The sequence below is a fragment of the Pseudomonas crudilactis genome, from assembly GCF_013433315.1.
Lineage (GTDB): Bacteria > Pseudomonadota > Gammaproteobacteria > Pseudomonadales > Pseudomonadaceae > Aquipseudomonas > Aquipseudomonas crudilactis.
On sequence record NZ_WXVV01000026.1, the window covers coordinates 1 to 57671 of the forward strand.

50 protein-coding genes and 1 pseudogene (1 of these 51 running past the window's edge) are annotated in these 57671 nt (G+C 58.5%); 10 read left to right on the forward strand and 41 right to left on the reverse strand.

What is annotated here, in order from left to right; genetic code table 11:
• Positions 1–865, forward strand: an 865-nt coding sequence (locus tag GTU76_RS24380; protein WP_180699788.1) for an RHS repeat domain-containing protein, incomplete at its 5' end; no start/stop codon positions are given.
• Positions 866–873: 8 nt separating this feature from the next.
• Positions 874–1290, forward strand: a complete 417-nt coding sequence (locus GTU76_RS24385; protein ID WP_180699789.1) for a hypothetical protein — start codon at positions 874–876, stop codon at positions 1288–1290.
• Positions 1291–1327: 37 nt separating this feature from the next.
• Here the strand turns inward: GTU76_RS24385 and GTU76_RS24390 are convergent, their stop codons facing one another.
• Together GTU76_RS24390 and GTU76_RS24395 are read right to left on the reverse strand one after the other, a co-directional pair.
• On the reverse strand, positions 1328–3118 hold the full coding sequence (locus GTU76_RS24390) for a bifunctional diguanylate cyclase/phosphodiesterase (RefSeq protein ID WP_180699790.1): 1791 nt from the start codon (positions 3116–3118) through the stop codon (positions 1328–1330).
• Positions 3119–3252: 134 nt separating this feature from the next.
• Positions 3253–5337, reverse strand: a complete 2085-nt coding sequence (locus GTU76_RS24395; protein ID WP_175554945.1) for a carboxy terminal-processing peptidase — start codon at positions 5335–5337, stop codon at positions 3253–3255.
• Positions 5338–5475: 138 nt separating this feature from the next.
• Between GTU76_RS24395 and GTU76_RS24400 the strand changes: the two genes are divergently transcribed.
• Positions 5476–6438, forward strand: coding sequence for a zinc-binding dehydrogenase (locus GTU76_RS24400; RefSeq protein WP_150729827.1), 963 nt, complete (start codon positions 5476–5478; stop codon positions 6436–6438).
• Between the two features lie 147 nt (positions 6439–6585).
• Here GTU76_RS24400 and GTU76_RS24405 read toward each other — a convergent pair whose 3' ends face one another.
• From GTU76_RS24405 to GTU76_RS24430, 6 genes are all read right to left on the reverse strand, one after another.
• A complete protein-coding gene (locus GTU76_RS24405; RefSeq protein WP_016983772.1) occupies positions 6586–7239 on the reverse strand; it encodes an HAD family hydrolase in 654 nt (217 codons plus the stop codon).
• Between the two features lie 34 nt (positions 7240–7273).
• Positions 7274–8263 carry an ABC transporter ATP-binding protein gene (locus GTU76_RS24410; RefSeq protein ID WP_016983773.1) on the reverse strand — a complete coding sequence of 330 codons (990 nt, stop codon included), beginning with the start codon at positions 8261–8263 and terminating at the stop codon, positions 7274–7276.
• Positions 8260–9060, reverse strand: coding sequence for an ABC transporter permease (locus GTU76_RS24415; protein ID WP_016983774.1), 801 nt, complete (start codon positions 9058–9060; stop codon positions 8260–8262). Before GTU76_RS24415 ends, GTU76_RS24410 begins: the two co-directional genes overlap by 4 nt.
• On the reverse strand, positions 9047–9883 hold the full coding sequence (locus tag GTU76_RS24420; RefSeq protein WP_180699842.1) for an ABC transporter permease: 837 nt from the start codon (positions 9881–9883) through the stop codon (positions 9047–9049). Before GTU76_RS24420 ends, GTU76_RS24415 begins: the two co-directional genes overlap by 14 nt.
• A gap of 5 nt (positions 9884–9888) precedes the next feature.
• Positions 9889–10695, reverse strand: coding sequence for an alkaline phosphatase family protein (locus GTU76_RS24425; RefSeq protein ID WP_095050908.1), 807 nt, complete (start codon positions 10693–10695; stop codon positions 9889–9891).
• 181 nt (positions 10696–10876) lie between these two features.
• Positions 10877–11944: an ABC transporter substrate-binding protein gene (locus GTU76_RS24430; RefSeq protein WP_141129984.1), complete on the reverse strand. Its 1068-nt coding sequence runs from the start codon at positions 11942–11944 to the stop codon at positions 10877–10879.
• 351 nt (positions 11945–12295) lie between these two features.
• On the opposite strand from GTU76_RS24430, the gene GTU76_RS24435 reads away from it, so the two are divergent.
• Positions 12296–13009: a UTRA domain-containing protein gene (locus GTU76_RS24435; RefSeq protein ID WP_175554942.1), complete on the forward strand. Its 714-nt coding sequence runs from the start codon at positions 12296–12298 to the stop codon at positions 13007–13009.
• Between the two features lie 571 nt (positions 13010–13580).
• Here the strand turns inward: GTU76_RS24435 and GTU76_RS24440 are convergent.
• The 8 genes from GTU76_RS24440 to minC form a co-directional block, all read right to left on the reverse strand.
• Positions 13581–14915: an amidohydrolase gene (locus GTU76_RS24440; protein ID WP_180699791.1), complete on the reverse strand. Its 1335-nt coding sequence runs from the start codon at positions 14913–14915 to the stop codon at positions 13581–13583.
• Positions 14916–14979: 64 nt separating this feature from the next.
• Complete coding sequence (locus tag GTU76_RS24445; RefSeq protein WP_016982862.1) at positions 14980–17133, reverse strand: mechanosensitive ion channel domain-containing protein; 2154 nt, start codon at positions 17131–17133, stop codon at positions 14980–14982.
• A gap of 77 nt (positions 17134–17210) precedes the next feature.
• Entirely contained in the window at positions 17211–17387 is a 177-nt protein-coding gene (locus GTU76_RS24450; RefSeq protein WP_162835980.1) for a hypothetical protein, read from the reverse strand.
• Between the two features lie 168 nt (positions 17388–17555).
• Positions 17556–18845 carry a M18 family aminopeptidase gene (locus GTU76_RS24455; RefSeq protein WP_034151767.1) on the reverse strand — a complete coding sequence of 430 codons (1290 nt, stop codon included), beginning with the start codon at positions 18843–18845 and terminating at the stop codon, positions 17556–17558.
• A gap of 176 nt (positions 18846–19021) precedes the next feature.
• Complete coding sequence (locus GTU76_RS24460; RefSeq protein ID WP_016982865.1) at positions 19022–19657, reverse strand: RluA family pseudouridine synthase; 636 nt, start codon at positions 19655–19657, stop codon at positions 19022–19024.
• A 90-nt stretch (positions 19658–19747) separates the two neighbouring features.
• Positions 19748–20002: a cell division topological specificity factor MinE gene (gene minE, locus GTU76_RS24465; RefSeq protein ID WP_003223146.1), complete on the reverse strand. Its 255-nt coding sequence runs from the start codon at positions 20000–20002 to the stop codon at positions 19748–19750.
• Positions 20002–20814, reverse strand: coding sequence for a septum site-determining protein MinD (gene minD / locus GTU76_RS24470; protein WP_007913953.1), 813 nt, complete (start codon positions 20812–20814; stop codon positions 20002–20004). Before minD ends, minE begins: the two co-directional genes overlap by 1 nt.
• Before the next feature lie 169 nt (positions 20815–20983).
• Complete coding sequence (gene minC / locus GTU76_RS24475) at positions 20984–21721, reverse strand: septum site-determining protein MinC (protein WP_026000431.1); 738 nt, start codon at positions 21719–21721, stop codon at positions 20984–20986.
• Positions 21722–21838: 117 nt separating this feature from the next.
• Between minC and GTU76_RS24480 the strand changes: the two genes are divergently transcribed.
• Together GTU76_RS24480 and GTU76_RS24485 are read left to right on the forward strand one after the other, a co-directional pair.
• Positions 21839–22771, forward strand: a complete 933-nt coding sequence (locus GTU76_RS24480; protein ID WP_016982867.1) for a lipid A biosynthesis lauroyl acyltransferase — start codon at positions 21839–21841, stop codon at positions 22769–22771.
• A 35-nt stretch (positions 22772–22806) separates the two neighbouring features.
• The gene (locus GTU76_RS24485) at positions 22807–23979 is read left to right on the forward strand and encodes a patatin-like phospholipase family protein (protein ID WP_180699792.1); all 1173 of its coding nucleotides are present in this window, start codon (positions 22807–22809) and stop codon (positions 23977–23979) included.
• Positions 23980–24112: 133 nt separating this feature from the next.
• On the opposite strand, the gene GTU76_RS24490 is transcribed toward GTU76_RS24485, so the two are convergent.
• The 8 genes from GTU76_RS24490 to puuE all read right to left on the reverse strand — a co-directional run bounded on the left by GTU76_RS24490 (position 24113) and on the right by puuE (position 32273).
• The gene (locus GTU76_RS24490; protein ID WP_007913962.1) at positions 24113–24898 is read right to left on the reverse strand and encodes an outer membrane protein OmpK; all 786 of its coding nucleotides are present in this window, start codon (positions 24896–24898) and stop codon (positions 24113–24115) included.
• Positions 24899–25271: 373 nt separating this feature from the next.
• The gene (locus GTU76_RS24495) at positions 25272–26057 is read right to left on the reverse strand and encodes an outer membrane protein OmpK (RefSeq protein ID WP_016982869.1); all 786 of its coding nucleotides are present in this window, start codon (positions 26055–26057) and stop codon (positions 25272–25274) included.
• Between the two features lie 160 nt (positions 26058–26217).
• Positions 26218–27570 (reverse strand): nucleobase:cation symporter-2 family protein, encoded by a 1353-nt coding sequence (locus GTU76_RS24500; protein ID WP_180699793.1) that lies wholly within the window; start codon positions 27568–27570, stop codon positions 26218–26220.
• 165 nt (positions 27571–27735) lie between these two features.
• Positions 27736–29049 carry a urate hydroxylase PuuD gene (locus GTU76_RS24505; protein ID WP_180699794.1) on the reverse strand — a complete coding sequence of 438 codons (1314 nt, stop codon included), beginning with the start codon at positions 29047–29049 and terminating at the stop codon, positions 27736–27738.
• Positions 29050–29100: 51 nt separating this feature from the next.
• Positions 29101–29604, reverse strand: coding sequence for an ureidoglycolate lyase (locus tag GTU76_RS24510; protein ID WP_034151759.1), 504 nt, complete (start codon positions 29602–29604; stop codon positions 29101–29103).
• 147 nt (positions 29605–29751) lie between these two features.
• Positions 29752–30747, reverse strand: a complete 996-nt coding sequence (gene alc / locus GTU76_RS24515; RefSeq protein WP_007913974.1) for an allantoicase — start codon at positions 30745–30747, stop codon at positions 29752–29754.
• Between the two features lie 87 nt (positions 30748–30834).
• Positions 30835–31350 carry a 2-oxo-4-hydroxy-4-carboxy-5-ureidoimidazoline decarboxylase gene (uraD, locus tag GTU76_RS24520; protein WP_016982874.1) on the reverse strand — a complete coding sequence of 172 codons (516 nt, stop codon included), beginning with the start codon at positions 31348–31350 and terminating at the stop codon, positions 30835–30837.
• A complete protein-coding gene (gene puuE / locus GTU76_RS24525; protein ID WP_095120001.1) occupies positions 31347–32273 on the reverse strand; it encodes an allantoinase PuuE in 927 nt (308 codons plus the stop codon). Before puuE ends, uraD begins: the two co-directional genes overlap by 4 nt.
• Positions 32274–32693: 420 nt before the next feature.
• Here puuE and uraH point away from each other — a divergent pair, with 420 nt between their 5' ends.
• A complete protein-coding gene (gene uraH / locus GTU76_RS24530) occupies positions 32694–33047 on the forward strand; it encodes a hydroxyisourate hydrolase (RefSeq protein ID WP_007913983.1) in 354 nt (117 codons plus the stop codon).
• A gap of 143 nt (positions 33048–33190) precedes the next feature.
• On the opposite strand, the gene GTU76_RS24535 is transcribed toward uraH, so the two are convergent.
• From GTU76_RS24535 to GTU76_RS24575, 9 genes are all read right to left on the reverse strand, one after another.
• Complete coding sequence (locus tag GTU76_RS24535; RefSeq protein WP_180699795.1) at positions 33191–34558, reverse strand: hypothetical protein; 1368 nt, start codon at positions 34556–34558, stop codon at positions 33191–33193.
• 691 nt (positions 34559–35249) lie between these two features.
• On the reverse strand, positions 35250–37169 hold the full coding sequence (locus GTU76_RS24540; RefSeq protein WP_180699796.1) for a hypothetical protein: 1920 nt from the start codon (positions 37167–37169) through the stop codon (positions 35250–35252).
• 43 nt (positions 37170–37212) lie between these two features.
• On the reverse strand, positions 37213–38877 hold the full coding sequence (locus GTU76_RS24545) for a hypothetical protein (protein ID WP_180699797.1): 1665 nt from the start codon (positions 38875–38877) through the stop codon (positions 37213–37215).
• A 285-nt stretch (positions 38878–39162) separates the two neighbouring features.
• Positions 39163–40833 carry a hypothetical protein gene (locus GTU76_RS24550; RefSeq protein WP_180699798.1) on the reverse strand — a complete coding sequence of 557 codons (1671 nt, stop codon included), beginning with the start codon at positions 40831–40833 and terminating at the stop codon, positions 39163–39165.
• Between the two features lie 258 nt (positions 40834–41091).
• Positions 41092–42957, reverse strand: coding sequence for a hypothetical protein (locus GTU76_RS24555; protein WP_180699799.1), 1866 nt, complete (start codon positions 42955–42957; stop codon positions 41092–41094).
• 168 nt (positions 42958–43125) lie between these two features.
• Positions 43126–46659, reverse strand: coding sequence for a calcium-binding protein (locus GTU76_RS24560; RefSeq protein WP_180699800.1), 3534 nt, complete (start codon positions 46657–46659; stop codon positions 43126–43128).
• A gap of 228 nt (positions 46660–46887) precedes the next feature.
• Positions 46888–47517 carry a LysE family translocator gene (locus GTU76_RS24565; protein WP_016982883.1) on the reverse strand — a complete coding sequence of 210 codons (630 nt, stop codon included), beginning with the start codon at positions 47515–47517 and terminating at the stop codon, positions 46888–46890.
• 89 nt (positions 47518–47606) lie between these two features.
• Complete coding sequence (locus tag GTU76_RS24570; protein WP_141129337.1) at positions 47607–48956, reverse strand: NCS2 family permease; 1350 nt, start codon at positions 48954–48956, stop codon at positions 47607–47609.
• Positions 48957–49246: 290 nt separating this feature from the next.
• Positions 49247–49693: a MarR family winged helix-turn-helix transcriptional regulator gene (locus GTU76_RS24575; protein WP_026000434.1), complete on the reverse strand. Its 447-nt coding sequence runs from the start codon at positions 49691–49693 to the stop codon at positions 49247–49249.
• A gap of 82 nt (positions 49694–49775) precedes the next feature.
• On the opposite strand from GTU76_RS24575, the gene GTU76_RS24580 reads away from it, so the two are divergent.
• Positions 49776–50942, forward strand: a complete 1167-nt coding sequence (locus GTU76_RS24580) for an aminotransferase-like domain-containing protein (protein ID WP_180699801.1) — start codon at positions 49776–49778, stop codon at positions 50940–50942.
• A 159-nt stretch (positions 50943–51101) separates the two neighbouring features.
• Here the strand turns inward: GTU76_RS24580 and GTU76_RS24585 are convergent, their stop codons facing one another.
• From GTU76_RS24585 to GTU76_RS30130, 3 genes and pseudogenes are all read right to left on the reverse strand, one after another.
• Positions 51102–51473 carry a glutaredoxin family protein gene (locus GTU76_RS24585; protein ID WP_095120114.1) on the reverse strand — a complete coding sequence of 124 codons (372 nt, stop codon included), beginning with the start codon at positions 51471–51473 and terminating at the stop codon, positions 51102–51104.
• Between the two features lie 103 nt (positions 51474–51576).
• Positions 51577–52122, reverse strand: a complete 546-nt coding sequence (gene folE / locus GTU76_RS24590) for a GTP cyclohydrolase I FolE (protein WP_010456659.1) — start codon at positions 52120–52122, stop codon at positions 51577–51579.
• Between the two features lie 22 nt (positions 52123–52144).
• A pseudogene (locus GTU76_RS30130) lies at positions 52145–52393 on the reverse strand (site-specific integrase); the annotation flags it as partial.
• A gap of 250 nt (positions 52394–52643) precedes the next feature.
• Here GTU76_RS30130 and GTU76_RS24595 point away from each other — a divergent pair.
• Positions 52644–53264 (forward strand): hypothetical protein, encoded by a 621-nt coding sequence (locus GTU76_RS24595; protein WP_100216356.1) that lies wholly within the window; start codon positions 52644–52646, stop codon positions 53262–53264.
• Positions 53265–53406: 142 nt separating this feature from the next.
• On the opposite strand, the gene GTU76_RS24600 is transcribed toward GTU76_RS24595, so the two are convergent.
• The 3 genes from GTU76_RS24600 to GTU76_RS24610 all read right to left on the reverse strand — a co-directional run bounded on the left by GTU76_RS24600 (position 53407) and on the right by GTU76_RS24610 (position 55080).
• Complete coding sequence (locus GTU76_RS24600) at positions 53407–53964, reverse strand: Smr/MutS family protein (protein WP_175554927.1); 558 nt, start codon at positions 53962–53964, stop codon at positions 53407–53409.
• Positions 53965–54038: 74 nt separating this feature from the next.
• The gene (locus GTU76_RS24605; protein WP_175554926.1) at positions 54039–54359 is read right to left on the reverse strand and encodes a hypothetical protein; all 321 of its coding nucleotides are present in this window, start codon (positions 54357–54359) and stop codon (positions 54039–54041) included.
• Between the two features lie 130 nt (positions 54360–54489).
• Entirely contained in the window at positions 54490–55080 is a 591-nt protein-coding gene (locus GTU76_RS24610; RefSeq protein WP_007914026.1) for a cysteine hydrolase family protein, read from the reverse strand.
• Positions 55081–55319: 239 nt separating this feature from the next.
• Between GTU76_RS24610 and prmB the strand changes: the two genes are divergently transcribed.
• Positions 55320–56228 (forward strand): 50S ribosomal protein L3 N(5)-glutamine methyltransferase, encoded by a 909-nt coding sequence (gene prmB / locus GTU76_RS24615; RefSeq protein ID WP_180699802.1) that lies wholly within the window; start codon positions 55320–55322, stop codon positions 56226–56228.
• A gap of 137 nt (positions 56229–56365) precedes the next feature.
• Here prmB and GTU76_RS24620 read toward each other — a convergent pair whose 3' ends face one another.
• Positions 56366–57157, reverse strand: a complete 792-nt coding sequence (locus tag GTU76_RS24620) for a hypothetical protein (protein ID WP_180699803.1) — start codon at positions 57155–57157, stop codon at positions 56366–56368.
• A 99-nt stretch (positions 57158–57256) separates the two neighbouring features.
• On the reverse strand, positions 57257–57671 hold the 3' end of the coding sequence (locus GTU76_RS24625) for an alpha/beta hydrolase (protein ID WP_026000436.1). It continues 539 nt past the right edge of the window; 415 of the gene's 954 nt are visible here — the last part of the coding sequence; its start codon lies beyond the right edge, outside the window; its stop codon occupies positions 57257–57259.

A 57671-nucleotide genomic window follows, 5' to 3' on the forward strand; every position in this document is an offset into this window, starting at 1 on the left:
TTACCAACTCGACCACCTCGGCACCCCGCAGGAACTCACCGACTACAGCGGCGACATCGTCTGGTCCGCGCAATACGACGCCTACGGCAAAGTCGCCGCACTGACCCTGGCTGGCGACGACTACCTGAACCAGCCGCTGCGCTTTCAGGGGCAGTACTTCGATGCGGAAAGCGGCCTGCATTACAACCGGCACCGGTACTACGACCCGCGGCTGGGGCGGTATCTGACACCGGATCCGATCAAGTTGGCTGGTGGATTGAATCAGTACCAGTACGTGCCGAATCCGACGGGGTGGGTGGATCCGTTGGGGTTGAGCTCCAACTGCCCGCCACCCAAAAAAAATAAGAACCAGAAGTGCTCAGTACCACCTCAGGCTAACAAGCCTAATGTAAATCAAGGGTTGCCTGTCGTTCCGGCTGTTGGCAAAGATGGGCCGCAAAATGAAGCTGAAGCTAAGCGTCAGGTATTAGCTTGGAACAGAAAATACAGAATGCACTCAGTAGAAAAACATGGGCCAGAGATTGATGATGCAGCTTTAAAGCAGAGGTCAATAGACGGCTCGCATCCAACAAAAAAAGGCGTTAGAGGGATGGTGGGCCCGAGCTCTCAATTCAGTAGTTGGATGATGCAGTTTCGAGCATTGCATTTTGCTTTATCTAGAATGCATAAAAAAAATCCTGAGCCGACAGGATATGATGCTGACCAAAACCCTATTGTTAGGATGAAATTGCCAGGGGCAGGCCGTGGCTACAAGCCCAATACAACAGATCTAAGCAATCCTCGTTATATAGATAGCTTGGATGGGGCAGAAGTGAAGTTTGATAAGCGAGATGTTACGCGACCATTTACTGGCTTTCCAAGATAGGTGAACTTATGTTGATGCTACCATTTACAAAGTTGCCATATGAGCCCCGGCTCTCTAACGTTCTGAGTGGAATATCGATTTATGATCGGGAAGAGACGCTTGGTCAGGCATTGTGGAACTACGATCCAAATAATTATGATGATCGACAAGAAATAATTAAAAACTTCATTGTTCCTGAGTTTGATTATTTAACCTATCGTCATAGATATTTGATTTACAATCTCATTGAAAGCCATTTGCAGGATGCTTGCTTTGTTTTTTCTGGAGAGTTTGAAAGCGACTATGAAGATCCGAGAGTGCTCGCGTGGGACGAAACACAAATAATAGACGCTCGTGGTTTTTTTGAACATATATACGAAGTCGTAAGTGAGTCATGGAAGGATGATTTACTTCGGGCGAGTCTTGAAGATCAAACAAAATGGTGATTTTGATTGATCTAGCTAATTCGCGAAATTGAAGAAATCAACGTTGGCCGACTAGTTGCGATGGATGGAGGTCTGGAGCGGTAAGACTATCAATCACATGCACGCTATACCCCGGAACATTCTTCGCATGATGCTTTGCCTGCGAGGCCATCTCCGCAAGCTGACTGGCATCAAGTTGTGCGCAGGCTTCGGGATGTAGATGCACGGCGCCAATGGACAGCGACAACAGCGGAAACTCCTGCCGCACCCCTTGGCGATTCGGTGCGATGAAGCAACTCGCCTCAAGGTGTTCGGGCCGGTAGAACCGTCGGCATTGGCTCTGAAAGTCATCAAGCAGTTGATTGAGTCGTTTGCGCCAGTCTTCAGGGCCAAGGACGAGGAGGAAGTCGTCGCCGCCGATATGGCCAACGAAGTCACGGGACGGGTCTACGCGCTCGTTGAGGCATTGCGCCAGACACAGCAAAACTTCATCACCACGCCCGTAGCCATAGATGTCATTAAAGGGTTTGAAACTGTCGATGTCGACATAGCAGATGACTGACTCGCGTCCCTGCTGCAGCAACCGCGTCAGACATTGCTGAATCGGCACATTGCCCGGCAACAAGGTCAACGGATTGGCATAACGAGCCTGTTGAATTTTCAGCTCGGTGATCAGTTTAAGCACGTCGATCACCCTGCCAAGACCCAGGTAGCCACCGTTGAGGGTGATGATGAAGTCCTCTTCGATGCGCTGGCGGGCGCGGCTGGTGATCAGGCGGCTGACCTGCTGCAACGACTGGCTCATTTCCACGGCGAGGAAATCGTCGTTCATCAGGCGGCTGATCGGTTTGCGCGCGAACAGGTCGGTGGCGAACGGTTTGAGCAGCGCATCCGACAAGGAGTGACGGTGGACGATGCCGCAGGGTTGGCCTTGTTCGTCGAGAACTGCCAGTGAGTTGAGGTTGGCCTGGCGGCGGAAGGCTTCCAGTACGTTGGCGGTGGGTGTGTCGCGATGTACGGCTGGCTGGTCGTTGAGCAGGGCGCTGAGGTCGCTGCCTTCGTCGTTCAGCGCAACGCTGCTGCTGTCGTGTTTGGGCATCAAGGCGCGGGCATCGCGCGGTGGGTGTTCTTGGGGGCGGCCAAGCAGGTAGCCCTGCACCAGATCGACGCCCATTTCAGTTAGCACCGCGAGTTCTTCCGGCAACTCGATGCCTTCGGCGATGACTTGCGCGCGCGAGGCTTTGGCGATTTGCAGGATCGAGCCAACGAACTCGCGCTTCAACGCGTCCTGGTGAATGCCATCGATGAAGTGCCGATCGATCTTCACGTAGTCCGGGCGCAGTTCGGACCATAACCGCAGGCTCGAATAGCCGGCACCGAGATCATCCAGTGCAATCGAAAAACCCATGGCTCGATAGTGATGCAAGGCCGTTTGCAGTAACTGGAAATCATCGATCGGTGTTTGTTCAGTCAGCTCGATGACGACCTGACTGGGCGGAATGCCGAAATCCTGCAGCAACTGCAACGTGCGCCCCGGTTGATGGGCGGCTTCGAGCAAGGATTCCGGCGAGACGTTGAGAAACAGTTTGCCCGGCAGTTGCTGCTCGTTGAAGCGCCGGCAAGCGCTCTGGCGGCAGGCGATTTCCAGTTCGCTCAAACGCCCGGCCTGACGGGCCACGGCGAACAGTGCGATCGGCGAGTGAAGAGGGCTGTTGGAAGGGCCGCGCGTGAGCGCTTCGTAGCCGAGAATGCGCCGTTCCGAGAGACTGATGATCGGTTGGAACAGGCTGTGTAAACCGCTTTGAGTCAGGATCGAGCTCAAGGCACTCAGCTGTTCGGTCGTGGTCATGGCAATCTCTGGCGATAAAAAAAGGACTGGGAGCGCTCTCGATGAAGAGAGTGGCTCCCAGTCCTTTATTGCACGACAGAATGATGACTGTTTGATGACGATCCGGGGATCGTCAGCACTAAATTGCCATCACCTTACTTCTTGGCCACCTGATTGCTCAGCTTCAGGTAATCCAGCAGGACGCGCCCGGTTTCACTCAGGTAGGCATCGTCTTCTGGTTTGACCTTGTCCGGGTCAGCGGCCGCGAGGGCGTCTTCGTCTTCTTTCTTCAGCTCTTTGAGCGGCTCTTCGCCTTTGGCTTTGCGACGGATGTTTTCCATCGCCAGTTGCTTGGCGTCGATGTCGTTGTGCTGGGCACGGCGCTCGGCTTCGTTGAGGCTGACGGTTTTTTCTTCCATCAGTTTCTGCGCCAGGGCCAGCTTGTCACGGATGAACACGAACTCGGCATCCTTGGCGGTGCGGGTGTCATGTTCAGACTTGAGCTGGGCCAGGAATGGCTTGAACGGATCGGCCGCCGGTTTGATCGCCGCGCGGATGGTGTCCCACGGCATGGCTTCCGGCAGTGCGCTCTCGCCGATTTCCTTGGTGTCGATCAGCGACGGGTAGTCGATGTCCGGCAATACGCCCTGATGCTGGGTGCTCTGACCGGAGACCCGGTAGAACTTGGCCAGAGTCAGTTTCAGTTCGCCATGGTTGAGCGGCTGAATGGTCTGCACGGTGCCTTTGCCGAAGGTTTGGCCACCGATGATCAGCGCGCGGTGGTAGTCCTGCATGGCGCCGGCGAAGATCTCCGAAGCCGAGGCGGACAAGCGGTTGACCAGCAACGCCATCGGGCCTTTGTAGAACGCACCCGGGTTTTCATCTTCAAGTACGTCGACACGGCCATCGGCATTACGCACGAGTACGGTCGGGCCTTTGTCGATGAACAGACTGGTCAGCTCGGTGGCTTCCTGCAGGGAACCGCCGCCGTTGTTGCGCAGGTCGATGACCACGCCGTCGACTTTGTCTTTCTGCAGTTCGGTAAGCAGCTTCTTGACGTCGCGGGTGGTGCTCTTGTAGTCCGGATCACCGGCACGGAACGCCTTGAAGTCGAGGTAGAAAGCTGGAATTTCGATGACGCCGAGTTTGTAGTCCTTGCCGTCCTGTTTCAGGTTGAGCACGGACTTCTTCACGGCCTGGTCTTCGAGCTTCACCGCTTCACGGGTGATCGGCACGATCTTGGTGGTCTGGTCGTTCGGTGCATTGCTCGCCGGAATCACTTCCAGACGCACCACGGTGCCTTTCGGACCACGGATCAGCTTGACCACTTCGTCCAGACGCCAGCCGACCACGTCGACCATCTCTTTGTTGCCTTGGGCAACGCCGATGATCTTGTCGGCCGGGGCGACCTGCTTGGTCTTGTCGGCAGGGCCAGCTGGCACCAGACGCACGACTTTCACCTGGTCGTTGTCGCTCTGCAACACGGCGCCGATGCCCTCGAGGGACAGGCTCATGTTGATGTCGAAGTTTTCCGCGTTATCCGGCGACAGATAGTTGGTGTGCGGATCGTACGACATGGCGAAGGTGTTGATGTACGCCTGGAAGATGTCTTCCGGACGGGTCTGGTCCAGGCGTGCCAACTGGTTCTTGTAGCGCTTGGTCAGGGTTTCCTGGATCTGCTTCGGCTCTTTGCCGGCGATCTTCATCCGCAGCACTTCGTCCTTGACGCGTTTGCGCCACAGGTCGTCGAGCTCAGCGGTGGATTTGAGCCAAGGAGCGTCCTTGCGATCGATCAGCAAGGTCTCCTTGGTGGTGAAGTCCATCTTGTCGACGCCTTTGTTCAGCTCGGCAAGGGCGAAGTCCAGACGCGCCTTGACGCGGTCCAGATAGCGCTTGTAGATGGTGAACCCGGCGTTGAGGTCGCCGCTTTTGAGGAAGTCGTCGAACTGGGTCTTCCACTTGTCGAATTCGGTGATGTCGCTGGCCATGAAGTAGCTGCGCGACGGATCCAGCAGCTTGAGGTAGCTGTCGTAGATGATCACCGAGCGCGCATCGTCGAGCGGCGGCTTGCTGTAGTGGTGACGCTTGAGCAACTCGACGACGTTCAGGCTGGCGATGACTTCATCGCGATCAGGCTGCAATTTGTCCCAGCTGTTGGCTGCGAATGTATTGCCCGACACCGGCAACAAACCGATACCGATGAAAAGAGCGAGGGCGGTGCTGGGGAGCAAATGCTTCATGCTGATTCGACGCGGGGACAATTGATAACGCATATTAGGCCGTCTTTGAAGTCGCCGGTTCTACGAGAGCCGGTCGCATAATGCAAAAAGCCCGGCGCTACAGCTTCGGGCTCAGTCCAGACTCACTATGGAGGCACTGTGAAGGCATTGCAAGGCGTTGACGGTCAAGTGGCATGGGTTGAAGAGCCGAGTCCTACGTGCGATGTAGGACAAGTCCGCATCCGAGTGGCGGCAGCGGGCCTCAATCGCGCCGATTTATTACAAAAAGCAGGGCTTTATCCGCCACCGCCAGGGGCCAGCCAAGTGCTCGGTCTTGAGTGCTCCGGGGTCATCAGCGAGGTCGGCGCGGGCAGTGCGTGGCAGGTCGGCGATCGGGTTTGCGCCTTGCTGGCCGGGGGCGGGATGGCCGAAGAGGTGGTGGTCGACGGGCGGCACGTGCTGCCGGTTCCCGAAGGCGTCTCGCTGATCGAGGCGGCGGCATTGCCCGAGGTTTACGCAACAGTCTGGCTGAATGTGTTTCAACTTGCGGCGCTCAAACCGGGTGAGAAAGTTCTCTTGCACGCCGGCGCAAGTGGAATCGGTTCAGCCGCCATTCAGTTGTGCAAGGCGTTTGGCAATCCGTGCTGGGTCAGCGTCGGTTCGGCCGAGCGTCTGGCTTACTGTGAGGCGCTGGGTGCGCAGGGCGGGGTGGTGCGCACCGATGATCTGGAGAGTCTGCGTGATTTCGGGCCGTTCAATGTGATTCTCGATCCGGTCGGCGGCAATTATTCGGTATTGAATCTCAAGCTGATGGCGCAGGATGGACGTTGGGTGTTGATCGGTTTGATGGGGGGCCGCGAGGCGAAACTGGATCTGGCGCAGATATTGGCCAAGCGTGTGCAGTTGCTCGGCTCGACGTTGCGCAGCCGTGATGATCAGTTCAAGGCCGATCTGTTGAGTGATCTGGGCCAGCAAGTGTGGCCGTTGTTTGCTGAAGGGCGGTTGAGTCCGCAGTTGGCCAAGGTGTTTGCGGTGAAGGATGCCGAGGCAGCGTTTGCCGAGTTGGCGAGTAATACCGTTTCTGGAAAATTGGTATTGGTGATTGACGAAAGTCTGAGCTGATTTGCAGCAGAAGCCCCTCACCCTAACCCTCTCCCAAAGGGAGAGGGGACTGACCGGGTTGTCCTGTCGAGCTACATCGACCTGACACCTGAAGGCGAACTCAGGTTTGGGATGTCAGCTTGTCTGCAATTGCAGATTAAATCTTTGTCATTTCCAGAGATGGATCGGCCAGCCGGCTTTTTCCGCGTGTTCCAGTAGCACCGGATCCGGGTTGACCACGTGTGGGAAATCTACCTTCAGCAACAACGGCAGATCATTGCGCGAGTCGGAATAGAAACTCGCGCCCTCCAGGTTCTCCTCTTCGGCATCCAGCCATTCCAGCAAGCGGGTGATCTTGCCTTCGCGGTAGGTCAGGGTGCCAAGGGTGTGGCCGCTGTACACGCCGTGGGCGACTTCCAGTTCGATCCCCAGAATTTCATCGATGCCCAGTCGATCGGCAATCGGTCTGACCAGGTGCGTGCCCGACGCCGAGATCACCAGAATCCGGTCTCCGGCCTTGCGGTGGGCGGCGATGGTCTTGGTCGCGTCGCTGAAGATGATCGGTTCGATGAAGTCTTCAACCCATGGCCCGACCAGGTGCTCGACTTCTTCCGGCGTGCGCCCGATCAGCGGTTCGAGGCTGAACTCCATGTAGTCTTCCATGCGCAATTTGCCATGGCTGTAGGCGTCCATCAGTTCGTTGTTCTTGCGCATGAACGATTCAGGATCGACCCAGCCCAGGCGCCCCATCTGCTCGCTCCAAAGGGTGGCGCAGTCGCCGTGGATCAACGTTTCGTCCAGATCAAAAATTGCCAGGGCCATCAGTGCAGTTCTCTCTTCAACGTCAGCAAAGTCATCAGGCTACCTCACACAGGGCCGTCGGATCGATGGAAAGTGCCAGACGCTGACCGTCGGGATGCAGATCGGCGGCGGAGCGGTTGAGCACATCCACCACCAGTTCCACGCCGCGCGCTTCGATCCGGTAGCGAATGACGTTGCCGAGCAGGCTGTGGCTGCGGATCTGCGCATCGAGTTCGCCTTCCAGGCTCAGCTCAATGGCTTCCGGGCGAATGGCGATGCGGTGGTTGATCGGGCGTTGCAACAGCTTCGACGCGTCGTCGGCATCGAGCAGGTTGTAGTTGCCGATGAAGCCGGCGGCGAACACATCGACGGGCGCCGTGTAGAGGGTTTCGGCGTCGCCGCTTTGTACGATTTTTCCTTGATTCATCAGGAAAATCCGGTCAGACATGGTCAGCGCTTCTTCCTGATCGTGTGTGACGAAGATCGTCGTCAGGCCGAGTTCGCGCTGAATCTGGCGGATCTGTTCGCGCAGGTGCTTACGAATGCGCGCATCGAGCGCCGACAGCGGCTCATCCAGCAACAGCAAGCGCGGACGCGTGACCAGTGAGCGAGCAAGGGCGACGCGCTGGCATTGTCCTCCGGACAGTTGATGCGGATAGCGGCTGGCGAAGTCGTTCAGTTCAACCAGTTTCAATACCTCGGAAACGCGTTTATGGCTGTCGTCGGCGTTGACCTTTTGCATGCGCAAACCGAAGGCAACGTTCTGCTCCACGGTCATGTTGGGGAACAGCGCGTAGCTCTGGAACACCATGCCGATCCCGCGTTTCTGTGGGCTCAACGGCACGATATCGACGCCATCGAGCAGGATCTTGCCGCCATCCACCGGCGTCAGGCCGGCGATGCAACGCAGCAGAGTGGATTTGCCGCAACCGGACGGACCGAGCAGGGTGACGAACTCGCCCTTGTTGATCTCGCAGTTGATGTCGCTGAACACCGTGGTGCCCGCGTAGTTTTTCTGCAGGTGTTGGACGCTGACATAGCTCATTCGCTTTTGTCCTTGTTCAAGATGTTGGCGATCCAGGTCAGGACCAGCACGAAAAAGAAGTACGAGATGACCAGCGCACTGGTGAAGTGGCCGCTGCTGTTGCGCATGTTGTTCAGGTACACCTGCAGGGTTTCGTAGCGGGTGCCGACCAGAATATTGGCGAAGACGAACTCACCGAACAGGAACGAGAACGACAGCAGCAACGCGACCATCAGACCTTTGCGCAGGTTCGGCAGCACCACCAGAACGGCTGCCTGAAAGGTGCTGGCGCCGAGCAGTTGCGCGGCGTCCATCAGGTCGCGCAGGTTGATCGCTTGCAGGTTGTTGGTGATCGCCCGGTACATGAACGGCAGCGCCACGGTGAAGTAGCAGCCGATCAGAATCCACGGTGTACCGACCATGGCCATCGGCCCGGAACCGTAAAGTTGCAACAGTCCCACCGAAGACACCACCGGCGGCACCGCGAAGGGCAGCAGGATGAGGATGTTCATCAGTGCATCGAGTTTCGGGAAGTGGTAATGCACCACAAACAGCAGTGGCAGGATCAGCACCACCGACAGCACCAGCGCACCGACGCACACCAGCAACGACTGGCCGAAGGCATGAAGAAAGCGCGGATCGCTCCACAACTGGATGTACCACTTGAAGGTGAAACCGCTGGGCAGGATGGTCGCTGACCAACTGCTGGCGATCGAATAAACCAGCGTGCCTACGAGTGGTAGCAAGAGGATCGCGAACAGCAGGTAAACCACGACGCGGTGGTAGAGGCCGGCCGGGCCGGATTCAGCGCGAGACATGGTAGCTCCTCTTCAACAGCAGTTGATGCACGACGGTGACGATGGTCATCAGCGCCACCAACACCACGGCCAAAGCGCTGGCCAGATTCGGGTCGAGGGAAATATCGCCGGAGACCATTGCTGCGATACGGATCGGCAGCACGTTGAAGTTGCCCGTGGTCAACGCGTACACCGTGGCATAAGCACCGAGGGCGTTGGCCAGCAGGATCACGAACGTGCCGAGCAACGCCGGGGTCAATACCGGCAAACCGATGTGCCGCCAGAACTGCCAGCCATTGGCGCCAAGCAACGCGGCGGACTCGCGCCAGTCTTCACGCAAGGCGTCGAAGGCCGGGTAGAGCAGCAGCACGCCAAGCGGAATCTGGAAGTAGGTGTAGAGGATGATCAGGCCGGTTTTCGAGTACAGATTGAAGTCCTGAATGATCCCCGACTGCTTCAACATGATGGTGATGCTGCCGTTGAAACCGAGCAGGATGATGAACGCGAACGCCAGCGGTACACCGGCGAAGTTGCTGGTCATGTTGGCGAAGGCGTTGACGAAGTTGCGCAGTTTCGAGTCGACCCGGCGCAGGGAATACGCCCCGAGCACGGCAATGACGATGCCGAACACACTCGACCAGAAACTGATCTCCAGGCTGTACTGGATCGCCTGCAAATAGAACTTCGAATTGAAGATCTTGGTGAAGTTTTCGATGCCCCAACCGAACTCTTCCGATTGCAGGCTGTTGATCATCACCCAGACCAGCGGGGCGATCTCGAAGACGATAAAGAACAGCGCGAAGGGCACCAGGCACAGCGCCGCGAGCCATTTGCCGCGAGTCATTGAGTTCACTTGAGCAACTCCCGGCACACAGGTTTGTCGTGGGGCACGCCAAGCAACTCGCAGACGGTGCCGCAGATTTCCGTTTGCTTCGGAGCCGCGCCAGCGTCCAGGCTGAACGCATCGCCGAGGACGAACAGCGGCACCTGACGCTCTTCCGGCAACAGGCCGTTGTGCGAGCGGTCGTTGTTCATGCCGTGGTCGGCGGTCACCAACACTTGATAGCCGGCGTCGAGCCAGCTCTGCAGATAGTCGGCGAGGATGATGTCGGCGAAGCGCGCGCTGTTGCGGTATTGCGAAGAGTCGAGGCCGTGTTTGTGCCCGGCGTCGTCGATGTTCATCGGGTGGATCAGCAGGAAATTCGGATCGTGGCGCAGGCGCAGGTTTTCCGCGTCGGCGAACAGATGCGAATCCGGATAGTGATCGCTCCAGTAGAAATGCCCGTGCTGGATCGGCAGCGACAGATTGTCGGTGTGGCGGTCGCGTGCTGCCACGAACGGCGAACGGTTGTACAACTCGCTGACCCAGTGATACGCCGCCGCAGCCGTTTTCAGACCAGCATCGCGGGCGTAGTGATAAATGCTGCGCTGATTGGACAGGCGCGAGACGTTGTTGTGGACGATACCGCTGTCGATCGGCGGCACGCCGGTGAGGATGCATTCATAAAGCGGTCGGGACAGGGCCGGCAGTTCGCACTCCAACTGGTAGAGCGCGGCGCGTCCTGCGCCAACATAAGCCTGCAGATGCCCCATGGCGTGACGCGCGACCTCGTAGTTGAGGCCGTCGAGCACGACAAGGATGACGTTGTGCTTCATAGGGGCAAAAACTCCGCGAAACAGGAAATTTCAGACTCAGCCGAGATCTCCTGTGGGAGCGAGCCTGCTCGCGATAGCGGTAGTCCAGTCAACATTGTCGTTGAATGATTGACCGCTATCGCGAGCAGGCTCACTCCTACATGGGGATTTGTTTCAGATCACAAAGTGGTGATCAGCCGTGTTATTTCATCTCGACGATGACTTCTTCGTTCCACTGCTGTGGCAGGGCTTTGGAGGTCTTTTCCCACGCATCGGCGTCTTTGATCGGGGTGACCTTTTTGTACTGCTCGTTCGGCAGCAGTTTGGCCTTCACGTCTTCCGGCAGTTGCAGGTGCTCGGCGCGGATCGGACGGGCGTTGCCGCGGGCGAGGTTGGTCTGGCCGGCGTCGCTGAAGATGTATTCGCGGGTCAGCTTGGCGGCGTTCGGGTTTTTCGCGTATTTGTTGATGATCGTGGTGTAGCCGGAAATCACCGAACCGTCGGACGGGATCAGCACGACGTAGTCATCCGGGTTGGCCATCTTGGCCTTGTAGCTGAGGCCGTTGAAGTCCCAGACCACGCCGACTTCGATCTCGCCTTTTTCCATGGTGGCGATGGTCGGGTTGGCCATCGACAGGCGACCTTGTTTGGCGATATCGGCGAACAACAGCAGCGCAGGCTTGATGTTTTTCTCGTCGCCACCGTTGGCCAGTGCGGCAGCGAGGACGCCGTTGGCCGCTTGCGCAGCGGTGCTCACGTCGCCGATCGAGACCTTGTATTTGCCGCCCTTGAGGTCAGCCCACTTGGTCGGTACTTCGGAGCCGTGCAGCAGCTTTTTGTTGACGATGAAGGCGATGGTGCCGGTGTAGGCCAGCGCCCAGTTGCCGTCCTTGTCCTTGGCCCAGTCCGGGACTTGATCCCAGGTGCTTGGCTTGTACGGTTGCACCACGCCTTGCTTGACCGCGATCGGGCCGAAGGCAGCACCGACGTCGCCGATGTCGGCGGTGGCATTGTCTTTCTCGGCAGCAAACTTGGCGATTTCCTGAGCCGAGCTCATGTCGGTGTCGATGTGTTTCAGGCCGTAGGTCTTGGCCAGGTCTTCCCAGGTGCCTTTCCAGTTGGCCCAGTCATCGGGCATGCCGACGCTGTTGACGGCGCCTTCCGCTTTCGCAGCGGCTTCGAGGGTTTTCAGATCGGTGCCGGCCGCCATGGCGGAGGTGCACAGTGCAATGGTCGAGCCTAACAGTGTTGCCAGGAAAAGCTGTTTCATTCCGAAGCTCCTTGGTCGTGTTCAACGCTGCGATTGCGGTGGTTGTTGGTCTAGGTCAGCAATACCTGAGCCAATTTAAGGGGGCTGGATGACACTTTGATGTCGGCGGCCTTGTTTCAGGCCTTATGTTTGCCCGGTATTGGCGGCTGCCAGATAAGCGTAGACCATGCTCAAAGGCCCGGAGAGCAAGGGACTTGGCCGATGTATTGCAAGTCGTGAAGACGACCGTTCGGTAGTTTTGTCATCTCTCGGTCATCTGCACTGCCTAGGCTTGCAATATCAGGAAACGGCTCGATTGCCGTGCGGTTTTGCCCCGAAACAGTGCTGGTCTAGTCCAGATAGGTAACGTTGATGCGCGATGAGGCAACAAAAGCGGTGACAGCGATTGGCCAGGTGTTGCAGGAGCAGCTTGATCACGGATTGCTGGTTGCGGGCAGCAAGTTGCCGGCCGAGCGCAAGCTCAGTGAGTTGTTCGGTACGACGCGGATTACCGTGCGTGAGGCGTTGTTGCAGTTGGAGGCGCAGGGGCAGATCTATCGTGAGGAGCGCCGTGGCTGGTTCGTTTCGCCACCGCGTCTGGCCTATAACCTGATGCAGCGCAGTCACTTTCACGCGATGGTCAGTGCGCAGGGGCGGGTGCCGTCGACCGAGGTGATTTCGGCGCGGTTGCAGCCGGCGTCGGCGGCGGTGTGTGCGTGGTTGCAGTTGCCAGCGTTGTCGAGCGTGATTCAGATTTGCCGGTCGCGGCGCATTGATGGGCGGTTGGTGCTGTATGTGGAGCACTATTTGAATCCGCAGTTTTTTCCGGGGATTCTTGAGTTTGATCTGAATCAGTCGATGACCGAGTTGTATGCGCGGCATTACGATTTGCACTATGGGCGGGTGCGCTTTGAGATTGTGCCTACGTCGTTGTCGGTGGATGCGGCGGCGGCTTTACGGGTGTCGGTGGGGAGTCCGGGGTTGCGGATTGCTCGGGTTAATTATGATCAGCATGAGCGGTTGATTGATTGTGATCTGGAGTTTTGGCGGCATGATGCGATTCACGTTGGGGTTGATGTGGTTTGATCGTTTTTGGGGGGGCATATCCGTTGCTTCGGGTGTTGCTGATTAGGGTTCCGCCCTTACGGCGGGTCACTTTTTCCAGACGCCGAAAAAGTAACCAAAAAGGCTTGCTCCTGCGTGCGGCCCGCTCGCTGGGGCTCGGGGTCCCTTCGCTCCGGGATCGATCCGGGCGCAGCGCCTACGGTTTGCTTCGCTGCACCTCCTCTCGCTGTGTTTGGCTGCGCCAAACGGTCGCTACGCTCCCACCCCCGGATCAATCCCTCCACTCAGCCTTCCGACGTCGCCCGTGGATCAAGATCAAGAGCGGTACTCGAGCTAACGCTCATTGTGTTGAGTGGTGAGAAGCAGAAGCGATATAGGTTTACCGGTTGGGCTCAATCCATGTGGGAGCTGGCTTGCCAGCGATGGCGGCCTGACAGCCGACCTGTTTCTGACAGGCTGCACACGGTCCAAATGTGGGAGCGAGCTTGCTCGCGAAAGCGGCCTGACAGCCGACCCATTTCTTGCAGGCTGCACACAATTCAAATGTGGGAGCGAGCCTGCTCGCGAAAGCGCCCCCACAGTCACCTAATCTCTACTTGCCTGCCCCCGCATTGGTATACAAATAATCCGTCGCCAACGAGGCCAATGTCCTCACGCCCACCACCAGCGCCGACTCATCCACAAAGAACCCCGGATTATGATTGGGCGCAGCCTTGCTCATGTCTTGATCCCGCGGTGTCACGCCGAGAAACACAAACAACCCCGGTACTTCCTTGGCATAGAACGAGAAGTCCTCCGCGCCCCCCACCAGCGGTGCATTCACCACATCATCCTTGGCCGCCCACTTCAAAGTCGGCAGCATCTTTTCCGTCAGCGTCGGGTTGTTGATGGTCGGGTCGTATTTTTCGATGATGGTGACATCCGCTTTCGCGCCACCGCTTTCGGCGATTTTTTCCACGGTCTGGCGTACGTCGGCATGCAGTTTCTGGCGGATGCCGTAGTCGTAGGAGCGGATCGTGCCGGTCATGTCTACGGATTCGGGAATGATGTTGTAGCGCGTGCCGCCGTTGATCGTGCCGATGCTGACCACTGACGGATAAGAGGAGATGTCGGTGCGGCGGCTGACCACGGTTTGCAGGCCGACGATGGTTTGTGCGCCGACGGTGATCGGGTCGATGCCGTCCCATGGGCGACCGGCGTGGGTTTGTTTGCCGAGGATTTTGATGCGCAGGTCGTCGGAGCTGGCGAGGGTGGCGCCGGGGCGGTAGGCGATCTGGCCGGCGGGGACGCCGGCCCAGACGTGCAGTCCGAAAACGGCGTCGGGTTTCGGTGATTTCATTACGCCTTCCTCGATCATCATTTTTGCGCCCCAGGTGTTTTTGCCGTCGGGGATGAAGTCGCTCGGGCCTTCTTCGGCGGGCTGGAAATAGAACACCACGGTGCCGGGCAGGGTGTCGCGCATGCCCGTGAGAATTTTCGCCGTGCTGAGCAGGATCGCGGTGTGCGCATCGTGGCCGCAGGCGTGCATGACGTCGACTTCTTTGTCGAGGTAGGTGCCTTTGGCTTTCGAGGCGAACGGCAGATCGGAGACTTCCTTGACCGGCAGCGCGTCCATGTCGGCGCGCAGGGCCACGGTCGGGCCGGGGAGGGCGCCTTTGAGGACGGCGACCACGCCAGTGCGGGCGACGCCGGTTTTGACGTCCAGGCCCATCGCTTTGAGTTGTTTGGCGACCAGCTCGGCGGTGCGTTTTTCCGTGTTGCCGAGTTCCGGGTGGGCGTGGATGTCGCGGCGGGTTTCGAGCAGTTCGGGCTCGAGTTTTTGCGCCTGTTCGGCGATCGTTGTGCGGGTGCTTTCCAACGTCGCGGCGCCAGCGTGGCTGGCGAACAGGCTGAGTAGAACGGCTTGGGCAATGCGCGTCAGTTGCATCGGTTTCTCCTTGATTATTGTTGTCGGGCTTCCCTGCCTGTGACTGCAACCGCGCGCTTGAGTGCTATTCCTTCGGCTCGCCGCCACCGGCAGTGATCACTTGCACGCTCATGCGCGGCGTTGCCAGATCGAGTCCGGCTTCGTCGAGGTGGCGCTTGAGCGACAGGTTGAAGGCTCGGGACACTTCCCACTGTTTGATCGGCGCGGTCTTGAACCGGGCGCGCAGGATCGCACTGCCGGATTCGAAACTTTCGACACCCTGAATCTCCAGCGGCGACCAGATGTTGCGCCGCTGCAACGGATCGGTGCGCATCTTCTGCCCGACTTCGCGCATCAGTTTGATCGCGTCGTCGATTTCCATGTTGTACGGCACCGCGACGCGGAAGATCGCGTAGCCGAACTCCCGTGAGTAGTTCTTGATGCTTTTGATTTCGCTGAACGGGATGGTGTGAACGATGCCGTCGATGTCGCGCAGGCGCACGGTGCGGATGGTCAGCCCTTCGACGGTGCCGAGGTGGCCGCCGACGTCGACGTAGTCATCGATGGCCAGTGAGTCTTCGATGATGATGAACAAGCCGGTGATCAAGTCCGCAACCAGCGACTGTGCACCGAAACCGATGGCCAGACCGATCACACCGGCACCGGCCAATAGTGGCGTGACGTTCATGCCCATGTTCGCCAGCGCGACGATCAGCGCAATGATGAAAATCGCCACGAACAGCACGTTGCGGATCAGCGGCATCATCGTTTGCGCACGGGCATTTGCCAGACCTTTGCGCGAGCGGGTGAGGGCGTGGTGCACGGCGGTGTCGGCGAGGATCCAGATCAGCCAGGAGAAAATCAGTGTGCCGATCAGGCTGAACAGTTTGACGCTGACGTCGTGCCCTTCACCTTCGGCGAAACCGATCAGCGACTGGCCCCACACGCGCAGGCCGAGTTCGATGAAGACCAGCCAGACCACCAGGTGCGCGAGGGTGTAGAAGAAGTTTTTCAGGCGTTCGGAGTACAGCGCGTGGCGTTTCGGTCCGCGTTGCGGTTTCAGTGAGTGGCGGCGCACGAGGCCGTTGATCACCATGCACAACACCAGCAGCACGGTGCAGATCAGCGACTGGCGCAGTGCGGTGCTGGTGTCGCCGGCGGAGACGAACGTGGCGAACAGCGAGATGCCGACCAGCACCAGCGCCGGCACGTACCAGAAGGTGCCGAGGATTTCGATGGTATCGCTGAGGGCGCGGCGGGTCAGGCGTCGTGACAGCGGCTGGTTGCGAATCAAGTGCGCGATCGGCCGGCGGAAACGCAGGATAAACAGGCCGGTGGAGATTGCCGCGAGGACATTGGCGATGGTCGCGGCCGTGTGGGCCAGATGCACGCCGAGGCTTTCGATCAGGCGCGGATCGTTCAACGCTTCACCGAACGCGGCGAAGCTGCCGATCAGCCACAGCGGCCGGAACGCCTGATGACGCAGGATGTACAGCGCACGATGGCGGTGCGGGCCGTCGAGCAGGGAAAACGCGATCACGCAGATCGCCGAGAAACAGGTGCCGACCACCAACGCATAGGCCAGCACCATCGCCAGGCTTTTGCCTAGCGACGACGGTAGCGCGTAGCTCATGTAGACGGTCATTACCAACGCGATCAGCCATGGCCCGAGCTTGCGTAATGCAAAGCGCAGCATGTCGAGGGCTTTGGGGTGTTGCGGCAGTTCTTCGGTGAGGCCGAAGCGCATGCGTACCCGGTGACTGAGCCAGATCAGCGCGGCGGCGAGCAGGCTCCAGACCATCAGGATCATGGCGAAACCGAAAATGATCGGCAGCCACTCGTTGGCCGGTAGCAGCATCGCGCTCAGTTCGTCCTTGGCCAGGTCGAACTCGTTGCCCCAGCGGTTGAGCGGGCTGTCGGCACCGGTGAATTGCTTTTCGAAGTTGGCGAGGGTCCCGCCGATCAGGCCGAGTACGCCTTCTTCGGGGCTGGCCTGAGCCTTTTTGGTGGCGTCGCGCAGTTTCTTCAGATCGGTCAGCAACTGTGCGCGTTGCTTGTCGTTTTCCAGCGACTTGATGACTTCGTCGAGGGACTGGCCGAGCGGTTCCTGCGCTTCGGGCTGCGCTTTGTTGGTGTTGAGCAGACCGGGTAAACCGACCGCTTGGGCGGGCGCCAGCGGCAACAGCGTCATCAGGCAGACGAGGAACAGGCTGGGCAAAGCAAAAAGACGAGCGAACACTAGGCGGTCAACCTCGCAAGGGGCGGATTCGCTGGAGTGTACGAGGCCCACTAATGCATTGCGAGCCGGGCGCGGATTTATTCGTTGAGTTTGGCGAGGATCTTGTACACCACCGTGGCGAGGATCGTCAGCATGCCGATCCACATGGCGAACACCCCGGCGTTCTTGTCACGGAAGTTGAAACCGATCGCCAACAGGATCATTCCGCACAGGATGGGAATGAGCATGGCGTGGAACGAAGACATCGAGATCATGGAGACTGCCTTGTCGAAATGAATGATGTAAGTCTAGGTCGGTTTCTGCCGGCCGGTATTGATCTGAGTAGGAGCTGCCGAAGGCTGCGATCTTTTGATTTTGTTTTTAAGATCAAAAGATCGCAGCCTTCGGCAGCTCCTACATTGAATCGCATTTTGCCGAAGGTTTTAAGGCAACTCGCGGCAGGCGTAGAACGCGCTCAGCACTTTGACCAGATGCGCCAGGTCATGGCTGCCGCACAGTTCGCGGATCGAGTGCATGGCGAAGGTCGGCAGGCCGATATCGACAGTGCGCACACCAAGGTGGCTGGCGGTGATCGGGCCGATGGTCGAGCCACAGCCCATGTCGCTGCGCACCACGAAGCTTTGCACCGGCACTTCTTCGGCCATGCACAGGTGGCGGAAGAACCCGGCGGTTTCACTGTTGGTCGCGTAGCGCTGGTTGCTGTTGACCTTGATCACCGGACCGGCGTTGAGTTTCGGGCCGTGGTTGGCGTCGTGCTTTTCGGCGTAGTTGGGGTGCACGCCGTGGGCGTTGTCGGCCGAGACCAGCAGGGATTTCTGGATGGTGCGGACGAATTCATCACCTTCCGGCAGCAGGCGGCGCAGGGTCTGTTCGAGCATCGGGCCGTCGGCACCGCAGGCCGAGCAGGAGCCGACTTCTTCGTGGTCGTTGCACACCAGCACGCAGGTTTCGTCGGTTTCGGCGGTGAGCAAGGCTTGCAGGCCGGCGTAGCACGACAGCAGGTTGTCGAGACGCGCGCCGGCGATGAAGTCGCCATTGAGGCCAATAACGGCGGCACTTTGCGTGTCGTAGAAACTCAACTCGTAATCCAGCACGACGTCGGCGTTCAAGCCATGTTCGCGGGCCAGTTGATCGGTGAGCACGGCACGGAAATCGACACGCTCGTCACCGGCAAATTGCGCGAGGATCGGCGGCAGTTCGGTCTGCGCGTTGATCGCCCACCCCTGATTGGCTTCACGGTTGAGGTGAATGGCCAGGTTGGGAATGATCGCGATCGGTGCCTTGAAATCGATCAACTGGCTTTCGACCTTGCCGTCGCGGCGGAAGGTTACGCGGCCGGCCAGCGACAGGTCGCGGTCGAACCACGGTGCCAGCAGCGCGCCGCCGTAGACTTCAACGCCCAGTTGCCAGAAGCCCTGACGCTGCAACTCCGGTTGCGGCTTGACCCGCAGGCACGGGCTGTCGGTGTGCGCGCCGACCAGGCGGATGCCGCCGTGCAGTGGCGAAGTGCGGCCCATTTTGATCGCGACTATCGAGGAGTCGTTGCGGGTGACGTAATAGCGGCCGTTCGGCTCGGTGGTCCATGGCTCGCGCTCGTCGAGGCGCACATAACCGGCAGCCTCCAGACGCTGCACCAGACTGGCGGTGGCGTGGAATGGGGTAGGGGAGGCCTTGAGAAAGTCGATCAGGCCTTGGTTCAACTCTTCGCGCATAAGAAACTCCAGACAGCAATGGGCGGGAGTTTAACGCATCGGCCGGGGAATTGAATCTGCACCGGACCTCTGTAGGAGTGAGCCTGCTCGCGATAGCGGTGTGTCATTCAAGTAAGTCTTGTCTGACATACCGCTATCGCGAGCAGGCTCACTCCTACAAGGGGTTACGGTGCCTGTCAGAACGGTGCGGGGCACTCGAAGCGCAGGCGTTCGCCGGTTTGCGGGTGGGTGAAGCTGAGCATGCTCGCGTGCAGGCACAGACGCGGCCATGCCGCCAGCGCCTGCTCGTGAGCGTAGAGCCCGTCGCCGAGCAGCGGGTGCCCGATCGACAGCATGTGCACGCGCAACTGGTGCGAACGACCGGTAATCGGCGTCAGCTCGACGCGACACCAGTCGCCGCAACGCTCCAGCACGCGCCAGAAGGTCAGCGCGTGTTTGCCGAATTCATGATCAACCACATGGCGCGGTTTGGTCGGTGGGTCGTAACGCAGCGGCAAGTCGATGCTGCCACTGTCGAGTTCCGGCTGACCCCAGGCCAAAGCGGTGTAGGCCTTTTCGGTTTCGCGGTCGTGAAACTGGCGCGACAGTTCGCGATGCGTGTCGGCGTCACGCGCAAGCAAAATGATGCCGGAGGTTTCCCAGTCCAGGCGATGGACGATGCGCGCTTCCGGGTAGCCGTTTTCCTGCAAACGGGTGATCAGGCAATCCTTGTTGTCGTCGGCGCGACCGGGCACCGAGAGCAGCAACGTCGGCTTGTTCACCACCAGTACGGCGGCGTCCTGATGGAGGATGTGGATGTTGGACAGCGGCATTAAAACAGCCTCGTAACAAATGCCAACGGCGGTTCAGGGCCATTCCCGCATGGGATGGCCCTGAACCGCCGTCGTACCTGCCGGATCGACTCAGCGATCAGGCAGGGTGATGTTGAGTTCCAGAATCGAGCAACTGCCCTGGCTTTCCAGTGCAACATGTACGTCGTCGTTACCGATGTTGACGTACTTGCGGATCACGTCGACCAGTTCCTTCTGCAAGGCTGGCAAGTAATCCGGCGTGCTGCGCTGGCCGCGCTCATGCGCCACGATGATCTGTAGACGCTCTTTCGCTACCGAGGCGGTACTTGGCTTTTTGTTGGCACGAAAGAAGTCAAAAAGGTTCATTACCTACCTCCAAACAGGCGCTCGAAGAATCCCTTCTTCTCGACATCGAGGAAACGGTGGGCTTTTTCTTTGCCCAGCAGACGGTCGACGGTATCGCTGTAAGCCTGACCGGCATCGCTCTGGTCGTCGAGAATCACCGGCACGCCCTGGTTGGATGCCTTGAGCACCGCCTGGGATTCCGGGATCACGCCGAGCAGGGTTACCGAGAGGATTTCCTTGACGTCTTCAACGCCGAGCATTTCGCCCTTTTCAACACGCTCTGGATGGTAGCGAGTGATCAGCAGGTGTTCCTTGATCGGGTCTTCGCCACGTTCGGCGCGACGCGATTTGCTCGCCAGCAGGCCGAGCATGCGGTCCGAATCTCGTACCGAGGACACTTCCGGGTTGGTCACGACGATCGCTTCATCAGCGAAGTACATGGCCAGGTGTGCACCTTTTTCGATGCCGGCCGGGGAGTCGCAGACGACGAACTCGAATTGTTCCTTGAGCTCCATCAGGACTTTTTCCACGCCTTCGACAGTCAGCGCGTCTTTGTCGCGGGTCTGACTGGCGGCCAGTACGTAGAGGTTTTCCAGGCGCTTGTCTTTGATCAGGGCCTGTTGCAGGTTGGCTTCGCCGTTGACCACGTTGACGAAGTCATACACCACGCGGCGCTCGCAACCCATGATCAGGTCAAGGTTACGCAAGCCCACGTCGAAGTCGACGATCACTGTTTTGTGGCCGCGCAGAGCGAGGCCGGTACCGATAGCGGCGCTGGTGGTGGTCTTACCCACACCACCCTTGCCGGATGTAACCACGAGAATCTTGGCCAAGGTGTTTCACCCCTAAGGAAGAAGGACTTTTTAGCCCCTGAAAAACATCTCTTGAAAACTACTGCAGTCGGACAGCCTTGGCTGGAATTCGGCGTTGAGCCTTTTTCCTACTTCGTTTGAGCCGTTTTCGCTACGTTTTAGAGATGCTTGGAAAATGCGGCAGTATCCGTTAAAGCCGAATGATGTTCAACACGTCGCCCGACAGGCTGACCTGTACGCCCGAGCCCCACATAGGGTCGCGACGCAAATCTTCGGAAACCTTGTAATGACCGGCGATGGAGATCAGTTCAGCGCTCAATTGCTGACAGAAAATCCGTGCCTTGGTGTCACCCTTCACGCCGGCCAGCGCCCGACCGCGCATCGGGCCGTATACATGGATGTTGCCATCGGCGAGAAGTTCCGCCCCCGGACTGACCGAGGACACCACGACCAGATCGCCACCCTGCGCATATATCTGTTGGCCACCACGTACTGGCGTGGTGATGACGCGGGTCGGTTTGACCGTTGGCTCCGGCGGTTTTTCCGGTTTCTTTTTGACTTCGGCTTCGGGTGTTTCCAGCGGCCGCTCACGGGCGCCCGACGGCGGCAATACCGGAATGTCGATGGCGATGGCGGCGGCGATGTCTTCGATGCGGCTGGCGCGAATCGCCAGGGTGCGCAGGCCATGTTGACGGCAGACGCGCATCAGGCCCGGCAGATCGACGGCACCTTCGCTCGGCGGCAGTTTGTCCAGCGCCAGAACCAGCGGCGCGTTGCTGAAGAAGTTCGGCGCCTGGGCGACTTTGGCGGCCAATTGCCGATCGAGGCTTTCGAGGTCGTTACGGGCCAGTTCCAGCACAGTAATGGCCAGCATGCTGCCCTTGAGCTGAAATACGGGATCTTGGTCTAACGGTTCGGTTTGGCTCATGTCGGCATACAACGGCTTGTCACTAAAAGTGCCGAGACTTATAACGAGAACGCCCGCAGGCCGCAAGCCGGGTCGAACGATGTAGAATGCGCGGCCACTGTATTTACGGAAGCTTTAATGGATCGCCCGCGTTTTCGAAAAGCATTTTTATCGCCACGCTTCTGGCCGCTCTGGTGCGGTCTGGGGCTTTTGTGGCTGATCGTGCAGTTGCCGTATCCGGCCTTGCTGACCATCGGTCGAGTTTTGGGCGCCTTGATGTATCGCGTGGCCGGCGACCGGCGGCGCATCGCCAAGCGCAATCTTGAGCTGTGCTTCCCGGAAAAATCCGCCGCCGAGCGCAAACGCCTGCTCAAGGAAAACTTCGCCTCCACCGGCATCGCATTCTTTGAAATGGCCATGAGCTGGTGGTGGTCGCGTGAACGTCTGGCCAAGCTGGCCCATGTCGAAGGCCTGGAGCATTTGCAAAAGGCCCGGCGCGAAGGCAAAGGCGTGATCCTGATGGCGGCGCATTTCACCACGCTGGAAATCGGTGCGGCGTTGCTCGGTCAGCAGCACACCATCGACGGCATGTACCGCGAGCACAAGAATCCGTTGTTTGACTATGTTCAGCGCCAGGGCCGCGAGCGGCACAACCTCGACTCGCTGGCGGTGGAGCGTGACGACGTGCGCGGCATGCTCAAGCTGCTGCGCTCCGGTCGCGCGATCTGGTATGCGCCGGATCAGGATTACGGCGCCAAGCAGAGCATCTTCGTGCCGCTGTTTGGCATTCAAGCCGCGACCGTGACTGCGACCACCAAGTTTGCTCGTTTGGGTAAAGCGCTGGTGGTGCCGTTCACGCAGGAGCGTTTGGCCGACGGCAGCGGTTATCGCTTGGTGATTCATCCTCCGCTGGAAGATTTCCCTGGCGAAACCGAAGAGGCCGACTGCATCCGCATCAATCAGTGGGTCGAGAGCGCCTTGCGTGCCTGCCCCGAGCAATATCTGTGGGCGCACCGTCGCTTCAAGAGCCGTCCACCGGGCGAGCCAAAGCTGTACGCCAAACGCGGTTGATTCACCCATCCTTTTAAGCACCATGGAGTGTTGCGATGAGCCCAGCTGAACCGGTCACAGGTTTGATTCTTTCCGGCGGCGGGGCTCGGGCGGCGTATCAGGTGGGGGTGCTGGCGGCGATTGCCGAATTGCTGCCGGTGGGCGCGGACAATCCGTTTCCGGTGATCGTCGGCACCTCGGCTGGGGCGATCAATGCGGTCAGTCTCGCCAGTGGTGCCACGGATTTTCGCGCTGCGATCGAGCGTCTCACCTTGTTCTGGCAGGGCTTTCGCAGTCATCGCGTGCTGCGCAGTGACTGGCCCGGGGTTATCCGTCAGGCCAGCCGCTTTGTCAGCCACAGCCTGCTCGGCCTCGGTCGGCAATTGCCGGTGGCGCTGCTCAACAGTTCGCCGCTGCGCGAACTGCTCAATGAAAAACTGCACATGCCCGGCATCGCCGAATCGATTGCGCGCAAGCAATTGCATGCGGTGGCGGTGACCGCGTTCGGCTATGAGTCGGGGCAGGCGGTGACGTTCTATCAGGGCGGCGGCAAGATCGATGCATGGCTGCGGCATCGGCGCATCGGGGTGCCGACGCAGTTGTCGGTGGATCACTTGCTGGCCAGTTCGGCGATTCCGTTGTTGTTCGCGCCGGTGAAAATTGGCGATGAATACTTTGGCGATGGCGCGGTGCGGCAATCGGCGCCGATCAGCCCGGCGCTGCACTTAGGGGCGAGCCGGGTGCTGGTGGTGGGTGTCAGCGGCAACCCGCGCGGGCTTGATCCGCAGCAGCCGCTGGAGCGCGCCTACACGGGGCAACAGCCGACGCTGGCGCAGATTGGCGGGCACATGCTCAACAGCACGTTCATTGACAGCCTTGAGAGCGACATCGAGTTGCTGCAGCGTCTCAACCAGTTCAGCCACTTGATGCCTGCCGGCACGCCGACGCGCGAGCTCGGTGTGGCACCGGTGGAGGTGCTGGTAATTTCGCCGAGTCAGCCGATCGATGAGATCGCGGCGCGGCATCGCCAGGAATTGCCGGCGGCGTTGCGTTTGTTCTTGCGCGGGCCGGGAGCGACCAAGACCAGTGGGGCTGGGGTGTTGAGTTATCTGCTGTTCGAGGCGGGGTATTGCAGCGAGTTGATTGATCTGGGGCGGCGTGATGCGCTGGCCAAACGTGAGGAGTTGTGCCGGTTTTTGGGCATATCCGAAGCGGTGGTTCCGGCTTGAGATTTGTGGTGCCGCCATTCGCGAGCAAGCTCGCTCCCACAGGGTTCGGCGTCGTATGCGGCATTTGCATTCAACATAGAACCACTGTGGGAGCGAGCTTGCTCGCGAAGGCGTCCATACGGACGCCGCCGGATCAGAAGTGGAACTTCACCAGGAAGCTCGTGGTGCTCTGATTGGTCTTGAACGCACCGGTGTCGTCGATGCCGTACTTGTCTTTCCAGTAGTCGTATTCCACACCGACATACAACTGCTTCTCGCCGAAACTCAACGCCTTGCCCAAGTCGTATTTGACCTGTGGGTTGAAGTGCAGGTTGGCGTGGTAATCGCCTTTGGAGTTGGAGTCGTTGTCGGTGACCCAGTCCATGAAGCCGTCGATCAGGATGTCCGACTTGCCGACCGGGATGGTATAGGACCAGACCGGGGTGATCTGCCAGACGTTGTCACCGGCGCGAGCACCTTGGGTGTGACGCTGGTAGAAGTTCAACTGGAAGTAGTCGAAGCCCGGGATCGCCAGGTCGAAGCCTGGACCGATCAGGTACGACTCGGTGTCGCCTTCGCCGAACTCGTAAGTCATCGCCACCAGCACGTCTTTGATCGGGCCGAACTCGATCTTCTGGTCGAGCACTTTGCCCAGCGAGATGCGCGGGCTGAACTCGCCGTAGTAGGTGTTCGGACCGTTGCTGAAGTCCTTGCCACCGTTGTAGAAGATCTTGTCGAGGAAGAAGAAGTTGTCCCCGTACTTCCACGCATCGGCGTGCTCGAAGGTGACGGTCTGCTGGATGCGCGGGTTGACCTGGAAGTCCTTGCCATAGAGGTAGGTCAGGCTGTTGTTCTGCCACTGCAGCAGGCCCTCGGCCATGGCCTGGCCGCCGGCCAACATTGATCCCGCGAGCATCAGGCTGGTGCACATACGTTTCATTCGGTTGCTCCCAAAGTAGGTGTTCCACGTTTATTTTTTTAAGATCGGCGCTCTGGTGTGGCGCCTTTTTTCGTTGCTGCAAAAGTCATCCGATCGGTCAGCTTCGTTGCTGTTAGCAAGAGCCGAGCCAAGGCTTTCGAAAAGCAAAAAAACACCCGCTCGGCTGCTGAAAAACAGTCGATTGAGTGTGTTTTCGGGATGCCTCGGTACTGACCGGGGCCGGGATAAGTTGGCTTTTCGGTCAGGAATTAAATCCGGGCTTTTTTTTAGACCGAATTCAAGAGGCCGCGGAGAATACTGACTCAACGGCCAGGTCTCAAGTGCCCCGCAACAGAGCACCGACGACAGGCATGGGGCACGGTTGCGGGCCATCTTAGAAGTGCACCTTCACCAGCAGGCTGGCGGTGTTCTGATTGGTGTCGAAGTTGTGGGTGTTTTCGACGCCGTATTTATTTTTCCAATAACTGTATTCGGTACCGACATACAGTTGCTTGTGGCTCCAGCCCAAGGCTTTGCCCAGGTCATATTTGATCTGCGGGTTGATGTGCAGGTTGGCGTGATAGGTGCCGCGCGAGTTCTCATCGTTGTCGACCACCCAGTCGAGGTAGCCGTCAATCAGCACATCGGAATTGCCCAGGGGAAAGCTGTAGGACCAGCCGGGGGTGATCTGCCAGACGCCATCGCCGGGGCGCGGGCCTTCGGTCTGGCGGCGGAAAATGTTCAGGGTGACGTAGTTGAAGCCGGGCACCTTGAGGTCGAAGCCGGGGCCGATCAGATAGGCCTCACTGTCGCCTTCGCCGTACTCGTAAGTCATGGCGAGCAGGACGTCTTTGATCGGGCCGAACTCAAGTTTCTGGTCGAAGATCTTGCCGAACGAGAAGCGCGGGGTGAATTCACCGTAGAAGGCGTGTGGGCCTTTGTTCGCGTCTTCTTTGCCGTTGTAGAAGATCTTGTCGACGAACAGGAAGTTGTCGCCGTACTTCCACTTGTCGGCGTGCTCGAAGGTCAGCGTCTGCTGGATCGACGGGTTGATCGCGAAGTTCTTGCCGTACAGATAGCTGAGGCTGTTGGTCTGCCACAGCAGTAAATCGCCGGCCATGGCCTGACTCGCGGCCAGCAGGCCGCCACTCAACAGAACGTTGGTTTGCGTGCGAATCATCTGTTGCTCCCTCTTGTTTTTATTGTTTGAGGCAGGGCGTTGCACAGTCCCTGTGGGAGCGAGCTTGCTCGCGAAAGCGGTGTGTCATTCAACAGGGATGTTGACTGACATGGCCTCTTCGCGAGCAAGCTCGCTCCCACAGGGATAATCGGTAATGCTGTTAATGCGCATGGCAGTCGTTGATCGCTGCGCGCTCTTTGCCGCCGAGAATGTTGAACAGCAGGTTCAGCGTCAGCGCGCTGAGCGTGGCCATGGCGATGCCGCTGTGAGTAATCGGGCTCATCCATAGCGGTAGATGCGCGAAGAACTCCGGACGTACCACCGGGATCAGGCCCATGCCGATGCTCACCGCCACCAGCAGTTGGTTGCGCCGATCACCGATGTCGGCTTCCTGGAGAATCTTGATGCCGGTGGCCGCGACCATGCCGAACATCGCAATCGCTGCGCCGCCCAACACTGCTGGGGGAATAGAGGCAACAAGGAATGCGGCTTTTGGCAGCAGGCTCAGGACGATCAGCAAGCCACCGGCAACGATGGTCACCGAGCGGCAACGTACACCGGTCATCTGCACCAGACCGATGTTCTGCGCGAACGAGGAGTGGGTGAAAGTGTTGAAGAAACCAGCGACAAACGAGGCGCCGGCATCACACAGCAAGCCGCGACGCAGCATGCGTGGGCAGACTTCCTGGCCGGTGATCTTGCCCAGCGCGAGGAACATCCCGGTGGATTCTACGAAGATGATCACCACCACCAGACACATCGACAGGATCGGTGCCAGTTCGAATTTCGGCATGCCGAAATGCAGCGGGGTGACGAACTGAATCCATGGCGCGTTGGCCATGCCGCTCAGGTCGACCATGCCGATCGCGCCGCACAGGATGTAGCCGAAGCACATGCCGATCAGTACGGAAATGTTCACCCAGAAACCGCGCATGAAGCGGTGGACCAGCAGGATAGTGCCCAACACCAGTGCGGCGATGGCCAGATAAATCGGTGAGCCGAATTGCGCGGCGCCAGCACCGCCGCCGGCCCAATTCACGGCCACGGGGAACAGCGATAAACCGATCGAGGTGATGACCGTGCCGGTCACCAGCGGCGGGAAAAAGCGCACGACTTTGGACATGAACGGCGCGATGAGCATACCGAAGAAACCGGCGGCAATCGTCGCACCGAAGATGCCTTGCAGGCCGATACCGGGCATGCCGGCCATGGCGACCATGCTGCCGACAGCGGCAAAACTGGCGCCCATCATCACCGGCATGCGAATGCCCATCGGGCCGATGCCCATGGACTGCACGATGGTGGCGATACCGGCGACCAGCAGGTCGGCGTTGATCAGGAAGGCAATTTCTTCACGACTCAGGCCAGCGGCCTGTCCAATGATCAGCGGCACCGCGATGGCACCACCGTACATCAGCAGAACATGTTGCAAACCGACCAGGATCAGTTGCAAAAGGGGCAATCGCTGAATGGCGGGTGCGTCGGGGATGCGCGCTTTGGACAGCTCGGACATGCAACACCTCGGATCTTTTTATTCTTGTGATTAACAGCTGTCGGGTTGCTCACAGCTGTTTCTTTGCATCAGGTCGACCGCGTTGCGGCCATTCGCGAGCAAGCTCGCTCCCACAGGAAATGCGTGATCTCTGTGGGAGCGAGCCTGCTCGCGAAGCTTTGTTGCTTAGTTGGTCTGTGCTCCCTGGGCGATCCATGCACCGATCAGGTCACGTTCCTGCTGGGTCATCTGAGTGATGTTGCCCAGTGGCATGATCTGCGTGGTGATGGCTTGCGCCTGGATGCGTGCCGCGTTCTGACGGATCTGCTCAGGGGTGTCGAACATCACACCGGCAGGCGCCGCACTGAACAACGGGCTGGTTGGTTTGGCCGAGTGGCAAACCGCGCAACGCTCTTGAATCACGCTGTGCACTTTGTCAAAACCAGGACCGGCGTTGGACGCTTGCGCCGGTGCTGCGGCAGGTTCAGCCGGTGCTGCAGGTGCCGCCGCTTCAGCCGGTTTCGCGCCACCGCCCAATGCCGTTTCCGGCAGCGGTTGGTACTCGATTTTCGCTGGTGCCTTGGCCACTTCCGGCGCGGTCGACATCGGCGTTGGGCCGGTGACGTAGGCCAGAGTGATCATGCCCACCGCCGCAACCGGCAGAGTCCAGGCAAACTTGTGGCTGTCGTGACGGGTGTTGAAGTAGTGACGCACCAACACCGCCAACACGGCGATCCCGGCCAGGATCAACCAGTTGTACTGGCTGCCATAGGTGCTCGGGAAGTGGTTGCTGATCATGATGAACAGCACCGGCAGGGTGAAGTAGTTGTTGTGACGCGAACGCAGCAAGCCTTTGGCTGGCAGCGCCGGGTCCGGCGTACGGTTCTCGGCAATCGCCGCGACCAGTGCGCGTTGCGCCGGCATGATGATGCGGAACACGTTACCGACCATGATGGTGCCGATGATCGCGCCGACGTGCAGGTACGCACCACGACCGCTGAACACTTTGCTGAAGCCATACGCCGCGCCGATGATCAGCACGAACAGAATGAAGCCGAGCAGAGCAGGGCGTTTGCCCAAGGCCGAATCACAGAGGAAGGAGTAGATGAACCAGCCGAGGAACAGCGAGCCGATACCGATGGCCACGCCTTCAGGGCCGCTCAGGGTGCTGCCCGGAGCCAGCAGGTAGAGCGTTGGATTGGAGTAGAACACCACGCACAGCAGCGCGATACCCGACATCCAGGTGAAGTAGGCTTCCCATTTGAACCAGTGCAGGTTCTCCGGCATCGCCGGTGGGGCCAGTTTGTATTTTTCCAGGTGATAGATACCGCCACCGTGGATCGCCCACAGGTCACCGGCCAGGCCGGTTTTCGGGTTGACGCGGTTGAGGTTGTTCTCCAGCCAGACGAAGTAGAACGACGCGCCGATCCAGGCCACGCCAGTAATCATGTGAACCCAGCGCACGCTCAGGTTCAGCCATTCCAACAGATGTGCTTCCACAGTCTTTACCTCTCGCCTGTCACTCTTGTTGTCGAGTGATCAGACCTTCTCTTATTGGTGGGGGGCGAGGATCAAACGCTCATCCTCTTTGAAAAAATGCTCATCGCAGTTATTGCCTGTGCCACTGCGATCAACCACCAGGAAGTCATCCCGCTTTTCGATCGTCAGCACCGGATGGTGCCAAACGCCGCGATGGTAATTAATGCCCTGCCTGCCGTTGGTGACGAAGGCGCGGACCAAGCCTGATACAGGTTCATCGCCAACTGGCGCGACCACGATCAGAAAGGGGTTGCCGAGCAGCGGTATGAAAGCCTGGCTGCCCAGCGGATGGCGTTCCAGCATGCAAACGGTCAGCGGCATGTCCTGCGCGTCGGCGCGGAAGATGCTGATGATCGCGTTGTCCTCAGGCTGAGCGGTTTCGACCGTCGCCAGTTTGTGGAAGCGCATGGTCGAACCGTTGTTGATCATGAAGTGATCGCTGCCGTCGGTTTCGATCACGTCACCGAAAGGGGCGAAGGCTTCTTTGCTCAGCGGTTCAATCGTTAGTGTGCGCATGCTGTTCTTCTTATCCGAATTCTGTGTTGTTCAACTTGTCAGTGCGTCTTGCGCGATCCCTGTAGGAGCTGGCGAAGCCTGCGATCTTTTGACTTGGTTTTTAAGATCAAAAGATCGCAGCCTGCGGCAGCTCCTACAGGCTCAGCATTACTTCGCGACCTTGCCGAGTACGCGCAGGCGACTTACGCCACCGTCCGGGAACACGTTCAGGCGGATGTGGGTGATCGGGCCCAGCGCCTTGATCTGCTCGACGAAGGTGTGTTCGGCGTGCATTTCCAGCTTCTGGCTCGGCAGCAGTTCACGCCAGAACAGCGACTGGGTTTCGATCTGGCTGTCAGTACCGCCCTTGACGAACGCGCCCTGGATCGAGCAGGTGTCCGGGTAGTTGCCTTTGAAGTGCAGGGTGTCGACGACGATCTTCTCGATCTCGCCCGGATGACCCAGCGCGACGATGACCCAGTCATTGCCCGGGGTACGACGACGTGCAGTTTCCCAGCCGTCGCCCATGTTGATGCCACGGCCCGGGTTGAGGATGTTGCTCATGCGGCCGAAGTGTTCGTCGGAGCAGGCGAGGGCGCGGCCACCGTTAAGGGCTGCTGCCAGATCGACTTGCTCGTTATCGCCAACCGCCGACCAGTCGCGGAACGGAATGCCGTACACGCGCAGACGGGCTACACCGCCGTCCGGGTAGATGTTGAAGCGCAGGTGGCTGAACGCTTGGTCGTTGCTGATTTCGTGGTAGTGGTGGCTGTTGCCCTGCAGCTCGACGGCCGACAGCACTTCAGTCCACTGAGTGTTTTCATCAGGCTCGCCCGAGGCCAGGAAGCACGCTTCCAGAGAGGCCGATGGCGGGAAGTTGCCGGTGAAGAATGAAGTGTCGATGTCCACGCCTTTGATCGAGCCCGGTACGCCCAGACGAATCACAGCGCTGTCGAAGCCTTCGAAGCGCTTGCGGCGCGATTCCCAGCCGTCCATCCACTTGCCGTTGTCATCGAACACGCCCTCCTTCCATACGGCCGGGGTCGGTTGGAACAGACGATTGGCGTCTGCGAACCAGTCATCGGTGACCGAGATGATTTTGGTGCCCAGACGGGCATCGGCCAGGTTGACGAATTTTTCGAAAGGTACGGCGTAAGCTTTCATTCTTCTTGTCTGCCTTTAAATAAGTGGCTGGGGATGCTTGCAAGACCCTGGGTACTCTCCGCGTTTGATGTACTCGGGTCAGGCTCGCTATAGGGTCAGTAAACGGAACAGGGCAATCTTGTTGATCTCCGCCAGCGCGCATTTGAACTCGGTGTCTTGCGAGTTGTGAATGCGCGTTTCGAACGCCGCGAGGATCTGATGCCGGTTGCTGCCTTTTACCGCCATGATGAAGGGAAACTTGAACTTGGCTTTGTAGGCGTCGTTCAGCTCGGTGAAGCGCTGGAACTCTTCGGCCGTGCATTGGTGAATACCGGCGCCAGCCTGTTCATTGGTGCTGGCTTCGGTCAGTTGGCCCTGAACGGCAGCTTTGCCGGCCAGGTCCGGGTGAGCGTTGATCAGTGCAAGCTGGCTGGCGTGATCGGCGCTCAACAGGATGTCGCTCATGCGCTGGTGCAGGGTTTCGATCTCGTCGATCGAAGCGTCCGCGCCCAGGTCATAGGCCTTCTCGGCCACCCATGGCGAATGTTCGTAGATGTCGGCGAAGGCTTTGACGAAAGCGTCGCGGCTCAGGCTCGACGGTTGCAGGGTTTGAAAGCGGCTCATTGGGCGGCCCCTTGGTACGGCTGGGTTTCGTGCCAGTGACGCGCGATATCGACGCGGCGGCTGAACCACACCTGTTCATGACTTTTGGCGTATTCGATAAAGCGTTTGAGCGAAGCGATGCGACCCGGACGGCCGATGAGGCGGCAGTGCAGACCGATCGACAGCATCTTCGGCGCTTCGGCACCTTCGGCGTAAAGCACGTCGAACGCGTCTTTGAGGTATTCGAAGAAGTCGTCACCCTTGTTGAAACCTTGCACCTGGGTGAAGCGCATGTCGTTGGTGTCGAGGGTATACGGGATCACCAGATGCGGCTTGCCGGTCGGGTTGTTCGGTTCCCAGTAGGGCAGGTCATCGTCGTAGGTGTCGCAGTCGTAGAGGAAACCACCTTCTTCCATGACCAGACGACGGGTGTTCGGGCCGGTGCGGCCGGTGTACCAGCCCAGTGGGCGCTCGCCGGTGATTTCGGTGAGAACGCGGATCGCTTCGAGCATGTGCTCACGTTCCTGCGCTTCGTCCATGTACTGGTAGTCGATCCAGCGATAGCCGTGGCTGCAGATCTCGTGGCCGGCATCGACCATTGCGCGGATCACGTCCGGGTGGCGCTGGGCGGCCATGGCGACTGCGAAGATGGTCAACGGAATGTCGAATTCCTTGAACAGTTTCAGAATCCGCCAGACGCCGGCGCGGCTGCCATACTCGTAAAGCGATTCCATGCTCATATTGCGCGCGCCTTGCAGCGGCTGGGCGGCAACCATCTCGGACAGGAAGGCTTCGGATTCTTTGTCGCCGTGCAGAATGTTGCGCTCGCCGCCTTCTTCGTAATTGAGTACGAACGACAGGGCGATGCGGGCATTGCCCGGCCAGTGTGGGTGAGGAGGGTTACTGCCGTAACCGATCAGGTCGCGTGGGTAGTCAGCGCTCACTGCAGTCTTCCTTCTTGTTCGTTGACAGATTTGTGTGGCGGCCTGGCAGGCTGGCGTCACAGCGATGGGCTGATTGTATACAACTTTATTCGCAATTTGTAAGCCTGAATTTTCGCATTTTTCACCGACTGTCATCTTTTGCTGCTATTGGCGTGAGCCTGCAAGAAACCTGCCTGACCAGTCAGCTAATGGATAGGAGGTTCAATGAATAGGCGTGTTGCTGGCAGAACTCGAGGAAACCCCCGAATGGCGGGGGTGGTGTGAAAAATGTCGTTTTTATTGTGTACAATTTTTTTGAAAAGTGTCTTAATCAGTCGCTCGCCGCAACTTTTCGTGCTCCGAATCGGTGCGGTCTCCTTTTCAACTGACTTCGGGAGGCGCGAAGTCTGACTGCTCTTTGCGGCCAGGCGCGCAGAATCAATGGGACGTTTGACAACACACGTTTTGGACGCTGCACACGGTTGCCCTGGCAGTTCGATCAAGGTCGAGCTGTACCGCGTTGAAGGTTCGCACCTGGAATTGGTCGCCAGTGCTGTAACCAACAGCGATGGCCGGGTCGATGCGCCGCTGCTGCAAGGCGATGATTATCGTACCGGCGTTTATCAGGTTCAGTTCCACGCGGGCGATTACTACCGCGCCCGAGGCGTTCAGTTGCCGGAGCCGGCCTTTCTGGACGTGGTGGTGCTGCGCTTCGGCATTTCTGCCGAACAGGATCACTACCACGTGCCATTGCTGATTTCGCCTTACAGCTATTCCACGTACCGGGGCAGCTGACCCCCAAGCAGCTGCCCCCACCGGGAAGCGACTGCGCATATAGCTTCTTTGGTCTTTCGCCCGCTCACACTGCGGGCTTTTTTTCGTCTGCGTCGGGCTGATGTCAGACTTGGCCAGGCTTAAGGCTTGAACCGAAGCGATCGTTATTTTTGTCGGAAAACAAAAAGACTCGGTTGGCCCGAAGGATCTCTTTCCAGACCGCCTATCAAATATACGACCTTGTCTTCGGCGAGTGCTTTGTTCAACAGTACCTTGTCGGAAGGCTCATGTTTGTTGACCAGTGCTTTGGTTCGCAGCCAGTTCGTGACATCGAAATCCAGGTAGTTGCCCTGCATCAAGGCCGGGAAGCGCAGGATGAATACAAGGTCGACACCTTGCTGCTGAATCATCAATGCATCTTGCTGGGCCGCCGATCCCCGAAAGCTATAGGAAACCTGATAACCCTGTTCCGTCAGAATGCTCTGGAACAGTGTTCGCAGTTTTTTGCTGCGATACTCGTCGTTGATCTTGCGCAAATGCTGAGGCACGCGCTGCAAATCGAAGTCGATACGTTGCAGGCTTTCGGCGAACCCTGACGGTTTGGCAATGTAACTCTCGCCGGGTCGGGAAAGCGCAGGCAGTAACAACAACGGGTCGACCAGATCGTATCGGCTGACTTTTTGATCCCACATGTTTTGCGGCCTGACTGCCCAATACTGGAAGGTTTCAAACAAATCGTTCAGCCCGTAACCATTGAGCGTTTCGGCGTGATTGGCGCGATTGAACATGGCGCGGGCGACGGCACTCGCCGAATGATCTGCCATGTATGGAAAAGTATCGGCCACGTACTGCGCGAGGGGTTTTTTAAATGGAGGGCCAGCGACGACCTCCCATTTGTCGTTGATCGGTATTCCCCATCTTTCCTTCAACTTCACTGCGCCCTTGGGCTGCAACTGCGGGGTGGTGCGTAACATCTGCTCGAAAGCCTCGAAGCCTTCGGCGGCGAACAGTGGGGGTTTGATAAAGACCAGGGCGTCAGTGGCATGTCCCGCCTGCGAAACGATCGGATAGTGTTGTCCGTCGATCTCGATAGAGTCTCCGGTGCTTGGTTTTACGGCGCTTCCCCAGGCATGCCAGTCGCTGGCAGATGACACAGGAGCAGACGGCCCGGTAGCGTCCGGTTCAGCCTCCAGGCGTGGCCGTTTGCTTGGCCCGGCTGTCGGCTCCTCGGCGGCGGGGGCTGGTCGGCGATTGTCCGCTTGCACCGCGCCGCCGACCTTGCGACGCCAGAGCGTTGTTTGCGGTATCTGCTCGACCAGATCGCCGGTTGACCGCTGTCCGGACCACGCCAGTTCAAACTGGCCATCATCGTTGCGGCGCACCATGGCAGTGCCTTCTGCCATGTTGACGTAGGCATTTTTGTGCTTGTCGTAACGGATACCGTTCGTGGTGTCTGGCGCAATGGTCAGCAGCGCCGCCAGGTGCGGGGGCAGAAAGAGTGACGTCTGTGAGGGGGGCGCGGGTGCCAGCACTGGCGGTAACCGGGTTTCAGACGTTGGCGGGCGGGAATACCAGTCGGCCTCGAGACGCCAGCGTGGCTGACCGTCGATTTTTTCAGTAGGGGAGGCGTTACACCCGGAGCGGCGGGCCAGGGAATCTGCAAGTCGCCATCGACGTTGTGTTCGGCGCGGTAATAGCCACCTTCACCAAGATGCGCATAAAGATGATCTTCGGGGCTGAAAAACAAACCGTCCACGGATTCATGCGGTCGCAGCAGATGACTCTGCAAGGCGGGCCAGGAAATCTCCCTGAGTTTCGCATTGAGGTCGGTAGTCACTGGATCGGTTATGTACGTCACTGTTACTTGTGGGCTTGTATCCCTCCCTGAACTTGCGGTGGGAACGTTGTCGAGGAGCGAGGCAAGCAACGGGCCAGGCATAGGGCCAATCATAAGGGCGGGCGAATGGGGCGGCCCCTGATCCTGCACCGGTCGGGTCGTAGAAGTATCAGGCGTTCGATTGCCCATCGGGGGCTTGGGTGGTTTAGTCATTGGCGTATCTCTAAATGATCGATCGTTGAATGTTGTCGGGTCATGGGTTGATTGAATGGGCCGTGCAGTGTTTGTTGCGGGGTGCCTGTAACGGTCGTCCCGCAGGCAACAAATGGCCATCGTCGCCTTGCGACGTTGGGTTATTTCATTGGTTGTACTTGTCCAGGAAAGACTCAGCCCTCCCTGACGATAAACAGCGTTGCCAGACGTTGCGTGCGTTTATCAATGCCACCCAATAGATGGACCAGCCGCTGTTCCTCTCTATAAGTGGCCAATGTTTGCTGTTTTTCACCCATACGGATTTGCAGGTCGGTATCGCTCCAGGCAATACCGGGCGTTGCGTTGCGCTGTATTTGCTGACCGCTGACTGCTGGGAAGGTCAATACAAACAGGCTGTTGATCTTTTCCCGGTGGAACAGCAGCGTGTTTTCACCAGTGCTGAGCGTTGCAGACTCGAGGCGGTAGCCGTTTTTCGTCAGTACGGCGCTGAACAGTTTTCGCAGTTCAGGTGTCGCCGGCAGCACGGCATGATCGATCCAGAGCTGAGCAAATTGCCCCGGATCGAAATCCAGTCGCTGCAAACCTTCACCCAGCGAGGAAGGAAGCGCTGATGACCGTTGGGCCTCATTCAGAGCCGGCAGTTTGCGCAACAGGCAAAGTGGCTCGGCCAGATCCTGTCGCTGCACCTTGTTGTTCGTCCGGTCGGCCCAGAAGCGCAACGTCTGATTCAATACCGCCAGACCGTGGCCGTTGATGATTTCCGATCTGTTGGCCTGGTTGTACATGGCTCGGGCGAGGAAACTGGTCGATTCCTCGGTGAGATATTTGAAATGGGCTGAAATGTATTGCGTCAGCGGCAACTCGAACGGCAAGCGCTGGCCCAGAACGCTCCATCGATCATTGATCTTGACCACCCACCGGGGTTGCAAGGCGGGGTCGGTGACAAGCATGCGCTCGAAATTGTCATACAGATCCGGTGAAAACCGTGGGTGTTTCATATAGGCCATGGGGGTGTCGGCGATTAGGGTCTGAGTCACCACCGGGTAATAAAGGTTGTCGATTTCAACGTGCGTTTCCAGCGGCCAGGGGGTTGTCTTGCCCCAGTCGCGCCATGCCCCGTGAGACAGATCGAGCGTGCCATCGCTGGACGAAATCAGGCTTTGGGCAAGTGCCTGCGTATCGCTGGCACTGTCTGCGTCGTTGCTCATGAACGAGCGTTTACCGGGGCTTGGTGCGGAATCGGTCGGCGTCGCAGGTCGGCGCCTGTCCTGACGTGGATTGTCGTGGCGGGCAGAGGTTTGCGGATTTTTTTGCCGCCAGTAGAGCGTTCCGGGCATCCGTTCCAGAAATACGCCAGAGGGGTGGCGATCTGCGGCGGAGGTTTGCTGATAATCGCCGTCGTCATTTTTCCCCACCATGACCGTGCCTTCGGCGGTATCCACATAGGTTTTTCGATACCGGTCATACCGGATCGCATCGGGTGAGTCTGTTGCTGGAGAAAGCCGGGCCGCCAGATGCGGCGCCAGGTATGTCGGCGTGTGACCGGCAATCGGGCCAGGCGGGGGCGTGAAGGGGGCTGGTCTGCCTGAGTTTTCGACAAGCCAGGCCGGGATCTCGAAACGCCACAATGACTGGTCCCTGATTTTGCTGACGAACGGGCCGGGCACTCCGGGGGCAAAATCGAAGGGAATCTGATAGCGACCGTCGGATTGGCGCTCGACCAGCAAATGGCCTTCGTTCTCGACAGCGGCATAAATCCTGCCATCGACGCTGATGGACAGGCCGCTGTCGATATCCAGAGGAATCAACAAATGCAGGTGTTCAGCGGGCCAGGTGAGCGAGCGCAACGCAGTATTGGGTGACAATGGACGGTGGGCAGGCAGTTCGCTGACCAGCACCGATGGTGGGGGTGTCAATTCGCCGGTCGGCACATGGGGTGTGAGGTCAGCCATGCGCTGTTCACCCACCCGTGCGGTGTCGATAGCCGCGCCAGGGGCGGGACTGATATCAGCCGACTCCGCCGCCGGTGAACGGGGCCCCGTGGTGGAATCGGCTACGGCGGTACCCGGGATTTTTTTTGGTGGTTTGGCCATGCAGGTCATTCTCGATGGGGTTGGTTGGGGATGGACATGGCGCTCAACCTTCTCTGACGATGAACAGCAGCGTCTGCTGCGCAGAGACGGTTTGCGTGCCGCCGACCAGGTAAATGACCTTGTCGGGTTCGAGCATTTGCCGCCATCTGGATCGCGCCAGGCGGGCCCTGAGTGTCGGCGCCAGCAGTTCATCGCCAGGATCGCTCCTGCGATTCACCCTCCCGTCCGGGGTGCTTGGACGCAGACGCAAGACGAACACCACGTCCAGAGTGCTGCGCTGAAACAGCAAGGCATCCTCGCTGAACAGTCGACTGGTGCGATCCACGGCATAACCGTTGTCCTGCAGAAGCTCGCTGAATAACGCGCGCAGGCTGGAGCCGGGGGCGTGCACGGCCTCACGCCATCGTTGTTCGAACATCCGGGTATCAAAGTCGATGCGTTCCAGACCCGTGGCAAAGGGCGAGGGCAGCAACAGTGTCTGTCCATTCAGATGGGCGGAGGGTTGGGTGGGCAACACGGGAAGCATCATCAGCGGGTCAGCGAGCTCGCGTCTGGAGGCGAGGGCAAGGGTTCGGTTTTCCCAGTGATAGAAGGTGTCGAACAACGCGCGCAGTCCATCACCGTTGATGACTTCGCTGTGGTTGACCTCGTTGAACGCTGCTCGGGCGATGGCGCTCAAGGAGTGGTCGGCCAGGTACCGGAAAGAGGTGGCTACAGACTCAGTCAGCGATTTTTCGAATGACGGGAGTTCCACCACTGTCCATTGGTCATCTTTCCTGATGGCCCACTTCGGTTGCAGTGATGGATTGTTCTTGAGCATCTGCTCGAACGCGTCGTATCGACCCGGACTGAACAGCGGGTGTTGAAGGAAGACCAGGGTAGTGTCAGGCAGTACGCGTTGCGGCACGATCACGTAGTGCTGACCGTCTATTTCTATGGAGTCATGCCATTCGGGTTTGAGGGTCATCCCCCAGTGCCGCCATTCCCCGGCAGACGTGGCCGGTGCCAGCGGTCGGGCATCAGCTGTCGTCCCGGATATTGACCCTGTGTCGTCTGGTGTTTGCTCCTCTGCCAGGCGGGGACGTTTGCCGGGTGCGGGCGAACTTTCGTCGGCCTCGCTCGCAGGCCGTTTGTGCGCGGGGTGCGGTAAATCATGCTGCGATGATGATTGCGGCGCTTTTATCCGCCACTGTCCGCTGCCCGGTATCTGTTCAACGTCTGCGCCGAGCCAGTTTCGTTCGTGGGCGGAAGCCTGCCGGTAGTGCCCCTCGGGTTGCCGACGCACCAGACAGAGCGTGCCGTCTTCCATCTCGACATAGGTCGCTCCGCGTTTGTCGTGACGGAGGCCGTCCGGGCCGGCCGCGGTATTTCTTGTTCGCCAGTTGGCCTGGTCGGCCGTGAGGTGACTGGGCAATTCGCCGCCTGATGCGCCTGCCCTCGCACGATCTGCCTCGGGGGAGAGCACCGCTCGATCAACCGAATCGGGCCTCCACAAGGGCTGGCCGTCGATCTGTTGCAGAAACGGGCCGGGCTCCCCCAGAGACGCAGGCCAGAAAACTCGATAACGCCCGTTCGTTTGACGCTCGACTTGCAGGTAACCCTCGCCGATGACCTGCGCATACGTGCCGCCCTGCGGGCTGTGAAACAGGCCATTGTCGATCGCGCGCAACATATGAGCATTGGCAGCGGGCCAGGTAATGGAATTCATATTGCTCTCCAGCAACCTGGCAATCGATTCAGGCGATGCGTTGACCACTACCGATGGCAGGCGCCCGGTCGCGTCTGGTGCAACATCCGCCGACGGTTCTGGGGTGCGGACAGCGTTGCCTGCCGCGAGATCGGGAGTGTCGGTGCCGGAACGGGGGCCCGAGGACTGATTCGATCCCGGTCTCGGCGGGGTCGACAAGGCGTCGGACGGCGTGGTCAGTGGAATTGGCTTGGGTGGCTTCACCATCCTTGGTGCTCCATTGGGTTATTGGGTTACGAACGGCTTTCAGCCTTCTCTGACGATGAAGAAACTCTTTTTGCTCGGCCCGGTTGGTTGCACGCCGCCCACCAGATAGATGACCTGTTTCTGGGCCAGGTGAATGTTCAATTCGCGCTGGGCCGCGGGGGTCAGCCTTGCCTGAAACGCGGAACCGGAGATTTCGCTGCCTGGTAACGTGGGGCGAGGAATCGAGTGACCGGTGATGCGCGGCAGTTTCAACACGAACACCGCAGCGACGCCTTCGCGGTGAAAGATCAATGCTCCTTCCTGCAATGCGCGCGAGGACGGATGGAGCGTGTAGCCGTTGTTGCGCAGAAGCGTGCCGAACACGTTGCGCAGATTGGCAGGGGTGGGTGCTGCTGCGTATTCGGCCCATTCACCGGGAAACTTCTGTGGATCGAAATCGATCCGCTGAAACCTATGCGCGTTGGACGGGGGCAAGGAAAGGAGGCCGCCGGGATACAGTGGGTCGGGCTGTACCGACAGTCTGGGCAACAGCATCAACGGGTCGAGAAGGCCGCGTGTGGTCGGCGCTTCGTTGTTGATGCGGTCGTGCCAGTGCCGAAAGGTCAACACCATCATCGACAACGCATGGTTGTCGAGGGCTTTGGATTGTCTGCTGTGATCGAATACCCCGCGTGCGAGGGCGCGCTCGGTATGTTCCGACAAATATTTGAAGGCACTGGAGACGTATTGCGCCATTGGCATTTCGAACGGCAAATGGTTTTCCACGACGTGCCATTGGCCGTCGCGCTGGATTGCCCACTTCGGTTGATGTGAAGGCTCATTGATCAGTACGTGTTCAAAACCGTCGTAGCCCTCGGGCGAAAATCGCGGATGTTGTACGTAAACCAGGCCGGTGTGCGGTTGACCGCCAGTGGAGACAATCGAGAAGTGGGCGCCGTCTATTTCTATCGAGTCGCCCTGTTCCGGTTTGCTGGTTTTCCCCCAGTTTTTCCATTGGCCAGCAGACAGATCCAAAACATTCGGCTGTCGCGAAATCAACGACTCCATCAATGCGTCTGCCCGAGCGGTGTCGGCCTGTTCATGACGCGGCCGTTTGCTCGGCCCCGCCGTTTCAGCAGGCGGGAGCTCTGGATCTGCCTGCGGACGTTTTGCCGTCGTGGATGTCGGCTCTACTCGCCGCCAGAGTTTGCTTGTGGGAATCAGTTCAACCTCAGCGCCAAGCCAGTTTCGGTCATGGGCCGAGGCTTGCCGGTAATGCCCCTCGGGTTGTCTGCGCACCAGCCAGAGACTGCCGTCCTCCATATTGATATACGACGCACCACGTTTGTCGTGACGAAAACCTTCCGGCGTGTGCGGGGTATTCAGCAGCAGTGCCGCCAGCTCAGGTGCAATGTTGATGTTGCCGGCCCCCTCCACAGCACCTGCGTGCGGCGGCGTCGAGTCTGCTGCTCCCGGCGCCGCTTGCGTGGGTTGGACGTGTGAGTGGGGCAGCGGGTCGGGCAGGGCGTTGACGATGACGCTTGGGCGCTGGCCGGGCACATCGGAGACGATCATCGCTGAGGATGAACCCGGCGTCGGACTCCCGCCTGCCGTGTCGGCGATGGAAAGCCCGGTGCCTGCGCGCGTATCCGCCGGGGTGTCTGGCCTCGGCGGAGGCAGTGATGTATCGGCTGACGTTGAAGCCGGAATTTTCTTGGGTGGCTTAGCCATTGAAGTGCTCCGATAAAGCGGCATCCGAGGCTCTGCAGCGGACGCGCCAAAATGATCAGGCGAACTTGCGCCGCAACGATTCTGAAATCGCGCGGCGGGTTTCAAGAGCACTTATGTTCGGCAATCGGCAGTCGTGGCGTGCGGTATATACGTCTTGCTTTGTGGCCAGATGATGCAAGGCATTTCAGTGATATCGAAGAGTATCCGTGGCCGCTTGGGAACCCTCGAGGCGCGAGACACAGGGGTTCCCGGCGGGCTTCAACGCTCTCTGAGAATGAACACCGAATCGGCGGCCGACTCGGTCTTCAGCACGCCGCCGATCAACCACACCAGATTCTTTTGTGCCTCGGCGCTCGTCAGCGCGAGGTGCGCGGCACTGCCGATGCGTGCGGGCAGATCCGGATCGGCCAACTCGGTACCCGGCAGGGTGTTATGCACCACCAGTTCATGGTTGAGCACCCCCAGTTTCAGGAAAAATACCGTCTCCTGATCTGCGCGTTTGAAGACCAGCGCCGGTCTGCGGTGATCGTGCGTCAGCGGGAAAACGTCATAGCCACTGCGGATCAGCAGGGCGCCGACCAGACGCCGCAGGTTGTAGTCAGAAGGGTCAGCCGAGTAGTGCCGCCATTCGAACGCGAAATGCTGCGGATCGAAGGTGAGCCTGTGCAGTTCACCCTCGACCTGCGGCAGCAGTTTGATGACTTTCCTGCCCGCGATTTCGCTGGTGGAAGTGACGGGCAACAGGTTGAGCGGGTCGGCATAGGCAGGCACCGTGGGGAAGGGCTTGTGGTTCCACTGATGCAACACGGCCTGTATGTTCATCAGTCCGGTGGCCGTGATGGCTGGTGGGTAATCCGACAGTTCGAACAGTCTTCTGGCGACGGCCCGTGAAGTGAACGCGGAAAAATCCACGAAGGTCTCGGCGACGGATTGCGACAACGGCTTCTCGAAGAAGCGTTTGCCCGGTCGCGCCTCGCCCGGCTCATACCCGATGCGAAAGGTTGCAACCGGCTGCAAGTCAGGTGCGTCGCGCAACATCTGTTCAAAGGCATCGAAATACGCCGGTGCAAACTCCGGGTGCTGCAGGAAGTACACCTTGGGAACCCGGTTGGGCGCCGTGCCGGTTGGCACGATCGAGTAATGAAGCCAGCCCAATTGCACCGACTCTCCCGATGACGGTGGGTTCAAATGGCCCCACGACAACCAGAAATATGGTGTTTGATCCGCGTCAGCGGAGGTTGGCTGTTGCGGAACCGCGCCTGCGTCGAGCCGTGGTCGCTTGCCTGGGCCAGGCTGGGCAGCGTCTGACCCGGCAGTGGGACGCAGGCCTGATGGCGCGGGGGTCTGTTCAATCGGACTGACCGCGACTTTCCGGCGCCAGAGTTTCGTGCCCGGAATCATTTCCACCTCGGCACCGGAGGACGATCGTTCGCTGGCGGATATTTCCTGGTAGTGCCCGTCGCGGCGCTTGCCCACCAGAACCATCCCCCCTTCCATTTCGACGTAGGCTTTATTGTGCTTGTCGTAACGGATTCCGTCCGTCGAAAGTGCCGGCTCCAGCAGAGCAGTCAATTGAGGGGCAAGGTAGGCGGGTGAGCGTGAGCTTGGGGGATACTCGGCCGAGATCGGTGGTGATTGCCAGCCTGGGCGCTCGATACGCCAGCGTGGCTGGCCGTCGATTTTCGCCAGGACCGGCCCGGGAACCCCGGGCGCGAAGGAAAGAGGTACGTGGTAGATCCCCTGTGCGTTCTGCTCGACCTGAAAGCGGCCTTCCGTACCTATTTCTGCGTATATGCGCAAATCCGGCCCCTCAAACAGTCCGCTATCCGCGGCTCCGAAAGGCGCCAGTTCCGCATAGCGACTGCGCGGCCAGGCGATTTCGTTCCTCGCCGATTCGACGGCCGGTTGCGGCATGTCGCTCACGATCACGGCGGGTCGACTCAGATCAGCATCAACCTGCACATTCGGTAAATGCGCGAGGGGCGTCGGATCGCCAGGCAGTCGCACGGTGGAAGGGCCGGCTGCCTGAAGACGATTTGTGAGAGGCTCTGCCTCGGGTAGTCGTGTGGTGGCGGGTGTATCGGTACTGGCGGAACCAGCGACTTTCTTTGGGGGCTTGGCCATGAACAACATCCTGTTGATAGGCGTTTCTGAATAAGGAAATGATCTGTTTGCATTCGCCGGACGCACGCGCTGCCAGCCCCGATGAGTCGGGCCTGGGAAGGTTTCGAGGCGTCAGTGATCGTTCTTGCGGATGATGCAGATTTGTCGGGCGTTACCCGGCACGGAGGCTCACGCCGCCGGAACCTCGATCAATGGAGGTGCCGGGGTTAACAGGCTTGGTCGTTGATGCGTGCAATATCTGAAAACCTGCAGTTGCGAGTAATCGATGACTCGGCGCTTGTCGCTGTCCAGAATCCATCGCCGCATCGGCAAGCTGTAACTCAGTGTCCCGGGCTCATTGTCGGCCAGGGCGATGTACCTGACTTTCAACACTTTGTCGGCGACCGATGCGAATTCGTCCGGCAACGCCGCCGTCGCATCGGGCTCTTCAAAGAACCGCGCGTCCAGTCCATCCTGATACACCCAGTCAAAGGAGAGGTCGACGGTGTGGACGATGCCCTTTTCGGTGATCACACGCACCTGGTCGATGAGGTCTTCGCTGTCGTAAGTCGGCAGGTGAATAACGCAGGTGCCGATTCGCAACTGGTTGTTTTCGAGGGTGATGTCGACTTTGCCGAGCTCCGTGGCGTCCAGGTCCCAGGTGGATGCAAATGGCAGGCGCAGGCTGGAGCTGGCAAGGGCGCCCGGCGTACACAGACGGATATGCATGTTGGCGGCAAGGTGAACCAGGTATGTCGAGCCCTGGCCTTCCAGTGTGTCCAGCCCGGGCTGGAGCGCATAAGCGTAGAGCTTGGCGCATCCGGCATTGGCCTTCAGTTGGTACGGCTCATTCTGCGTCAGGTCGTAGGCGTAGTCGCCGGGCAGCAGTTGCAGCGGGAGTGAAATCGGAGTGGTCCATTCGGTGAAGGCATACACGGCAAATTTTGCATCAGCGGGTTGTGCCTCGGTTTCCGGAGTCAGGCGTAAATTCGCTGCGACGCCATCCTTGAAGACCAGTGTCACTTTATGATCGAGATAAGTGTCCATGGCTCTCAGGATCTTCAGCAGATTCATCGGGTCCATGCCGCCACGCTTGGTCGAGTAGCCTTTGATGAGTAACGATTTATCTGCAAAGTGGCACGACAGATCACACCCCACCACCAGGTCGCCATTGGCGTCGGATATTCTGGCGCCGAAGCGGGCCTCGACTTTGCTTAGTTCTGCGCTTGAATAGTCCACAAACAGACGGGTTACCGCATTGCGTTTTTTCGCTAGATAAAGCGTGGTCAGGTCATGGGTTTTCGGGATGAACAAGTCCAGCGGTCTGTCGTCTTTGATGATATGTGTATCGGCGTTAAGAATAATCGGGCCTTGTCGTCTCCCGACTTTGCTAATCACTGCCTGTACATCAATGTTCTTGTTGTGTTCGATGGTTTCCGGCAAGTCCGGCACCAGGTGAAAGTCATCCTTGGTGATAAACGTCAGCTGATTGTTTTTCAGCGTGAGTCTGCTATCCACTTGCTGATAAATGTCATGGACGGAAACAACATTCCTGGGCATCTCATAAAAGTCGAATCGTGATGTGATTACCAGGCTGTTTTCTTTGATGGCCCAGCTTTCAATCTGATCCGCTCGCCAGTTCAGCGCAATAACGCTGGCCTGTTCACCGTCCTCGAAGATGGCCAGATCGCCAGGGACGTGGGCAATGATGTAAGTATCCATTCCCGCGTTTCCGTGTGCAGAGGCACCGGTGTGAGACAGGACTATCTGGTCATCGCCACCGCCTGCGGTGATCGTGTCCCTGCCTTGGGATCGGATGATATTGGCGCCGTCCGTACCGTTGACGGTTGACGTGGCGCCAGGCACGGTCTCAATGTTTTCAATACTTTCGAGCAAACTATGGAAGGTATGTTTTTTCCCGTCCTCTGCTTCACTGTCTGTCACGCTGACATGCAACGTACCGTATTGCAGGTCGACGTCATAACCGGAGCCTTCGGGCAATCTTGAGATGTAGTTGCCTTCCAGCACCAGCGTATCGTTGCCAGAGCCGCCCCTGATCTTCGAATACCCGGGCACGTCGGCGCCCGTCTCGATCAGCTTCCCGGCCGCTTCGAAGACAAACCGGTCATCCTTTTCGCCTCCCGTGAGATCTTTTTTCCCCGCGCCGTAATGAACCGTGTTGGGTTTTTCCTTCACTCCTTTGATCACGTCTTTACCGTCGCCGATGAACCAGATGACGCCTTTGTGCGCTGCGGCGGTTCCCAGTTCTGCGCCGGGAGTATCAGATGTGACGCCGTCTCGGGCATCGATCGTGTCATCCCTGCCTTTGATTTTTGGCACATCGACCGTTTCCCAATTGTCCTGCTTGGTCCACCAGTTTCTGATTAGCCTGCGGCTCGGCTCGAGTTCTACTTCGAATGCACCGTTGACGACAGCTTCGAGCTTTTTCTCCCAGGTCCCATCGAGCAATCTTCGGGCGGTCCGTTTTAATTGCCGGCTATGTTCAACCGTGGCTTTGGCTATGGAATAGCGGTCCTGGACATCTTTGTCGGGACTCTTTCCCACGAACGAAAACCAGCCTGTACGCCAGCGCTCCTCGTCGGTGAGTTCGATGTAATCATCAATGTCATCGACGATCCGTACAGCGCCATAAATCTGTGAGCCGACGGCAAGCAACGCACCCGCGAGAAGGCCGACCGGCCCGGCGAATGAAAAACCGGCCAGTGCGGCCAGGCCGAGAATCACTGTCATGCCGGCACTGGCGATACTCAAACCAGCGCTGACGTAATGGTCTATGGCCTCTTTGCCTTTTGCATTGTCGGCAGCATTGAATGACCTGACGGCGGTATAGATATCGAAAGGCAGCGTCAGGGCGCCACCGACCAGGCCTCCGGAGCGGCTCAACCTGATCGCAAATCGGGTTTTGACAAAGTCGGTGTAGGCACTGTGTCCGGCTTTGAGCATCTGCGTCGCGGACCGGGTCACGGCGATATCAACGGCAATGGAACCCAGCTCGGAGGCGAGGCCGGTGGTGTTGATCACGATCTCGTCGGTATTGTTGGTTCTTATCCCGTCATAAATTCCGCGCAAGCCCATGTAAATTCCAAACCCCTGAATACCGAGGCTCGAACCCAGCGTCGTCGTACTTTTGGCGATATTGACCCAGCGATGTGTTTTTCGGGGTAATTGCGCGTGTCTGAGATCGAGTCTCTGTGCCGCATTCAAGAGTTTCTGCAGTTTGCCGCGATAGCCGTCCGCATCGATCTCCTCGCCAACTGCTTCTTTCATTACAGGAGGCGCCGTCAGTGGACGTCGGCTGGCAACTTCGAATAGCAGCGACGGTAATAGATAACTGTCTGTACCCGCCGATTGCCGCATCTGCAGTTCGACATTGGCCGGGTTGAACTGTAACGAGTTGATGAAAGAGCGCTTCGGTGTGCGGAAAAAAGTGTTTCGACCGTTCAAGGACTGACCGTCGATCGTGGCGCCCAATATATCGAGGGAAACGCGGGTCACCGACAGCGAACCAATCTCGATCGGACCGAACAAGTCATCGACCATTTTCAGTTGAGCGGTCTTTGCAGGGTTTTTAGGCAGCGCTGAATTGTCCGACTGACTGTTCAAATCCAGAGTCGAAGTTGTTTTTTCATTGGTATGAATATCGATGTCGTTAATGACGACGGTGTCATGGTGTATGACGGAGTCTTGAATCAATGTGGCCATTTGAACATCCTTGTTCAGGGCAATTTGTTGTACGGAATAGGCGCGATGTTATGAGCAAATCCTTGTTGCTGTACATCGATGGGGTATTGCGATGTATTACGATTGGGCGCTAGTCAGGCCGGGCAATTAATGCCGCTACGTCATACCGGGGATGAGAAACCACCCTGCATATTTAAATGCTCAGGGTGGTTGTCATTGGCGGTTGTTCAATGCACGGGTTTATTTCAATCAATGGCTGCTGAGCAAAGACGCGGCGCCTGCTCCACCAAACAACCCGGCGCTGATCCGGTTGAACCAACTTTGTCCCTTGCCGCTACGCAAGTAGCGCGCTGCGCCATGGGCGCCAAGGCCGTATGCCAGCTTGCACAGCAGATCCAGCACGGTCCAGGTAGCGATCATGACCAGTAACTGCGGCAGGAATGGTTGCTCGGCGTTGAGAAATTGGGGCAGGAAGGCGGCGAAGAACAGGATGTCTTTCGGATTGCTCGCACCCAGCACGAAGGCGCGCCCGAACAGTGCGCGGAAGCGTGGCACGGCCGCTGTTTGCGGGACTTCGGCACCTGTCGATGGCTGGCGCGATTGCTGCCAGCTCTGCCAGGCGAGGTAGAACAAGTAAAGGGCGCCGACAATTTTAAGGGCGCTGAACAGCTGTTCCGATGCCAGCAGCAGCGCGCCCAGGCCCAGCGCCGAGGCACTGAGCAAACAGATCGATGCTGTTACCCCGCCAAGAAATGCCGGGTAAGAACGGCGCAAACCGTAATTCAGACTGTTGCTGATCATCAGCAGTGACAGTGGCCCGGGAATGAGGATCACCACCAATGCAGCGCCGCTGAACAGCAGCCAGGTTTCCAGACTCATCACTTTCCTCCTTTTTTGTTGGTATCGAGAATGTGCAAAAGCCCCACCCGCGAGGGTGAGGCCGTTTTGAAGCTTGAACCGCGCGCCGCTTACAAGAAGATGAACTTGGCGATGAAAATCGCGCAGAGCACCCACAGGCTGACGGAAATTTCCTTGTACTTGCCGGTACCGGCCTTCAACGCCACATAGGTGATGAAGCCCAGCGCGATGCCGTCGGCGACCGAGAAGGTCAGTGGCATCATGATCGCGGTGACGATGGCCGGGATGGCGTCAGTGGCTTCGTCCCATTCGATGTGGGCCATGCCGCCCATCATCAGCATCGCCACGTAGATCAGTGCACCGGCGGTGGCGTAAGCGGGAATCATGCCGGCCAGCGGTGCGAAAAACATTGCCGCTATAAATAGCACACCTACGGTGACTGCGGTAAGACCAGTCCGACCACCAGCGGCTACGCCGGCAGCACTTTCTACGTAGCTGGTGACAGGTGGAACACCGACCACGGCGCCGAATACGCTGGACGCACTGTCGGCTTTCATCGCCCGGGAGAGGTTTTCGATACGGCCGTCAGCGTTGACCAGATTGGCGCGCTGGGCGACGCCCATCAGGGTGCCGGCGGTGTCGAACATGTGCACAAAGAGGAAGGCCAGGACCACGCTGATCATGCTGACGTTGAACACGCCGGCAACATTCATGGCCATGAACGTCGGGGCCAGGCTCGGCGGAGTCGACATGATCCCTTCGTAATGCACGATACCCAGGCCCCAACCGGCCAGGGTTACGGTGATGATGCTGATGAGGATCGCACCGAACACTTTGTGATAGCTGAGGATCGCGATCATCAGAAAGCAGATGGCCGCGAGCAGCGGACCAGGTTCACGCAGGGAGCCGAGTTTGATCAGGGTCGCCGGACTATCGACGACGATACCGGCGGTTTTCAGACCGATCAGGCCAAGGAACAGACCGACACCGGCACCCATCGCAAAGCGCAGGCTGACCGGAATGCTGTTGAGCAGCCACTCACGAATCCGCGAGAAAGTCAGGATCATGAACAGCACACCGGAGACGAATACCGCACCCAACGCAGTTTCCCAGTTGTAGCCCATGGTACCGACCACGGTGTAAGTGAAGAACGCGTTGAGGCCCATGCCCGGCGCCAGTCCCACCGGCCAGTTGGCGTACAGGCCCATCAACAGGCAGCCCAGTGCAGCGGCGATACAGGTGGCGACGAAGGCTGCACCGTGGTCAATCCCGGCATCGGCCATGATGTTCGGGTTGACGAAGATGATGTAAGCCATGGTGATGAAGGTTGTCAGACCGGCAATCAACTCGGTCTTCACCGTGGTGCCATGCAAGCTGAGTTTAAACAGACGTTCCAGCAGGCCACTGCGTAATGGTGGCGAGAGGTCCAGCGTCGATGCTTCGGATTTGCGGCTTTCCACAGCGAGTACTCCTCAAGAGTTTTATTGTTATTTCCAGGGCCGGACCCATGAGGGGTGGCAGCGACCCTTTGAGGCATACGCGAATTTGTTGACCATGCGGTCAGGAACTCGCACGCTGTGGATTATGCTTTTGTGTACAAATAAAGCAAATATTGTTTTTGGTTTTGTTTACGAAAGTTCCGTCGATAGGGATATATCGCCTATGCGGGTCTCTTCGCGAGCAAGCTCGCTCCCACAGGGAAATGCTCTTTAATCTGGGAGCGAGCTTGCTCGCGAAGAGGGCGCACCTGTCAGTCGAGATGTGTCTGACTGTTCCCCAACGCCAGATTCACCGCCAACCAGCCATTCACCGCCGCCTCGCCAGCCTCGGCAAAAACCCGCTCCAGCAACTTCACCTGCTCACGCCGCAAGGCCTGTTCAAATTTCGCCCCCTCGGCCGTCAACTCCAGCAGCCGCTTACGCTTGTCGGCCTCGGACGCCACGCTGTCCACCAGATGCATCTCCTGCAACTGCCGCAACGGCATGTTCAACGCCTGTTTGCTCACGCCGAGTAATCCCAGCAATTCCTTCACGCTCAAATTCGGATACCTCGCGATGAAAAACACAATCCGCTGATGCACCCGCGACAGGCCACGCCGTTCGAGCATTTCATCAGCCTTGGCGGTGAAAGCCTGATAACCGAAGAAAAACGCTTCCATCGCCTGTTGTTGGCTTGCAGGGTTTTTAAGGTCAAGCATGTTGACGTACTCGCTCAAGCTGTCGTAATTTCAGTCAACCAGTTTGACTCATTTTTCGCACCCCTTGCTACCGGTGACCGCCATGGCTTTTTCCGAACGTGTCTCGCGCCTTAAAAGTTCTTTGATCCGTGAAATCCTTGCCGCTGCCCAGCGCCCGGAGGTGATGTCGTTCGCTGGCGGCTTGCCCGCCGAAGCCATGCTGCCGAAAGTCGAATGGGCTGAAATGCCGCTGTCGCTTGGACAGTACGGCATGAGCGAAGGCGAGCCGGCATTGCGCGAAGCGTTGGCAGCGGAGGCGAGGGCGCTTGGCCTGGAGTGCACGGCAAGTCAGGTATTGGTGGTCAGCGGCTCCCAGCAAACCCTCGATCTGGCTGCCAAGCTGTACATCGACAAAGGCACGGAAATTTTGCTGGAGGCGCCGACCTATCTCGCCGCGCTGCAAATATTCCAACTGTTCGGCGCCGATTGCCTGACCGTGGCACAGGAGTCCGACGGCCCGAACCTGGCGCAACTGCGCGAGCGTCTGGAGCAGCATCGTCCGGCTTTCATCTACTTGATCCCGACCTTTCAGAATCCGTCCGCCGTGCGCTACAGCGAAGCCAAGCGCGCCGCCGTTGCGGCATTGCTCGATGAATTCGGCGTCACGCTGATCGAAGACGAGCCCTACCGTGAATTGACTTTCGATGGCGGCAGCGCCAAACCGATTGCCGGACGCCTGCAGAAATCCAGCTGGATCTACACCGGCACCGTGTCGAAAACCTTGCTGCCGGGATTGCGTGTCGGCTACCTGATTGCCAGTCCCGATCTGTTTCCGCACTTGCTCAAACTCAAGCAATCGGCGGATCTGCACACTAATCGCATCGGCCAATGGCAGGCGTTGCAGTGGATTGGTACTGAAAAGTATCAGCAGCATTTGAGTGAGTTGCGCGGCTTCTATCGGCAGCGGCGCGACGCTTTTCAAACAGCATTGGAAAGGCATTTTGCCGATCTGGCCGAGTGGAACATGCCACAGGGTGGGCTGTTTTTCTGGCTGACGTTGAAGCAACCGCTGGATACGCGAACGTTGCTTAACGAGGCGTTGGCCAATGATGTGGCGTTTATGCCGGGGGAGCCGTTCTTTCCGGATCCGGATAAGCATCACGGGCATTTGCGCCTGAATTTCAGCCATATCGATCCGGCGAGGCTGGATGAAGGGTTGAAGCGACTGGCGGCGGTGGTGCGCCAGGCGCAGCTGGATAAAGCGGCCTGAAAACAAATAAACCGGCTCGAGGGCCGGTTTATTTTTGACTGGGATTTTTGGTGCCTGGAATGGCCTCATCGCGAGCAGGCTCACTCCTACAAGGGAACGCATTCCAAGTGTAGGAGTGAGCCTGCTCGCGAAGGGGCCATCAGCCCCAATACAGAAACATCAGACCGCAGCAAACCGCTTATCCAGATAATCAATAATCACCTTGGACTCATACATCCAGGTTGTCTGGCCATTCTCTTCAATGCGCAGGCAAGGCACCTTGATTCGGCCACCCTGTTCCAGCAGGGCCTGACGATCCTGCTCGTTGTTCTTCGCATCCTTCAGCGCCACCGGCACATTCAAACGACGCAGAGTACGGCGAGTTTTCACGCAGAACGGGCAAGCATGGAACTGATACAGGGTCAGGCCTTGCGCGGCGGCATTGACCTGGGCCTGAGTTTCGGCAGGGCGCTGTTTCTTGCCCGGACGGGTGATGAAGTCGATGAAGATAACCAGTTGGCCGAGGCCGACACGAAGCGCTTTGACGAACACGTTGAAGCCTCACGGTGCAGATTGAGAAAGGCGCGCAGCTTACCCGATTTTTCACGGACGAAAAAAAACCGGCGATGAATGCCGGTTTTCTTCGTGCTGCAAATTACTTGATGAGGCTGAGAAACTCGCTGCGGGTCGCTGCGTTTTCACGGAACTCACCGAGCATCACCGAGGTGATCATCGACGAATTCTGTTTCTCGACACCGCGCATCATCATGCACATGTGCTTGGCCTCGATCACCACGGCAACGCCCAGCGCGCCGGTGACTTGTTGCACAGCATCGGCGATCTGACGGCTGAGGTTTTCCTGAATCTGCAGGCGGCGGGCGTACATATCAACGATCCGCGCGACCTTCGACAGGCCCAGCACTTTGCCGCTCGGGATGTACGCAACGTGCGCCTTGCCGATGAACGGCAGCAGGTGGTGCTCGCACAACGAGTACAACTCGATGTCCTTGACCAGCACCATTTCGCTGTTGTCGGAGCTGAACAGGGCACCGTTGGTGACCTCTTCGAGCGTCTGTTCATAACCGCGGCAGAGGTACTGCATGGCTTTGGCGGCACGCTTTGGCGTGTCGAGCAGGCCCTCGCGGGACACGTCCTCGCCCAATTGGCCGAGAATCGCGGTGTAGTTCTGTTCCAGTGTCACAGGGGCTGATTCCATAAGGGTTTCAGAGGGGTACTGTTTCTGTCTGTACCAATTTTGTACCAATCAAGCTGTTTTCGAGCTTACCGAGTTCACCCCAGTCAGTGCTGGAATTGATCCATCGGGCGTAAGTCGATAGCAACATCTGAACGCTATGACCGAGCTGAGTGGCAATAAACGCAGGGTTCATACCCGCCATGAGGCACATGGTAGCGTATGTGTGTCGGCAGTTGTATTGCCGGCGGGCGCGAATCCCCAATTCGGTCAGTGCAGCCTGAAACGCTCACCGACACCCAGAGCGCCAGACCCGATCTCTCACTTCAGCGATTTTATCGAGTAAAATCGCGGGCCGCAGGTCACCTTTACCGTGTAAAGAACGCGCAGAGCGGCTGCGTGTCGAGGCTGAGCCTTGGCATTTGGAAGGCAACAAACGTTGAGTGAAAGGTTCACTTGAAACGACGGCCCGAAAGGGCCTTTTGCATTACCTGGATGCGATTTTCGCGCCTGTTAGCCAAAGGAAAATCATGAAAAGTACAATCAATGATATGGCGTTTACCGAGCGTCGCCGCGTGCCTGTGAGGGCTTTATTGGGCGGTGTTTTATTCTTGATCATGGCCATCCAGGGATTCCGTATGGAGTCCAATGGAATCGCTGCGCTGCTGCTAGTGTGTTCGTTATGGTACTTGGGCATGGCGTGGCTGAATCGCAAGGCGGGTTCGCAAACCTTGATGATCCTCAAGGACAAGGGCATCTGGTTTTTCAACGCTGATGGGTTAGTCCCTTACACATCGATTGAAGCCACAGAGGTCGAATCGTACAGCGGGATCGCTCAGATGCAACTCAATACGGTACTTCATATCATTGCCGAAAGGGCTGACACCCTGCCGAACTTCAACGACAGCCGGTGGAAGATCTTTTTCAAGATGCCAAGTGCGCGCAAGGGTAAAGGCTTTCGTAAGCATCTTGTAGTGTTCAACTATGGTGGTCTGCGCGACGAAGACGGCAAAAACGTCGACTATGAAAACCTTGAAGAAGAACTTGCGTACCGTATCGAAAAGGCTCACCAAGAGGAACATGAGCAGAGCAATTCGGTTTATGTGCCCTCATCGTCAGCAAACGATGCGCTGTCGCCTGTCACTCATTGAATCCCGCTTATCGCGAAGGGCGCTGGCAGTGGGTGCAAAGCCGACTGCCGAAAGCTGCCGTTCAGCACCGCCATTCGAACAGCTTCAGCAAAGTGAAAGCCCTGCATCGTGACTAACGATGCGGGGCTTCAGATGGGGCGGATTATTCGTCGCGACCTTCCATCATGGTGCGTTTAAGCATCACGTAAACCGCACCGGCCCCACCGTGTCTGGCCTGGCACGAGCAGAAACCCAGGACCTGCGCATGTTGACGCAGCCAGGTGTTGACGTGGCTTTTGATCATCGGCCGCTTGCCGTCCAGGCGCACAGCCTTGCCGTGGGTGACGCGCACGCAGCGAATTTCGAACCTGGTCGCTTCGGCGAGAAAAGCCCAAAGTGTTTCGCGGGCCTTTTCCACGCTCATGCCGTGCAGGTCGAGGCTGCCCTCGAACGGAATCTGGCCGACCTTGAGCTTGCGCATCTGACTTTCCTGCACACCGTCACGGGACCACATCAACTCGTCTTCCGGGCCGACGTCGATCACGAACTGATCGGACAGACCGTCAACGGTGGTGGCATCGGTGCGTACGGTGGCCGACTGACGCAGCTTGGCAATCTGTGCGCGGTCAGTCTTGGGTTTGCCGGTGTCGGCGCGGTCGTGTTTGATCGGCTTGACGCCGCGCAACTCGTTTTTGAACAGGGAAAAATCGTCGTCTTGCATGTCAGCCTCCGCGAAGGGCGGCCAGTTTACCCAAGTCGAAACAAAACGGCCCGGCAAAAAGCCAGGCCGGTGAGTCAGTCGTGTTTTTTCATCAGATGCGGGGACATGTTCAGTTCCCGCGATTGCCGTGCGCGACGGCGGCAGCGACGCCACAGGGCGACACCGAAATACAGAAACAGCAAACCGACCGCCAGAATGATCGCCGAGCCCATCGGCGTAGCGTTCAAGTCACCGAGTGCCGGTGGGCGCCCGAGCAGGCTGGCCGCTCCGGCCATCGCCATCAGCACGCCGAACGTGGCCAGAATGGCCGCAATCGCCGCGCCAAATCGAAAACGCCAGTTGCTTTGGCCTTTGGGCCGCAAGCGGCGTGCGTCAAATCCATCGGATAACTTCATTCCGACCTTCCTCAATGGGTATCGGCCCTTCGACCGGGAGTTGACCGGGTTGTTCCTGAGGCTATGGCATTTGCGGCAAATGAGAGGATTTTGCGGATGAGCGGCGCCGTGAGCCGCTCATCAGAGCAGATCAGATCAGGTCTTGAGTCAGTGCGAGGGTGGCGAAGTTGTCCGCCATGATCGCCATTTCGGCTTCCTGCACCACAGCGGCGCTGAGCACGCGGCCCTTGAACGGCAAGTCGCGGGTGGCGCAGGCGTCTTCCACCAGAGTGCAACGGAAGCCCAGGTTCTTCGCCGCACGCACGGTGGTGCTGACGCTGGAGTGGCTCATGAAACCGCAGACAATCAGGTCCAGCGAGCCAAGGTTTTGCAAGCGATCCAGCAACTCGGTGCCATGAAACGCGCTCGGCAGCAGTTTGCCGATAATGGTTTCATCGCCCTGCGGCTCGAGGCCGGGGATGAATTCGCCGCGTTCGCCCTGCGGGTCGAACAGGCCACCGACGGTGCCGAGATGACGCACGTGCACGATCGGCCGACCGGCTGCACGGGCTGCGGCAACCACTTGTTTGATGTTCGCGACGGCCGCGTCCATGCCGCTCAGGGCCAGCGGGCCACTGAGATACTCTTTCTGGGCATCGATGATGACCACGGTGGCATGGCTCAGTGTGGCCGCTGCGTAACCGCGACCGCTGAGTTGAAACATCGTTTTTGGAACGGACATTCTGGGGCTCCTTGGGGTGGGGCTTTTGCGACATTGTCCTCTGGCTGAGCGGTTCTGTGAATCGCTACCATCGTAGGCACCGTCGTTATTGGCCTGCAGCCTTGTCAAGTTACACGTTCTGTTCAATAGCCGATGCAAAAAACAGAAAACTCCCACCGTCGGGGCGATATTTTTCCTGCGTCGTCGTCAGGCGTTTTGGCTGCTAGAATCGCCAGTCGTTTTTTCTGGAGTTCTGCGCCGTGATCACTTCCCGACTTCGTACCCTGCGTGACCATATCCGTTGGGCCGTCAGCCGCTTCCATGGGGAGGATCTGTTTTTCGGCCATGGCACCGACAATGCCTGGGACGAAGCGCGGCAGTTGGTGCTCGGCGCTTTGCACCTGCCGTGGGAAATCGCCGACAGCTACCTCGATTGCGCGCTGGAAGACGATGAGCTGGTCAATTTGCAGCGTTTGCTCAAGCGCCGTATCGAAGAGCGCATTCCGACCGCTTACCTGTTGGGTGAGGCGTGGTTCTGCGGCATGTCGTTTATCGTCGATGAGCGCGTGTTGATCCCGCGTTCGCCGATTGGCGAACTGATCGAAAATCACTTCGCCCCGTGGATCGGCAGTGAACCTGCGCGCATCCTCGACCTGTGCACCGGCTCCGGTTGCATCGGCATCGCCTGTGCCTACGAGTTCCAGAATGCCGAAGTGGTGCTGGCGGATCTGTCGTTCGAAGCGCTGGAAGTGGCCAATCAGAACATCGAGCGTCATGGTGTCGATGAGCGCGTGTACACCGTGCAGGGCGATGGTTTTGATGGTTTGCCGGGTCAGCGCTTCGACCTGATCGTGTCGAACCCGCCTTACGTGGATGCGGAAGATTTCGCTGACATGCCGGACGAATATCAGCATGAACCGGAGCTGGGGCTGGCCTGTGGCGATGATGGTCTGAATCTGGTTCGACGCATGCTGGCTGAAGCGGCCGATCATCTGACCGAGAAGGGCTTGTTGATCGTTGAAGTGGGCAACAGCCAGGTGCACGTTGACGCGCTGTACCCGGAAGTCGATTTCGCCTGGCTCGAATTCGAGCGCGGCGGGCATGGCGTGTTCATGCTGACAGCGGAGCAGTGCCGCGATCATCAGGCCTTGTTCGCTTCCCGCGTCTAATCGGGCTGCATTCCGACGCGGAGCGTGGGAACGATCAAAAGCTTCGCGAGCAAGCTCGCTCCCACAGGTTCGGTGTACGACACAAATCCTGTGGGAGCGAGCTTGCTCGCGAATGGCCGCGACGCGGTTTCAAGCGATCAGCGGTGCGTGGCAATCCAGATCAACAACCCCGCCTGAAACACCGCAAACGCCACTAGACAGGTAATGGTGAAACGCAGCCCAGCGTCTTCACGCTTGAACTTGCTGACCTTGTCTTCCTGCTTCTTCAGCTTCACTTCCTGCTCGGCCAGATTCTGCTCGGCCTGCTGAAGCATCTGCGCTGCTTCAAGAATTTCGACGATCTGCAGCTTTTCGCTGTTCCAGTCACCGAGCAGATCACCGACCTGCACTTCCTTGACGCTACCCTTCAAATGCTGGGCATCGGCATAGACCACATCAAAACCATGCACACGCAGGAAATGATCGCGACGCAGGCGCGTGTCTTCGTTCAGCGCATCCTTGTTGTTCAAGTCCATGCCGTTGACGGTGTAGGTCGGCCAGCGCTTTTTCGCCCAATTGATGCCTTGCGCGGCCATGTAACGGCCGATGCCACGGTTCATCGGTTCGATCTGCAAGCCGCTGTCGGGGCCGAAGTGCACACGCTTGGTGGTGTGATCCACCCACACGTCCAGCTGATTCTGCTCTTTGCGCACACGCTGGCCGGGCAGTTTGATCGCCATGCGCATCAGGCTTTTTTCTTTGCTGCTGCGCTCGGCATAGCCGAATTCGACGAAGCGCAAGGGGCGCCCGCCAGTGTTGCGATCGGTTTGCAGCGGGGCCAGGCGGAGCATCTTGTGGTGCTCGACGTGGACATCCGCCCACGGCAGCTCGACCGCTGGCGGTGCGTCTTTTTCAGCGGTGGTGTCGGGTGAAGTCTGGGTATCAGTCATAACGGCGAGATCCTGTCCAAGCCCTGCTTGTCGCCAGCCGTTGCGCTGGCGACAAAGACTTATCGGCCGTTTTTTGCAGGACTAGAGGGCAAACAACGCTTAACTGGCGCGAAGTCCGTCAATAAACTCGATGATCTTGCTGCCCAGTTCCGCTGCCAGCGGCAAATTTGGATCCTTGTACGAAGCCAATTGCCGCTTCATATCGTTGTGGACGATGCGCATGACATGGTTCATGCCGTCGATCACCGCCAGTTCGGCGTCGGGTTTGGCGGCTTTCAGCGCCTGCGCATCGCCAACGCCGACCTGCATGTCGTTGCTGCCCTGAACAATCAGCGCCGGCATCTTCAATTGCGCGAAGGCTTTTGCCGGATCCTGGCGGAACAGCGAAATCAGATACGGCTGCACGCTCGGGCGGAAAATCACCTGCAACGGTTGTGGCACATTGTCGTCGGTGTGACCGGCCTTGAGGCTGTCGAGCAGTTCGTTACTGCGCAGCATCAGCGGTGGTGGCAGG

Bases quoted from the DNA above. Each gene is read 5' to 3' on its own strand.
- GTU76_RS24385 (WP_180699789.1), top strand. From the start codon at position 874: ATGTTGATGCTACCATTTACAAAGTTGCCATATGAGCCCCGGCTCTCT.
- GTU76_RS24390 (WP_180699790.1), bottom strand. From the start codon at position 3,118: ATGACCACGACCGAACAGCTGAGTGCCTTGAGCTCGATCCTGACTCAA.
- GTU76_RS24395 (WP_175554945.1), bottom strand. From the start codon at position 5,337: ATGAAGCATTTGCTCCCCAGCACCGCCCTCGCTCTTTTCATCGGTATC.
- GTU76_RS24405 (WP_016983772.1), bottom strand. From the start codon at position 7,239: ATGGCCCTGGCAATTTTTGATCTGGACGAAACGTTGATCCACGGCGAC.
- GTU76_RS24410 (WP_016983773.1), bottom strand. From the start codon at position 8,263: ATGAGCTATGTCAGCGTCCAACACCTGCAGAAAAACTACGCGGGCACC.
- GTU76_RS24415 (WP_016983774.1), bottom strand. From the start codon at position 9,060: ATGTCTCGCGCTGAATCCGGCCCGGCCGGCCTCTACCACCGCGTCGTG.
- GTU76_RS24420 (WP_180699842.1), bottom strand. From the start codon at position 9,883: ATGACTCGCGGCAAATGGCTCGCGGCGCTGTGCCTGGTGCCCTTCGCG.
- GTU76_RS24425 (WP_095050908.1), bottom strand. From the start codon at position 10,695: ATGAAGCACAACGTCATCCTTGTCGTGCTCGACGGCCTCAACTACGAG.
- GTU76_RS24430 (WP_141129984.1), bottom strand. From the start codon at position 11,944: ATGAAACAGCTTTTCCTGGCAACACTGTTAGGCTCGACCATTGCACTG.
- GTU76_RS24435 (WP_175554942.1), top strand. From the start codon at position 12,296: ATGCGCGATGAGGCAACAAAAGCGGTGACAGCGATTGGCCAGGTGTTG.
- GTU76_RS24440 (WP_180699791.1), bottom strand. From the start codon at position 14,915: ATGCAACTGACGCGCATTGCCCAAGCCGTTCTACTCAGCCTGTTCGCC.
- GTU76_RS24450 (WP_162835980.1), bottom strand. From the start codon at position 17,387: ATGATCTCGATGTCTTCGTTCCACGCCATGCTCATTCCCATCCTGTGC.
- GTU76_RS24455 (WP_034151767.1), bottom strand. From the start codon at position 18,845: ATGCGCGAAGAGTTGAACCAAGGCCTGATCGACTTTCTCAAGGCCTCC.
- GTU76_RS24460 (WP_016982865.1), bottom strand. From the start codon at position 19,657: ATGCCGCTGTCCAACATCCACATCCTCCATCAGGACGCCGCCGTACTG.
- minE (WP_003223146.1), bottom strand. From the start codon at position 20,002: ATGAACCTTTTTGACTTCTTTCGTGCCAACAAAAAGCCAAGTACCGCC.
- minC (WP_026000431.1), bottom strand. From the start codon at position 21,721: ATGAGCCAAACCGAACCGTTAGACCAAGATCCCGTATTTCAGCTCAAG.
- GTU76_RS24480 (WP_016982867.1), top strand. From the start codon at position 21,839: ATGGATCGCCCGCGTTTTCGAAAAGCATTTTTATCGCCACGCTTCTGG.
- GTU76_RS24485 (WP_180699792.1), top strand. From the start codon at position 22,807: ATGAGCCCAGCTGAACCGGTCACAGGTTTGATTCTTTCCGGCGGCGGG.
- GTU76_RS24490 (WP_007913962.1), bottom strand. From the start codon at position 24,898: ATGAAACGTATGTGCACCAGCCTGATGCTCGCGGGATCAATGTTGGCC.
- GTU76_RS24495 (WP_016982869.1), bottom strand. From the start codon at position 26,057: ATGATTCGCACGCAAACCAACGTTCTGTTGAGTGGCGGCCTGCTGGCC.
- GTU76_RS24500 (WP_180699793.1), bottom strand. From the start codon at position 27,570: ATGTCCGAGCTGTCCAAAGCGCGCATCCCCGACGCACCCGCCATTCAG.
- GTU76_RS24510 (WP_034151759.1), bottom strand. From the start codon at position 29,604: ATGCGCACACTAACGATTGAACCGCTGAGCAAAGAAGCCTTCGCCCCT.
- alc (WP_007913974.1), bottom strand. From the start codon at position 30,747: ATGAAAGCTTACGCCGTACCTTTCGAAAAATTCGTCAACCTGGCCGAT.
- uraD (WP_016982874.1), bottom strand. From the start codon at position 31,350: ATGAGCCGCTTTCAAACCCTGCAACCGTCGAGCCTGAGCCGCGACGCT.
- uraH (WP_007913983.1), top strand. From the start codon at position 32,694: ATGGGACGTTTGACAACACACGTTTTGGACGCTGCACACGGTTGCCCT.
- GTU76_RS24540 (WP_180699796.1), bottom strand. From the start codon at position 37,169: ATGGCCAAACCACCAAAAAAAATCCCGGGTACCGCCGTAGCCGATTCC.
- GTU76_RS24545 (WP_180699797.1), bottom strand. From the start codon at position 38,877: ATGAATTCCATTACCTGGCCCGCTGCCAATGCTCATATGTTGCGCGCG.
- GTU76_RS24550 (WP_180699798.1), bottom strand. From the start codon at position 40,833: ATGGCTAAGCCACCCAAGAAAATTCCGGCTTCAACGTCAGCCGATACA.
- GTU76_RS24555 (WP_180699799.1), bottom strand. From the start codon at position 42,957: ATGGCCAAGCCCCCAAAGAAAGTCGCTGGTTCCGCCAGTACCGATACA.
- GTU76_RS24560 (WP_180699800.1), bottom strand. From the start codon at position 46,659: ATGGCCACATTGATTCAAGACTCCGTCATACACCATGACACCGTCGTC.
- GTU76_RS24565 (WP_016982883.1), bottom strand. From the start codon at position 47,517: ATGAGTCTGGAAACCTGGCTGCTGTTCAGCGGCGCTGCATTGGTGGTG.
- GTU76_RS24575 (WP_026000434.1), bottom strand. From the start codon at position 49,693: ATGCTTGACCTTAAAAACCCTGCAAGCCAACAACAGGCGATGGAAGCG.
- GTU76_RS24580 (WP_180699801.1), top strand. From the start codon at position 49,776: ATGGCTTTTTCCGAACGTGTCTCGCGCCTTAAAAGTTCTTTGATCCGT.
- GTU76_RS24595 (WP_100216356.1), top strand. From the start codon at position 52,644: ATGAAAAGTACAATCAATGATATGGCGTTTACCGAGCGTCGCCGCGTG.
- GTU76_RS24600 (WP_175554927.1), bottom strand. From the start codon at position 53,964: ATGCAAGACGACGATTTTTCCCTGTTCAAAAACGAGTTGCGCGGCGTC.
- GTU76_RS24605 (WP_175554926.1), bottom strand. From the start codon at position 54,359: ATGAAGTTATCCGATGGATTTGACGCACGCCGCTTGCGGCCCAAAGGC.
- GTU76_RS24610 (WP_007914026.1), bottom strand. From the start codon at position 55,080: ATGTCCGTTCCAAAAACGATGTTTCAACTCAGCGGTCGCGGTTACGCA.
- GTU76_RS24620 (WP_180699803.1), bottom strand. From the start codon at position 57,157: ATGACTGATACCCAGACTTCACCCGACACCACCGCTGAAAAAGACGCA.